Source organism: Pseudomonas sp. B6002, from assembly GCF_013385985.1.
GTDB lineage: Bacteria > Pseudomonadota > Gammaproteobacteria > Pseudomonadales > Pseudomonadaceae > Aquipseudomonas.
The window spans coordinates 55,350-113,020 of record NZ_JACAOY010000002.1 but is presented as its reverse complement, the minus strand read 5'-3'; the positions used below and the strand labels follow the sequence as shown (position 1 = coordinate 113,020).

The window sequence follows — 57,671 nt, the reverse complement described above, 5'->3', positions numbered from 1 at the left end:
CCGAGCTGATTTTCCCGATCAACGACCTCGAAGACTATGCGCGTTTTCGCGCGGCGGCTGCGGGCAAACGCCGCGTGTTGCTGCTCGGCGCCGGCCTGATCGGCTGCGAGTTTGCCAATGACCTGATCCTCGGCGGCTACGAAATCGACCTGGTGGCACCGTGCGAGCAAGTCATGCCGACCCTGCTGCACCCGGCGGCCGCCGCTGCCGTCCAGGCCGGGCTCGAAGGCCTCGGCGCGCGCTTCCACCTGGGCCCTGTACTCAACCGCTTGCAGCGCACGGCGGACGGCCTGGAAGCGCACCTGTCCGACGGCGCAGTGGTGCACTGCGACCTAGTCGTCTCGGCCATCGGCCTGCGCCCGCGAGTCGACCTGGCGGCCGCTGCAGGCCTGCAAACCAACCGTGGGATCACGGTAGACCGCCACCTCAAGACCTCCCACGCCAATATCTACGCCCTGGGCGACTGCGCCGAGGTCGACGGCCTGAACCTGCTGTACGTGATGCCGCTGATGAGCTGCGCCCGTGCGCTGGCCCAGACCCTGGCCGGCAACGCCACGGCCGTCAGCTATGGGCCGATGCCGGTCACCGTGAAGACGCCGGTGTGCCCGCTGGTGGTCTCGCCACCGCCACGGGGCACCGAAGGTGTGTGGAGCGTTGAAGGCCAGGGCGCCGACATCAAGGCCCTGTGCCGCGACGCAGGCGGGCGCCTGTTGGGTTACGCGCTGACCGGCACCGCCGTCATGGAAAAACTGGCCCTGAACAAAGAACTTCCGCCGTTGCTGGCGTAAATACCTGTCGTTCTGTCGGAATCAGCACGGTCTTACCCCTAGAAAGGTCGCCGCGAGACTGGCGGAGCGTGCGAGGGCATGCCATCCTCACTCCCGTCTGCCGCAGAGTAGAGCCTGCGGCGCCTTGGGCGCTGCTCCAGCAGAGAGCAGCACGGACATAACAACAAAAAACCGTCAAAGAGGCTTCACTTATGCGTAAACCAGAACTCGCAGCCGCCATTGCTGAAAAAGCAGATCTCACCAAAGAACAGGCCAACCGTGTACTCAACGCCGTTCTCGAAGAAATCACCGGCGCCCTGCATCGCAAGGACAGCGTCACCCTGGTTGGCTTCGGCACCTTCCTGCAACGCCACCGTGGCGCCCGCACCGGCAAAAACCCGCAAACCGGTGAGCCTGTGAAGATCAAGGCCAGCAACACCGTTGCGTTCAAGCCGGGCAAGTCGCTCAAAGACAGCGTCAACCCGTAACAGCGACACCGTCTCGAAGGGAGGCGGGGCGGTAAAAAGAATGGGCACGCCGACTGGGTCGGGTGCCCATTTTTTGTAGGCTGGAGAATGTCAGGCCAGTAGTAACCTCCCGGTTACAACTCCCCCCAAGGATCAAATTTATAAGTGGCATCCAACGGTGTGAACGCTAGCCCAAAGAGCGCCTTGGATTCGAACATCGCCTTGAACTCAGCCGAACAGACCGTTTCGTTAATATCCGTGCATAGAAACAGGTGTTGATGAATGCCTGGTTTTATCTTGAATGATTCGATGGACTCAAAAACGATAGCGGGTACATCACTTTCTTCTGGTGTCTTGAGTTTGCCGGTGTATTTGTCGCGGTCGATGGTGAATACCGAATGCTCAAGATCAAGCAGGCTGAGTCGGGCGGTCGGAACGAAAAGGTTGTAGCGTTTTTCAGGTGTTTTTTTTCCTTTTAACTCTATCTCGACCTGACGCGTGATATGAGGAATTTCGAGCGTTGCGCAGATGTTCAAGACGGCATCTGTCGCCAGCAACTCCTCAATCATGAGGTCCGCTTTCAACTCCTTGATCTTGGCTTTGACTTTATAAGCGCTAGCAAACTGACTCTCATCCGGTGTTTCTGAAGGGTAATGAAACTCCGGGACGCCAGGAGTCCAGTCCGACTCAAAGAAGCTGGGCGCATCCGCCCCGTTGGTGTGGTAGTTCACGATGAAAAAATCAGCGCTGGCGCCGGTCATAAAAGTCGTCCTGTAACTGCATCAGCTTTGAAGAGGCCATTCTGCAGCCCGCCGCTCGCCCATTTTTGGATGTTCGAGACTTCCAGTGCGAGGTCCATATCAGATAACCCGACTTGTTGTTTGTTCAAGCCCCTGAGCCTGTCCCTGACAGCATCGGTGTACTTGTTATGGTTCGACCAATGTCCAGGAAGCTGCGTTTTGGCGGCAAGGTCTTTTGATCCTGGCAGGAAAGCACCGTTGGAGGCGCCATCCGGGTCCCAACCTATCTTTTTCAGCCTGGAGAACATTTTGCCGAACTCTTTGTGTTTGATCAGCTCCTCGGGTATCAGGTGATGGTTGGCCATACCGTCACCTTTGCGAGCCCCCATGTTCTTGCCTAGCTTCGTCGAGCACCAGCCCAGTGGGTCACTCCAGCCCAGAGGGTTGGTGGTGTACTGATAGAGGTTAATGCCGCCCAGCAATCCAACCGGGTCTTCTGTAGTGAATCTGCCGATATCGGGGTCATAAAGATAAAGGGGTCAGATTTATTTATAGTCCCTGTTTGGAGTAAATAGACCCGTCCCCTTTATCGCCATCGCCTTTATCGTTGAGTAAGCGGTCTATTTTTATTTGGAGTCAAACAATTCTTGCGTATTCCGGACTGCCTTGTTTACGCGCTCTGAAGCGGTAACGCTATCAATGCGTAAGTCGTCGGGTGTGTGCTCATAGTCCATGACCTCGTCCTCTGTTAGCGCTCCACGCAGATGGGCAATTACTCTGAAAATTATGTGATGCATACGCCAGCAAATTGAGGGTTCAATATTTACCAACTGTTCCTCAGATGCGGGCTTGCTTACGCCGCCGGTCCAGATTTCTGACTCAAACGCGAATTGAATTCTGTCATAACCAGAGGTGGATTTTGTGTAGTCGGGGTCACTGAAAAGAATCTTCCAGCGAGGGAGATCTGAAAAACGCATGCTGCAGAAAATCGGTCGAAACAAACGTTTTGAGGTGTCCACCTCGCTGATCGAGGTTGGGATTTGTGTATAGAATTTCTCAAAAACCTCAATCAGATGTCCCAGCGCAGGAGGAATCATCTCGATATAGCGTGCAATCACAAAGCCAGGCTCATCTGAAGCGTTGAGGGCTGGGATGTAGAAAAGATCACCCGGCTTGGGTGCCTTGAGGGTTTTCATACAGCAGCCTCTTTTAGGTACAAGATTTGATTTTGCTCGGCTTGATGCCCAGCGCTTTGGCCGCAGCCCTGTAGTTTTTATAGTGACTTTTGCCCCGTGCATCAGTGCGGCTTTTATTGATGGGTTCGATGACGTTGCCGGGGAATTTGCCTTTTGTTTTGTATTTCTCTCGGTAGGCCTGTTCGTAACCTTTGGCTTGAGAGTAAGTCATCTTGCCGTCCTGACCTTTCAACACACGCAGCTCTCCTTTTCCAAGCCGCGTGGACCTGTCGTGCTGACTTTCACGCGCCGCAGGATCCTGCTCGGTGTGACCGATGTAGTAAGGCGTTTTAGCACCGGGGGCGTAGAGCCCGTAAACATAGAAACCAGGTTTGTTTAGGGGCGTTGGGGTCCAGCCTAGTGGATCCAGCCAGGTAATAGGGTTTGCACCGTACGAGTAGAGGTTCAGGCCACCCAGCAACCCAATCGGATCCGGCGTCGTAAACCGCCCCACATCCGGATCATAAAACCTGAACGTATTGAAATGCAGCCCCGTCTCCCGATCCAGATACTGCCCCTGGAACCGCAGATTCTGCTCTTCAATGTAATAAGGCTCGCGCACCTCCTCCAGCGTGTTGCCCCACACACGGTAAGTCGCCTGCCAGACGCTGTGCCCATCGGCCTCGGTCAGTTGTTCCGGCAACCCATTTAGATCGTTGTGGTAGTAACGAATCTTCTGCAACGGGCCCATGCCATCGACGCGGGCCAGCAGTTCATAGCCGTCATCGTCGTAAACAAAGAGGCTGGTCTGGCTGTGTTTATGCTCCTGCAACAACCGCAGTCCATCCCACACAAACTGCGTTCCTCCCAGCGGATACCCGTCACTGCCATGCTGGGTTTTTTCGATGCGTCGGCCCAGCGGGTCGTAGGCCATTCGCACGACGCTGCCGTCATCGTTACGCACTTCAATCAAGCGGCTTTCAGCATCGTAGGCAAACCGCTGCACGCCCCGTTTGGCGCTGCGTTTTTCGATCATCCGCCCAAACGCATCGTAGCAATAACGCTTGTCCTGATAGGTCAGCAACTTGTTATGCACCACCAACCCGGCACCCGCCTGCGGGCCGTCCAGCAGGTTGGCGGCGGCGTCGTAGGCGAAGGTTTCGCGCTGGCCGTGCAGGCTGTCTTGGCTGGCGATGATGCGGCCGGTGGCGTCGTAGTGCAGCAGTTGGCGGTGCTGTGCGGCGGGTTGTTGGTCGAGTTTGCCGATCAGGTTGTCGGCGGGATCGTATTCGAACTGCTTTTGCGCAGCCGCCGGCATCAACGATGGCTGACTTGCCAAGCGGCGTTGGCGCGAACGCAGGCGGCCACTACGGTCGTATTCGCTGCGGGTGGTGAGTTGGCCCTGGGTGCGCAGTACTTCGCGGTGCAGGCGGTCACGCTCAAAGTCGCTGACGACCTGGCCGTCGAGGTTGATCTGGTGCAGATGGCCGCTGCCGTAATACAGGCGATTGAGCCAGCGGCCGTCCGGCAGTTGGGTCTGGATCAGGTTGCCGAGTTCGTCGTAGTGGTGTTGCAGGTTGCCCGCCGAACTCTGCTCGCAAAGCAGTTGGCCGAGGGCATCGTAGGCAAAGCCCAGGGTTTGGACGTTGCCCTGCGAATCGGTGAAGGTGACAGCCGTGAGCTGGTCCACTGCGTCGTAGCTGTAGTCGGTGCGGCCATCGTCGGTGGTCTTGGCAATCAGCCGGCCCACTGCATCGCGTTCCAATCGATGGACGATAGGCGCGGGCGGCGTTTCGGGCACCAGGGCCAGACCGTTTCCGTAAGGCGCCGGCACGGCAGTCACCGCCGTGACGTTATCCAGCGGGTCATAGCTGTAGTGCTTGACGCTGCCGTCGAGGTCCTGCTGTTCAACCAGACGGTCGCCAGCATCCCAGGCAAAACGATAACGCTCGTCGTTTTCGTTGATCAGCGCTTGCAGCCGTCCATAGCTGTCATAGCCGAACTGCACCTGCCGGCCATGGGCGTCGATGCGCTGGCTGACTAGGCCACGGCGATTATGTTGATAGAGCGTCGTATGCCCGGCCGGGTCGGTGTAGCCCACCAATTGGCCGCTGACCGCGCGCTGGTACTGCTCAGTACGGCCGTCCGGCAATTGGGTGGTGAGCAGACGGCCCTGGGCGTCATAGCTGAATTGGGTACGCTCACCCAGGGCATCGGTAATGACCTGCAGATAGCCGCGCTCGTCGTAGCTGAATCGCGTCGGGTAACCTGAGCAGTCGATGTGCTCGACCAGTTGTCCGAACGGGTTCCAGCGCAGCTTTTTGCTTTTGCCAGTGGCGTCAATAATTTCCACGGGCTGGCCGTGGGCGTCATAACGATAGCGCGTGACGTAGCCCAGTGGATCGGTTTCGGCGATGCAGTTGCCGCGTGAGTCATAGCGATATTGCCAGCTGCTTTCGGCGGCGTCGGTTTCCACCAGGGGCAAGGCCCAATGTTCCAACCACAGCGTCGAATCGCTGCGACCCAGCGGGTCGGTTTCGCCGATCAGGTTGCCGGCCTCGTCGTAGCTGTATTCAAAGCGCCCGCCCAGCGGGTCGGTGGCGCTGAGCAACTGGCGCTCGTCGTTCCATTCGAACAGCCAGGTGTGGTCAAGGTTGTCGCTGTAACGAATGATCTGGTGTTGGGTGTTCCAATGCCGGGTACTGACGCGTTGCAAGCCGTCGGTAATACGGGTGATACCGACCTGCAAGTCATAGTCGAACTGGTAAGCGTCGCCCTCATCGGTCCAGTGCCGTACCACGCGCCATTCCAAACCTTCAACCAAAGACCATTCGTAGAAGCAACGAAGCCCGGTCGGCAGTTGATGCTCCACCATCCTGCGACCGCTGTCGTAGGCAAAACGACGCTGAACCTGGCCCGTCGCATCGCGCACTTCAGCCAGGTTGCCCTGCGCGTCGAAGCCATAGCTGACCAGCACTTCTCGGCGCTGATCAGGGTACAGACGTTCGATGCGCGCCAACTGGCCCTGATCACGGATCAACTCAACCTGCACCAGGTCGAATGTGTCGCGTAGCCGCACCATGTGCCCGGCTTCGTCATAATCGATATAGATGCGGTTGTCGTTTCGGTCGCCCAATTGAGTAAGGCGCAGCAGCGACGGGTTGGCGGAGGGTTCAAGCAAGCGATACAGGCCGTCATCGCTCTCGATTAGCAACTGCCCATTGAGGTGACGCCGCACCGCGAGCCCTTCACCGGCGCTGAATACCGCGCCGCCCAAGGGAATCGAGCCCATGTCGATAGGCCGACCTTGCTCATCGGTATAAATCAGCGTTTCACCGCCCTCTGAATGGGGCAGGATCTCGACGCACACTTCATATGGGACGCTCCAGCCTGCGCCCAACATTCCGCGCGGGCGCTCATCGCGGCTGTTGTAGAAGCGCTGCCAGTCGATCGGCAGGATGCCGGGCAGCACAAAATCCAGTTCCTCGGCATTGCCCAGCACCTTCGCGCCCGTGGCCGCATGCACCGGATTCGATGAACCCATCGCTGCGTTCGCCACGGCCCCCATCGCGCTGCTGACCGCCATCGACGTGGCCCCGCCGATCAGCATGCACGGCAACTTGCTGAAGAACTTGCCCTTGCCACCCTTGAGCATCAACAGCGCCGTGACCGCCAGGCCGACGCCCGGGGTCTTGCCACTGCGGATCTCACGCACCACCACCGAACCGCCACCGATGGTCACGTTGGAAGAAATCAGCCCCGACGACACCACCGTCGCATCGCACGTGCTGCGGTCGCCGCTGCGCACGGCGGGCTGGCCGTTGACGGTGACCTTGTCCGAGCCCTCGGCCAGAAACTGCGGCGGCATCGGCGGGTGCTTCATGCACGTGACCAGGTCCAGCGGCTTGGGCACTGCACCTGGCGCAGGCGTCGCGACGGTAGGGCGCCACATCTGCGAGAAGAAGCTCTCGGCCATGTCCAGGTAGCTGGGTTCTGGCGCGGGTGCTTCCAGCTCGGTGCCCGCTGGCGCGACATGGGAGCTGATCGCACCGGCTGCGCGGGCCGCGGGAAGGTTGTTGGTGAGGGTGTCGGTGGAACCGGTGAGAATGTTCGCCTGCACCGTGGGCGGGAATAGCGCGTTGCTGAAGCTATCGCATAAATTCGTCAGGCCTTTGTCCGCCCCGGTCTTGCTCATGGCCAGGCCGACGATCGTGCCCACCACGGCCCCCAGCAGGAAGCAGCCGAGCCCGCCGGTGGCCACGGTAATCCCGGTGGCCGCGACCACGGCAGCCGTGGCCACGGCCGTGATCGCGATGTTGGCCGCGACCTCCAGCACACCGCCGAGAATGTCGGCCATCATCGAGGTGTGGGAGAGCGCATCGCCCATACGGGCTGCCCATAACGCGTCAGACATGCAGGCAGCTCATCAGGAAACAGCGTCGAACGACAGCGAGTTTTTGATCAACGCCCAGTGCGCCGCCTCGGCATCCCCAAGCTTGTCGGCCTTCACGTAACTCAAGGCGAGCATCTTGCGCGTACCCGGTAGCACCAGTGCCAGTTGATACTGGAACACCTTGTCATTGCCCTTGTTGAATTGGCTGCGCAGCTCAATGCCTTCCACCTCTTGGGCCGCGCCCAAACGCACGTCGACACCGGGTTGATAGCGTAAATCCTGCACCTGTTTTTCCAGGCGCTGGAGTTGGTCATTGAAGTTGCTGTGCAGGGTTTCACCCTCGGCGAGCAGGCTGCGGCTGACGATCAGTGAAGTCCCCAGTTCAGGGAACTTGAGGATATTGATCGAGGCGTCCTGCAGCTCACTGGCCGGCAGTTGAAACTGGAATTCGTTGATGCGGTACGTCATGGCAAACAGGTCTCGTCAGGAGCTTTTAGGCGCGGGGAACGCGGCTTTGATATTGGCGTCGATGGCGCCTTTCTGGCCCTGGCCATCGGGCGTGGCACCGGGGCCGCCGCCGTTGTTCAGGTGCAGTACGCCACCCGTGTTGAACTCGGCATCGCCGCTGGCATAGAAGCTGATCTGCACGCCGGTGAGGTTGATCTGCCCGCTGGCGTTCAACTCCAGAATGCTTTCGCCGCAGACCAGGCGCAGATTTTCGCCGACTTCGATGACATAGCTCTGGCTGATGCTGTCGGTCTTCCTCTGGCCCACCGAGAGGATGTCTTCCTGCTTGACGATGCGCAGGCGGTTGTTGCCGATGGTCACTGTCTCGTTGTGGCCGATGCTCTTGTTGCGGTCATGCCCCACCGAATGGCTCTCATCCACCTCGACCACGATGTCCTGGTTGCGCTCGGCGTGGATATACAGCTGCTCCAACCCCTTCTTGTCCTCCATGCGGATTTCATTGAAGTTGGCCGGCGTGCCGCCTTTGCTCGAACGGCTTTTCATGCCGCTCTGGGTCGCGTTTTCCGGCAGGTCGTAGGGCACGGTCTGTTCGGCGTTGTAGACGCGGCCGGTGATGATCGGCCGGTCGGGGTCACCCTCAAGGAAGCTAACAATCACTTCCTGGCCGATCCGTGGGATCTGCATCGAGCCCCAGTTCTTGCCGGCCCAGGACTGCGACACACGAATCCAGCACGAGCTGTTTTCGTTGGATTGGTCATGGCGGTCCCAATAGAAATGCACCTTCACGCGGCCGTACTGGTCGGTCCAGATTTCCTCGCCCTTGGGGCCCACCACCAAGGCGGTTTGCGGGCCCTTGACGATAGGCCGATGCGTATTGGCCAGCGGGCGGAAGCTCTGTTGGGCGTCGATACAGGTGAGGCTGCTTTCAAACTGTGCCGAACCCGAGCCGCCGCCGCTTTCCAGGCTTTCCTGCACGATGTAGTAGCGGCAGCCGACGATCAGGTATTCGCGGTTCTGGTCCTGGCGGCTGAAGCCGGTGAGGCTGAACAAATGGCCGGAGCCCAAGCCCCGCGCATTACCGCTGAACTCGATCTGCTCATGCAGGGTTTGCAGGGCTTCGATGCGGGTGCGTGCGTAGTGTTCGCCGTCTTCGCTCTGCACGTAGGTGCCGGGGTAGTCGTACAGCGGATAATCGCCGGCGGTGTGTGGGCGCGGCATCGCCGAACGCACATCGATGCTGGCGCTGGGACGCTGGAAGTCGTAGTCGTTGAGCTCCAGCGACCCCGGCTGCACCTCGTGCGCCAGGTGCCAGTTGTGCATATGGTCGCGTTCGCGCTGCTGCTCGTCCTTGGGATAGTACGGGATCGACGCGTAGCCCGGCACCGTGGTGTGGGCACCGTAGGCATCGGCCAGCACCAGCACATGGCGGTCCTGCTCATGGCGGAAGAAGTAGTAGATCCCTTCCTGTTCCATCAGGCGGCTGACGAAATCGAAGCTGGTCTCGCGGTACTGCACGCAGTATTCCCACTCGCGGTACGGCCGGCTCAGGGCGTCCTCAAAGTCGGAAAACCCCAGGTCGCGGAACACCTGCTTGATGATCTGCGGGATGCTCAGGTTCTGGAAAATCCGACAGTCCGAGGTACGGCTCAGCAGCCACAGCCAAGGGCGCAGGGTCACCTGATAGCTGGCGAACTGGCCCTGGTCGATGTTCTGGCTGCACCGCGCGACGATGCCGTGGAAGTGCCGCTCACCGCCATCCGCCAATTGCAGGCCCACGCTCATGGGTTTGCCGAGCAATTGGTTGAGGTCGATGTTGGCGTCCAGGGACGTCAGTTGCAGCTCATAGTTGAACAGCCTGCCCAGCTCTTCACCGCCGCCCATTTCATTGAGCAGCAGCACATCCGGCCCGAGGGGGCTGGTGACTTTGGCAAGGCGTGAGGCTTGGTTGAATAGCATCGGTTAACCCGTAAATGTCGTTGTACCTGACGAAACCGAACCCCTGTAGGCGCTGGCTTGTGTGGGAGCGGGGCTTGCCCGCGATGCATGCACCTCGGTGTGTCAGTCACACCTTGGTGATGCTATCGCAGGCAAGCCAGCTCCCACACAAGCCGGCTCCTACAGTTTTAATGGTGTTGCGTCAGTTGGCGTCGCTGAAGTCGTAGTGCAATTCGTTATCCCGGCTGCTGATCCGCACCCCCGCCAACGCCTTGCCTTCCAGCATGCGCGTGAGGAACTCACGGCTCATGTCCGGCAGCAGGCTGTTGGTGAGGATGGTGTCGATCATGCGCCCACCGCTTTCGGTCTCGGTGCACCGCGAGACGATCAGGTCGACCACCGCGTCGTCGTAATCGAAGGCCACCTTGTGGGTACTCTCCACGCGCTTCTTGATGCGGTTGAGCTGCAGGCGGGTGATCGCCTTGAGCATCTCGTCGCTGAGCGGGTAGTACGGAATGGTCACCAGGCGGCCGAGCAAGGCCGGCGGGAAGATTTCCAGCAGCGGCTGGCGCAGCGCCTTGGCGATCTCTTCCGGCTCCGGCACGTTCGCCGGGTCTTTGCACACGTGGGAAATCAGTTCGGTACCGGCGTTGGTGGTCAGCAGGATCAGGGTGTTCTTGAAGTCGATCACCCGGCCCTCGCCGTCTTCCATCACGCCCTTGTCGAACACCTGGAAGAAGATCTCATGCACGTCCGGGTGGGCTTTTTCCACCTCGTCCAGCAGCACCACGCTGTAGGGTTTACGGCGCACGGCTTCGGTCAGCACGCCGCCTTCGCCATAGCCGATATAACCCGGTGGCGCGCCCTTGAGGGTCGACACCGTGTGGGCTTCCTGGAACTCGCTCATGTTGATGGTGATGACGTTCTGCTCGCCGCCGTACATGGCTTCGGCCAGGGCCAGGGCGGTTTCGGTCTTACCCACGCCGGAGGTGCCGGCCAGCATGAACACGCCAATCGGCTTGCTCGGGTTGTCGAGGCCGGCGCGGGAGGTCTGGATGCGCTTGGCGATCATCTGCAGGGCATGGTCCTGGCCGATGATGCGTTTTTTCAGGTGCTGGTCGAGGTTGAGCACCGTCTCCAGCTCGTTGCGCGCCATGCGGCCCACCGGGATGCCGGTCCAGTCAGCGACCACCGAGGCCACGGCCTGGTAATCCACGGTCGGCAGGATCAGCGGGGTTTCGCCTTGCAGGGCGCTGAGGCGCTGTTGCAGGTCGACCAGTTGGGCACGCAGTTCGTCGTTGCCGCTATCGACCACGCCTGCGGTTTCGCGCAAGGTTGCGCGGGTGGCGAGCAGTTCATCCACCAAGGCTTTCTCTTCAGCCCAACGGCTTTCCAGGGTCGCAAGACGCTCACGCTCAGCGCTCAACAGCGCTTCGGTGTTGGTCTGGCGCGCGCCAATCGCAATACCGATGGCATGCTCGCGGGCGATGATTTGCAGCTCGGTTTCCAGCGCCTCGATGCGGCGGCGGCTGTCGTCCACTTCGGCCGGTACCGCGTGCAGGCTGATGGCGACGCGGGCGCAGGCGGTGTCCAGCAGGCTCACGGATTTGTCCGGCAACTGACGCGCCGGGATGTAGCGGTGAGACAGCTTCACCGAGGCTTCCAGGGCTTCGTCAAGGATCTGCACCTGATGGTGTTTCTCCATGGTCGAGGCCACGCCGCGCATCATCAGCAGCGCCTTGTCTTCCGACGGCTCGGCCACTTGTACCACCTGGAAGCGGCGAGTCAGGGCCGGGTCTTTCTCGATGTGCTTCTTGTACTCGGCCCAGGTGGTCGCCGCCACGGTGCGCAAGGTGCCGCGTGCCAGGGCTGGCTTGAGCAGGTTGGCCGCATCGCCCGTGCCCGCAGCGCCGCCGGCACCCACCAGCGTATGCGCTTCGTCGATGAACAGGATGATCGGCTTGGGCGAGGCCTGCACGTCTTCGATGACCTGGCGCAGGCGCTGTTCGAACTCGCCCTTCATGCTGGCGCCGGCCTGCAACAGGCCCACGTCCAGGCTGCGCAGCTCCACGTCCTTGAGCGCCGGCGGCACGTCACCGGCGACGATGCGCAGGGCGAAACCTTCGACCACGGCGGTCTTGCCCACACCGGCTTCACCGGTGAGGATCGGGTTGTTCTGGCGACGGCGCATGAGGATATCCACCAGTTGGCGGATCTCTTCATCGCGGCCCACGATGGGGTCGAGCTTGCCGCTGCGCGCCTGTTCGGTCAGATCCACGGTGAAGCGCTTGAGGGCTTCCTGCTTGCCCATCGCGCTCGGCGCCATGGCCCCGCTGGCTTCGCCCGGTACGGCGCCGGCGTTGAAACCATCGCTGGCACTCAACGCGTTCTCCGGCGAGTCGCCGACGTATTCGTCAAAGCGTTCGCTCAGGGCTTCGGCCTTGATCTTGTCGAACTCCGAAGACAAACCCAGCAGTGCATGGCGCAGGCTTGGCGTCTTCAGGATACCCAGCACCAGGTAGCCGGTACGCACCTGGCTTTCGCCAAACATCAGGCTGCCGTACACCCAGCCGCGTTCCACGGCTTCTTCCACATGGGAGGACAGGTCGGTGATCGAGGTCGAGCCTCGCGGCAGGCGGTCCAGGGCTTCGGTCAGGTCACGGGCCAGGCGCGCCGGCTCCACGTTGAACTGGCGGATGATGCGGTGCAGGTCCGAGTCCTGCAGTTGCAGCAACTGGTGAAACCAGTGGGCCAGTTCCACATACGGGTTGCCCCGCAACTTGCAGAACACGGTGGCGGCTTCGATGGCCTTGTAGGCCACGCTGTTGAGTTTGCCGAACAGTGCGGCGCGACTGATTTCACCCATGCTCTGGATTCCTTGAGGTGGTGGCCTGATCGGCGTAATGCCGGGCCAGAATTAGGTCGTTGGCGTCTCGCTCGGGCTGGCCGAGCCAGGTGTTGAAGCCCAGGCGAAACTGGCCGTTGAGTTGCAGCGCCGGGACTTCGGGCTGTTGCAGGACCAGGTTCAGGTCCCAGTCCAGTTCATGGCCCAGGTACTCGGCCACCCACGCCACCAGCTCGTTGAACGGCTGCTGGCCGGGCAGCATGCTCATGTAGTCATCAAGCTTGAGCGGACCGAGGCGGATGCGGAATTTGTGCTGGCGGTCCCACACGAAGCTGCCCAGGCAAAAGTCCACGCCCAAGCGGTTGGCGCTCACGCTGACGCGGCTGCGTTCGGGCAATTCGAGCCATTGGCCGACATACTCTTCGATCTGCACCGGCAGGCCGAAGTACTCGCCGAGAATGGCTTTCAGGCCGTCCGGGTAGCGGGTTTGCGCCGACAGGTGGCCGCTGTAATGCAGCTTCGCGGTATCCGGGATGAGCCCCTGATTGAGCAGGCTCGGCATGCCGCGACCGCTCAGGGCGGCGAGGCGTGCCGACCAGTAGTCGTCGTCCGGGCGGTCGTGGCTGACCGTCGGCCGCGCCTCGGCCCAGGCCCGGTAGAACAGGCTGAGCAGGCGATGGTGGAACACATCCAAAAACTGTTTGCTGGTGCTGTCGGCGTTGTTGCGCTGGCGTTCGCGCACGTACTCGGTGATGTGCAGCGGCAGCGGGCCATTGGGGCCGCCAAGGCCGAAGAAGAACTGCTCCAGGCGCGCCGGCTTGCCGTCACCACCGGGGTCGACCGACGCCAGGGTGGCCGGGGCAAAGGTGCAATCGGCCTGTTGGCCCAGGCGCAACGGGTCATCGGCCAGGCGCAGGGAGTGGCCCAGGCGCGGCAGCTCCGGCGATTCGCACTCGAGACGGCGCAGCGCCTGGAAGAAATCGTATTCCCAGGGTTCCTGATGCATCGCATCCAGTGTGTTCACAGGGTCGGACGCCGTCCGGGCTTGGCTTTCCATCGCATGATCTCGCCGCGTTCGGTGGTACGGATCACCGTCTCGGTAAAACTGTTGATCGACACGTAGCGCGCCAGGAAACGTTCCAGCACGGCACCGAGCAGGAACACGCCGGTGCCGCGAAACGCGTTTTCATCGAATTCCAAGGTGATTTCCAGGCCACGGCCAAACACGATCGGGCCGGGCATTGGCAGGCGTCGGGTCACGGCCTTGCTGCTGACTTCACGCAGGCCTTCGATCTGCAATTGCAGGGCGGCGTCGTTGCTGTCGCCGTACAGGCGCAGCAGTTCGCGCAAGGCGCCGGCGCCCTGGCCTTGCTCGCTCAACGACAAATAGTTGAGCGAGAGTTGGCTGATCAGGCGCCAGGCCTTGGCGTCGTGGGCATGGCTGGCGCGTGGGCGGCTCGGGCCGGTCACGCAGCGCACGGCCAATACCGGCGCGCTGTCGGCCAGGGTGAAGTCGGTCTTGCCATTGCCCACGCTCATGAACAGGGGCAGGTCGCGGTTGGTGCACAGCGCGGTCACGCCGAGCTGGCGCAGGTCGTGGCCGTAAGGCGCCTGCCGGCTGTCGACCAGGCTGACAAAGGTCTCGCTGCCCACGTAGGTGGAGCGCGGGCCGTTGCGACGCTGGTCGCTGGACAGCACACGTGGCTCACGGCGCACGGTGTAGTAGGCCTGGTCGCGGCCGTACCGCGACGGATCGCGCACCGCGTAGAACGGCAGGAATGGCTGCTCCGGCCCGGTGCCGTGGCCAGTGATGCCGCTCAACGAGTGAATCTCGAAATCCATCGGCCGCGTGCGGTCGGCGATTACATGGTGTTCGTTGACCCGGTCAGACAGGTGGATGCGGTCCACCCGCTTGGGAAACAGGTTGATCGCCGGCGTGCAGAACGGCAGGAACTGCGCCGCGCCGACGCTGCCTTCCAGGCTCGGCTCATGGCGGTCGAACAGCACGATCAGCTCCAGCTCCTGGCCGTCGCAGCGCTTGACCGCACGGCTCAGTTCGGCGAACTCGACGAACAGGAAGCGGTGGGGCAGGGCGAAGTATTCCTGCAGCAGGCGATAACCCTGGAACGCCCGCGCCACCACCGGCATGGCGGCGTCTGCATCGTCGAAGCCACGGGAGCGCAAGGCATCCTGGGGCAGGCGCTCGACCCAATCGTCGCCTGGCTTGCGTGCGAACACCGCGCAGGCATTGCCCAGCAGTTGTTCGTAGAGGCGAAACGGCTGCTCGTCGGCGCCGCTGAGGTACAGCGGCAGGCTGTCGAGGTCGAGGCTGTTGAACGGCAATTCGGCGCCCGTGCGCAGGGTCAGGCGCAAGCCGGCCTTGGCTTTCGGCTCGCTGGCGGCCAAACGCCCGAGCACGGCAGCGGGGTTACCGAAGTATTCGGCATTGGCCACTTGCAACGGCCACAACGTCACCGGTTGGGCAGTGCGGTACTCGCAGCAGGTCTGGGTTTCGCGGCCCAACGCGGCCCGCAATACGCTGTCGCGGGGCAGCGGGAACCCGCTGGCCAGGGAGCCTTCGTCCGGGTCGGTCTGCAATTGCACCACGGTCATCGACGGCGTCGGCGCCAGGTAATGCGGGTAGGCAATTTCCAGCAGGTTGTGGGTGAAGGTCGGGTACTCGGCGTCGAGCTTGAGCTGCACGCGGGCGGTGAGGTAGGCAAAACCTTCGAGCAAGCGCTCAACGTACGGGTCGGCGCAGTCCATGCCGGACAGGGTCAGCCGACTGGCGATCTTCGGATATTCCTTGGCGAACTCGGCGGCGCTTTCGCGCACGTGATGCAGTTCCTGGTTGTACAGCTCCAGCAGGCGCGGGTTCATGGGCGTCTCCGCTGGTCGGCATTGACCACGCGCACGTGGCCGGACTCCAGGTCCAGGTCGGTTTGCAGCAACAGGCGCAACGGCACCGGCTGTGCCCACAGGTCGCCTTCGATCTCGAAACTCAGCGCGTTGTGGTTCATCTCGCCATGGCCGACGCGGGCTTTGACGCGCAGGGTGTGGCGCAGGATACGCGGCTCAAAGGTGGCGATGGCCTGGTAGATCAACGCCTCCAGGGCCTTGATGTCCACGCTGGAAACACTGTTGCCCGCCAGCGCCGGCAGGCCGTAATTGACCACCGACGTACCGGCCGGGGTGTGCAGCGTCGCATCGGCATCGAGCAACGACGTGGTGTTGAGCAGCCACGCCAGGTCACGCAGCACCGAGGCTTTCAATTGGGTCAGGGACAGCACGCGTTTGTCGGCGCTTTCCTTCGGATTGGTCGGATCGTCGTCGGTCAACCGGTCCAGCAGGGACGGTTGCAGACGGTCGCGGGAAGCGATTTCAGTGACCACCAAAGCGGCTCCACGGACGGGGTGTGAGAGGGACAATCGGGCAGTGGCCGTGGCGCGAAGCCACGGCCTCAAGGGCTATCAGCGCTTGGTGTTGGAGCGGATGTTCCAGCCAAACTTGATCGCACCGCCGTCTTTGGTGCCGTCGGCTTTCTGCGGCTGGTAGTCGACCATCACTTGGGCGAAGTTCAGGGTGACGTTCTCGGTCAGGCGGTCATCGGTGCCCGAACCGCCAGTGCTCAGCGAGGTCACCAGCACTTCTTCCAGGTTGATCACCATGTACTCGACCTGGCTTTCGCCACCGGCCTTGCGCACGGTGAGCTTGACCTTGTCGATGTGTTTGCCGCTGGCGCAGTGCATCATCAGGTTCGGCGAGGCTTTGTCGACGTACTTGGTCAGCGACAGGTCCTGGATATTGACCTTGCCCGCGCCGCCGCCGCCGCCCACGTGCATGTTGCCGGACTGGGCCATGCCCCAGCTCCAGTTCAGCACGTCGATTTCGTCCTTGTGGGCCTTGTCCATGGACTCGCCCTTGATGTCGCCGATCTTGATGAAAATATCAACAGCCATGTTTTCTCCCTGTGTGGCCCAGGCCACGAAATTTGGTTAAGCCCAATGGGGCTTTGCTCTTCTGTGGGAGCTGGCTTGCCTGCGATTGCATCACCGCGGTCTGCCTGCCGGACCGCGCCGCCTGCATCGCGGGCAAGCCCGGCTCCCACAGAAGAGCCGGTTCAACAGCTACTTACGCGCTCTTGGCCGAAGGCAGCTTCGATACCAGACGCAGCGACACTGTCAGCCCTTCAAGCTGGTAGTGCGGGCGCAGGTAGAACTTGGAGTTGTAGTAACCCGGGTTGCCTTCGACTTCTTCCACGATCACTTCCGCCGCCGCCAACGGGTGCTGGGCCTTGGTGGTTTCGGTGGAGTGCGCAGGGTCACCGTCCACGTAGTTGAGGATCCAGTCCTGCAACCAGCGCTGCATCTCGTCCTTCTCTTTGAAGGAACCGATCTTGTCGCGCACGATGCACTTCAAGTAGTGGGCGAAACGGCAGGTGGCGAACAGGTACGGCAGGCGCGCGGCCAGGTTGGCGTTGGCGGTGGCGTCCGGGTCGTCGTATTCGGCCGGTTTCTGCAACGACTGGGCGCCGATGAACGCGGCGAAGTCGGTGTTTTTCTTGTGCAGCAGCGGCATGAAACCGTTCTTCGCCAGCTCCGCTTCACGGCGGTCGCTGATGGCGATTTCGGTCGGGCACTTCATGTCCACGCCACCGTCATCGGTCGGGAACGTGTGGGCCGGCAGGTTTTCCACTTCACCGCCAGATTCCACGCCACGGATGCGCGAGCACCAGCCGTAATGCTTGAACGAACGGTTGATGTTCACTGCCATCGCGTAGGCGGCGTTGGCCCAGGTGTACTTGGAGCTGTCGGCGCCGTCGGTGTTTTCTTCGAAGGCGAAGGCTTCCACCGGGTCGGTCTTGGCGCCGTACGGCAGGCGCGCCAGGAAGCGCGGCATGGTCAGGCCGATGTAGCGCGAGTCTTCCGATTCACGCAGGGAGCGCCAGCCGGCGTATTCCGGGGTGGTGAAGATCTTGGTCAGGTCGCGTGGGTTCGACAGTTCCTGCCACGAACCCATGCCCATCACGGTCGGCGAAGCGGCGGCGATGAACGGGGAGTGCATGGCGGCGCAGACTTTCGACAGCTCGCCCAACAGCTCCACGTCGGGAGGTGACTGGTCGAAGTAGTAGTCGCCCACCAGGCAGCCGTACGGTTCGCCACCGAACTGGCCGTATTCTTCTTCGTACATCTTCTTGAAGATCGGGCTCTGGTCCCACGCGGTGCCCTTGAACTTCTTCAGGGTCTTGTGCAGGTCCGGCTTGGAGATGTTGAGCACGCGGATCTTGAGCTGCTCATCGCTCTCGGTGTTGTTGACCAGGTAGTGCAAGCCACGCCAGGCGCTTTCCAGCTGCTGGAAATCCTGGTGGTGGATGATCTGGTTGACCTGGGCCGTCAGCTTGGCGTCGATGGCGGCGATGATCGATTCGATCGACTTGATCGCGTCGTTGGACACCAGGTCGGTTTGCGCCAGGGCCTGTTCGGCCAAGGTGCGCACGGCGGTTTCCACGGCTTCGCGGGCACGCTCGGTCTTGGGTTTGAATTCTTGCAGCAGCAGGTTCGCGAACTCGCTGGCTTCTTCGGTAGCGCCCAGGATCGGGGCGCCTTCGCGTGCGGTATTGTCAGTCATGATTACTGGTCCCCTGCAGGCTTGGGCGCACTGGCAAGTGCTTGCAGCAGTGCCGGGTCCTTGATCGCCTTCATGATGATTTCTTCAGCGCCGGTCTTGCCGTCCATGTAGGTCAGCAGGTTGGCCAGCTGGGTGCGGGCTTCGAGCAGTTGGTTCAGCGAGTCGACCTTGCGGGCCACGGCGGCCGGGCTGAAGTCGTCCATGCTTTCGAAGGTGATGTCCAGGCTCAGGTTGCCTTCACCGGTTAGCTCGTTCGGTACGTGGAACGCCACGCGCGGCTGCATGGCCTTGAGGCGCGAGTCGAAATTGTCGACGTCCACTTCAAGGAACTTGCGGTCGGCCACGGGCGCGAGCGGTTCGGCAGGCTTGCCGGCGAGGTCGGCCATCACGCCCATCACGAAGGGCAGCTGGACCTTTTTCTCGGCGCCGTAGAGCTCGACGTCGTACTCGATCTGCACTCGAGGCGCACGGTTGCGCGCGATGAATTTCTGAGAACTTTGCTTCGCCACGTTGCTGCTCCTGGTCGCTTGAGCGACGGTGTTGTTACTGCACAGTCGGGCGGCTTACTCGCCGTCCGGACCGCGCAGGTTTTCAAATTGGGACATGCCGTCGGGAATCAGGTTGCGCACGATGGCCGCGAAGTCGGCGTGCACCAGATTCTTCGCCCGGTTCAACAGCACCGGCAGCGGGCTCGAAGGCTCGTGCCGGGTGTAGTACGCAAGGATCTTGTCGAGGCTGCGCAGCACGTCGTCGCGGCTGGCGATATCGCCGACCGGACGCTGTACTGCGGGCGCGGCAGCGAAGTCGGCCGAGGGGGCATTGTCGTCACTGACGGCCTCGGGTTCGCTGCTGCTGTCGGTGCCGGGCACCGCTTGGTTGAGTATCTGCAGCGCTTGCTTGAGCGGCTGCTTCAGGGCACTGAGGTCCACGCCCTGGGCGGAACCGACTTGATCGTTGACCTGTTGCTCGATGGCTTCGCAGGCCGCACGCGCTGCGCTCAAGGCATCGCGCGTGGCTTGCAGTTGCTCGGGGTCACTGTCGAGGAAGGCGGCGTTGAGTTGCTGGGCACCCAGTTGCTCATCGGCAAAGCTCTGCAGGCCGCTGGCGTTGAGCGCGGCGCGCAGGCTCACGGGACCGAAGGTGCGCGAGCGCGTGAGGATGCTTTCGCGCAGCAGGCGAATGTTCGTATCGCAGGTCAGGCCGGTGAGGGCGTTGATGCGCACGGTGGGGTCGTTATCGTCGTCGGCGTCCAGGCGCGGGTGCAGCTCGGCCCAGTAGTCGCGCAACAGCGCGTTGATCAGCGAAAGGGCTTCGGCAAACCCGGCAACGCCTTGCAGGGCGAGCGAGCTTTGCACCAGAAAGTGGGTGATGCGCAGGTCTTTGCTGCGCGCCAGCAAGTCGAGGCTTTGCTGCTGGATGCTGCGCCATTCCGGAGGTTCGGCGGGCAGGATCGAGTCGCCCATGCTGCGCTCGGGTTGCCCCTTGGCGGCACGCTCCAAGTGGAGAAAATCCGCGTCATATTCCATGTCTTCGCCACAGGGCGAAGTCGCGGAAACGGCGGTGAGCAGCAACGGCACATCCACTGAAATTGATCTCCCTATCAGCCCGTTAGATGGCGGGCAATGCATGCATTAGTTGCGCGAGGAACTAGGCATGTTTTCTTGGTCATATTGGAACTTTGAACTCAAGTTGATTTCAAAGTGCCATCACTGGTATTCAAGAAGTTGTGCATTTTTGGTGTAGTACTTATGCCTTGTCAAGGTAAGCTATTCGCCCTCTGTGACAGATGTGCGGTGCTTAACAACCTGCGCGACTGGTGGGTCTAGCGGCGCACCAGGACAGGATTTTTGTCATAGAGGCCAGTTAAGATCAGCGATCATGCTGACAAAAGCAGGTTTTGAAGGTCGATTGCACGACCTGGTGGGGACCTCCCGGGAAACGCTGTCCCGGGAGTTGACCGCGCGCGAAGTATCAGCAAGGAGGCAAGATGTCGCTGTGTTTGACTATCACTAGTTATCACAAGATTACCCCTGGGCAGTGTCCGGAAAAGTCCTTGAACCAGGGCTCGATGGCTATTGGCCGCAGCTCGGATAATGACTGGGTATTGCCTGATCCTGAGCGTCTGGTTTCTTCGCAACACTGTGTTATTCAATACAAAGATGGCCGTTATTATTTAACCGATAACAGCACCAACGGCGTGGAGTTGGTTAACGCCGGTATTCGTTTGCGCCGGGGCAACAGCGAGCCCCTGCAGGACGGCGAGCTGATCCGCATCGGCGATTACGAGATCCAGGCCCGCATCGACTTCAACGTGCAGGCCGTCGACAGCCAGCCGTTTGTCGGAGATTCACCCAACAGCTTCGAAGCGCTGATGGGTGCCGTGGTGAGCACGCCCACGCCGACCCCCGTGCCGGTGATCGCCCCGCAATTCCAGGGCGCGTCCTCGATGGACACCTTGCCCGACCTGTTCGACTTTCTCAGCCCCACCGCCGTGCCGCCGCCGACCGTGGCGGACCATGTGCCTTCCGAGCAGCACGATTTCCGTCCGCCGACGCCCGTGGCGGTCCCCGTGGTCGAAAAACCCGTGGTGTCCGGCTCGGTGATCCCCGAGGACTGGGACCTGTTCGGCGACACGCCCGCGCCCGCGTCTGTGGTGGCCACGCCCGTACCAGTCGCCACGCCTGAGCCGCCCCCTGCGCCCGTCATCGCGCCGCCGGTGCTTGCCGATACCGCGCAACCCGACCTGCTGCAAGCCTTCCTGCGCGGTGCCGGCCTGGACCAGCTGCGCCTGGACAAGGCCGACGCCTGCGCCCAGATGGAAAACATCGGCCGTAGCTACCGCCTGATGGTCGAAGGCCTGATCGATGTGTTGCGTGCCCGGGCCAGCCTCAAGGGCGAGTTCCGCATGCAGCAGACGATGATCCAGCCCGCCGAAAACAACCCGTTGAAATTCGCCCCGAATGCCGATGAAGCGTTACTGCTGCTGCTTCGCCACGGCAACCAGGCGTTTATGGCGCCGGACGCGGCGGTGCGCGACAGTTTCGACGACTTGCGCGCCCACCAGCTGGCAGTGATGGCCGGGGTGGAAGCCGCCATCAAGCACCTGCTCAAGCGCTTTGAACCGGCCCAGCTGGAAGAACGCATGGGCAAGCCGGGCGGGCTCTCCAGCCTGTTCAACGGTTCGCGCCAGGCCCAGTACTGGCAACAGTTCACCGAGCTCTACAGCAATATTTCCCGCGAGGCCCAGGAAGACTTCCAGGACCTGTTCGGCCGCGAATTCAGCCGAGCCTACGAAGAACACAGCGCCCGACAGCGACGCTGACACGCAGTACATGGATTAACGGATAGCTAAGTACGTCATTGAGGACGCAGGATGATTCCCAGGTTTTTACTCGCAGCCGCCACGGCGCTTCTGCTGACGGCGTGTGCCACGGATGCCGCCAAACCCGACGCACCGGCCGAGGCTGAAGCCGACACCGCCGCCGTCGAATTGCACTTCCACGCGATTGCCGGGCTCAACCCCGGTGCCAACGGCCAGGCCGCACCGGTGCGGGTGCGCATCTTCGAGCTGAAAAACGCCGCCACCTTCGGTCGTTCCGATTACTTCGCCTTGGCTGACCGTGCGCAATCCACCCTCGGCCTGGACCTGCTCGACCAGGACGAAGTGATGGTGCAGCCCGGCCAGCAATTGAGCATTCAGCGCGACCTCGACCCGTCCACCCGCCAGATCGGCTTGCTGGTGGGTTATCGCGAGCTCGACCGCGCGCAATGGCGCACGGTGATCAACGTGCCGGCGCGCCAATACACCGAATACCAGATCAGCCTCGATGTGCGTGCCGTGCGCGCCGACGTCGTGGTTCCCCCATCCAGCCCTGCCAGATAAGAAGCAATCGGAGCCCCCATGTCCTGGAACAATCGCGTGGTCTGGTCGGAAGGCATGTTCATCGGAACGCAGCACTTCCAGCAGCATGACCGTTACCTGGAAAACCTCATTGATGCCCGCAGCCGTCCATTGTCTGCAGGCAGCTGGGGTTTTTCCGAATTGCTGATCGACCAGGGCCTGTTGGCTCAGGGCAAGCTGGCCATCGTGTCTGCACGCGGCCTGTTGCCCGACGGCACGCCATTCAATATCCCCCAGGACGACCTGGCGCCGAGCCCGCTGAACATCGACGACAACCTGCGCGACGGCCTGGTGTACCTGGCCTTGCCGCTCAAGCGTGCAGGCGCGCGCGACACCGTCGACGAAGGCGAAGCCCTTGGCGCCGCGCGCTATGTGAGCCAGGTGCGCGAAGTGCGTGATGACAACGCGCCGTTCGAAAACCGTGCGCCAGTGGCCGTGGGCTCCCGGGCCCTGCGCTTGCTGACCGCCCAAGATGGCATCAGCGATTACGCCGCCGTGGGCCTGGTGCGCATCAAGGAAAAACGTGCCGACCGCGCGCTGGTGCTCGACGACACCTACATCCCGCCCGTGCTGGACGTGGCCGCCAGTAAACCGCTCACGGCGTTTCGCAGTGAACTGCTGGGCTTGCTGCACCAGCGTGGCGAAGCCCTGGCTGGCCGCGTGGTCGCCTCGGGCGCCGGGGGCGCGTCGGAGATTGCCGACTTCATGCTGCTGCAACTGGTCAACCGCGCCCAGCCGCTGATCCAGCATTTCAGCCAGTTGAGCCCGCTGCACCCGGAGCGTTTTTTCAGCGAGCTGGTGAGCCTGGCCGGCGAATTCTCCACCTTTTCCACCACCGGCCGGCGCCCCCAGGAATACCCGCACTACCAGCACGACGACCTGGCCCTGAGCTTTGCCCCGGTGATGGCGGCGCTGCGCGAGGCCCTGTCGATGCTGATCGACAGCAAGGCCACGCCGATCCCGATTGTCGAGAAAGCCTACGGCATCCACGTGGCGATGCTGGCCGACAAGACCCTGATCGACACCGCCAGCTTCATCCTCGTGGTGCGCGCCGATGTGCCCGGCGAGACCCTGCGTGCGCGCTTCGGCCAGCAGAGCAAGGTCGGCTCGGTGGAGCACATCCGCGACATGGTCAACCTGCAGCTGCCGGGCATCGGCCTGCTGCCGTTGCCGGTGGCGCCACGGCAGATCCCTTACCACGCGGGCAGCACCTATTACGAACTGGACCGGGGCAGCGAGCACTGGCAGCAGTTGAGCAATTCCGGTGGGTTTGCCTTCCACATCGCCGGGCAGTTCCCGGGCTTGAACCTGGCCTTCTGGGCGATCCGAGGATAATCCGCGATGCATCCCAATGATGACGACCGCACCCAGTTCATGCCGCGCCCGGGTGGCCGTGCGCCAGAACCTGCGCGTGCCGAACCCGCGCCTTTGTCGATGCCGGCCGCGCCGATGCTCACCGGCAAGAGCCAGGGCCTCAACCCGCTGGAAAGCGCGGCTGGCCCGTTGCTGGCGCTGCTGACGCGTCTGCGCAACACCATCGCCCACCCGGCGCCCGCCAGCTTGCGTGCGCAGTTGCTGGCGTACCTGCGCCAGTTCGAAGAGCGCGCCGAAGCCGCCGGTATTGCGCGCAATGAAGTGCTGTTGGCGCGCTACGCGTTGTGCACTGCCCTGGATGAAGCGGTGTTGAGCACGCCGTGGGGCAGCACCAGCGATTGGGGCAAGCAGAGCCTGTTGATCACCGTGCACAACGAGGCCTGGGGCGGCGAAAAGGTCTTCCAGTTGCTCGACCACTGCCTGCAAAGCCCACGGGAACGCCTGTACCTGCTGGAGCTGTTGTACCTGTGCATGTGCCTGGGTTTCGAAGGCCGCTACCGCGTGATGAACGACGGTCGTAGCCAGCTGGAAGCGTTGCGCGAACGTACCGCCGCTGCGATTCGCAGCGCCCGTGGCGAACACGAGCGCGAACTGTCGCCGCACTGGCGCGGTGTGACCGTGGCCCGCGATCGCCTGGCGCAATTCATGCCGCCATGGATCGCGGTGGCCATCGGCGTTGCGCTGTTGCTGGCATTGCTGTTCGGCCTGCGCCTCAAGCTGGCGTCCGACGCGGAGCCGGTGTTCAAGAATATCCATGCCCTGGGCGAGATCCCGGTGCAAGCCATAGACCGCCCGGTGGCGCAGCCCAAGGTGATTGAGCGACCCCGCCTGGCGGGCTTCCTGGTGGAAGACATCAAGGCCGGCCGCGTGGCCGTGGAAGATGCCGTGGACCGTTCGGTGGTGACCATCCGGGGCGACGAGCTGTTTGCGTCCGCCAGTTCCAGCATTGTCGATGACTACCAGCCGCTGATGCTGCGCATCGCTGACGCCATTCGCAAAGTGAAGGGCCAGGTGCGTGTCACCGGGCACAGCGACAACCGGCCGATTGCCACGTTGCGCTTCCCGTCCAACTGGGCGCTGTCGGAAGCGCGGGCCAAGTCGGTGCTGGAGATCCTGGCGGCCAAGACTGGCCAGGCCGAGCGCTTCAGCGCCGAAGGCCGCAGCGACACGGAGCCTGTGGCCACCAACAGCACAGCCGAAGGCCGCGCCCGCAATCGTCGGGTTGAAATCACTGTATTGGCGGAGGGCGTCGAGTGAAGGCGTTTTTCAGTTTCATGATTCGCTGGGTGATCCCGGTGCTGGGCTTGATCGCCTTGAGCCTGATCATCTGGTTTGTCGGGCCGTTGCTCGATGCCTTGGTACCGGAAGGCCGCCGCTGGGCGCTGATCATCCTGGTGTTCGCGGTGTGGATCGCCTACCGCGTGTTCCGCATCATCCAGGCCCGTCGCCAGGCTGCCGAAGTGATGCGCAGCCTGGCCGCCGAAACCCCGGCCGACCCCAACAGTGTCGCCACCGCCGAAGAACTTTCCACCCTGCGCCAGCGCATGGACGAGGCCCTGGCGCTGCTGAAAAAGGCCAAGCTGGGTGGCGATGAACGCCGCAACCTCTACGAGCTGCCGTGGTACGTGATCATCGGCCCACCGGGTTCGGGCAAGACCACCGCGCTGGTCAACTCTGGCTTGCATTTCCCATTGGCGGCCCAGTTGGGCGCGGGTGCCGTGCGCGGCGTTGGCGGTACGCGCAACTGCGATTGGTGGTTCACCGACCAAGCGGTTCTGCTCGACACGGCGGGCCGCTACACCACCCAGGACAGCAACTCCACGGTGGACAAGGCCGCGTGGCTGGGCTTTCTTGACCTGCTGAAAAAGCAGCGTTCGCGCCGCCCCATCGATGGCGCGTTTATCGCCATCAGCCTGTCGGATTTGCTGCTGGGCACCGACGCGGAACGTGCCGCCCACGCGGCCGCCATCCGCCTGCGTATCCAGGAGCTGTACACCCAACTGGGCGTACGCTTCCCGATCTACCTGATGCTGACCAAGCTCGACCTGGTGCCGGGCTTCATGGAGTTCTTCGACAACCTGAGCAAGGAAGACCGCGCCCAGGTGTGGGGCATGACCTTTGCCCTGGACGACGGCAAAAACAGCGACAGCCCGCTGGCGCACCTGCAAAGCGAATTCGCCGGGCTGGAACAGCGCCTCAACGAACGCCTGGTGGAGCGCTTGCAACAGGAGCGCGACCCGGCGCGCCGCGACCTGATCTACGGTTTCCCGCAGCAGTTCGGCGCGTTGAAAGATTGCCTGCAAAGCTTCCTCGAAGGCGTGTTCAAACCCAATGCCTTTGAAGAGCGCGTGTTGCTGCGCGGTGTGTATTTCACCAGCGGCACCCAGGAGGGCAGCCCGATTGATCGCCTGATCGGCGCCATGGCCCAGAGCATGAACCTGGACCGCCAACAACTGGCGCGCCAGAGCGGCACCGGGCGCAGTTACTTCATCGAAAAGCTCTTCACCGCCGTGGCGTTTGCCGAACGCGGGTTGGTGGGCGTGAACCCCAAGGTCGAACGTCGACGCAAGTGGATTGCGCGTGGCGTGCTGGCGGCCACCGTGGCGGTGGTCGTGGTGGTCAGTGGCCTGTGGTGGGTGAGTTATCGCGCCAACCAGGCCTACATCGCCCAGGTTGACCAGAAGGTCGCGCCGCTGGGGCAGGCGGTACAGAGCCTGAGCCCGGCGCAGCGCGAAGTCCTCGCCGTGCTGCCATTGCTCAACGCGGTGAAGCACTTGGCGGGGGATTCGCCGAGCTGGTCCGAAGGGCTGGGGCTGTATCAGGGCGACATGCTCGAAGCCGAGTCGGCCAGTGTCTACCGCAAGCTGTTGATCGCGGTGTTCGCGCCACGTTTGGTGACGCGCATCGAAGAGCAACTGCATGGCGGCGGCAATTCCGACTTCCTCTACGAAGGCCTCAAGGCCTACCTGATGCTGGCCGACAGCGAGCATTACGACCCGGACTTCATCAAGGCCTGGATCGCCCTCGACTGGGACCGCAACCTGCCACGCGACCTGCCGGCCGATCAGCGCCAGGCCCTGAGCGGGCATTTGCAGGCGCTGTTCGAACGCCACCCGCCAAGTGCGCGCCTGGACCCACGCTTGATCGACGACTTGCGCCGGCAACTGCAACAACTGCCGGTGGCGCAGCGTGTGTATGACAGGGTCAAGCGTCAGAAGCTGCCGGAAGGCATCCCGGACTTTCGCATTAACGAAGCCGCTGGCCGTGACGCGGCGCTGGTGTTCAGCCGCAAAAGCGGCAAGCCGTTGGGCGAGCCGTTGAGTGGTTTCTTCACCGCCAAGGGCTACCGCCAGGCGTTCTTGCTCAGCAGCCTGAACCAGACCGGCACCCTGGCCGAAGAGCAATGGGTGCTGGGCCGCGAACAGGCGGATCAGCAAAACGTGGTGAGCCTGGCCGGTGATGTGCGCCGTTTGTACTTCCAGGACTATCAGCGTCAGTGGGACGCGCTGCTGGCAGACATCGACTTTGTGCCGATCACCAGCGTGGCCCAGGCGGCCGACGTGCTGCGGGTGATCTCCGGCCCGACCTCGCCGCTGAAAAAACTGCTGGTGGCGGTGGCCAAGGAAACCGACCTGCAAGCCGAAGAACGCCAACTGGCCGCCAAAGGTGTGCCGGTAGAAGGCGGCGTGGACAAGCTCAAAGAGCGCCTGGGCAGCCTGCTCGGCCAGGAGCAACCGGCGGCCAGCGCGCCCGCTGCTGCGGATGATCCGGTGACCGCGCACTTTGCCGAGCTCAACAGCATCGTCAGCAAAAACGAAGGTGAGCCAGCGGCCATCGATGGCTTGCTGTCCGACATGAATGCGCTGTACGTGCAGGTCAGTGCCATGGTCGGTGCCAGTGGCGACGCCTTGCTCGGCGAGGCGAAGAACCAGGCGGCGGCTGCGGCCACGCGGGTCAGCCTGAATGCCGAGCGTCAGCCACCGCTGGTGCAAGGCATGGTCAAGTCGGTGGTCAACTCCACCACCAACACCATGATGGGCGGGGTGCGTAACCAGTTGAACGCGGCGTGGGTCAGCGAAGTGGTCAACGTGTATCGCCAGTCCCTGGCCGGGCGTTACCCGATGGCGCCGGGCAGTGCGCGGGATGCCACCCTGGATGACTTCGGCCAGTTCTTCGGGGTGGGCGGGGTGATGGACAACTACTTCCGCAAATACCTGCAGCCTTACGTGGACACCTCCGCCCAGACCTGGCGCTGGCAGCCGGGCGCGGCGCAGAAGCTCGGGATTGCCCCGGGCGTGCTGCAAACCTTCCAGCGTGCGGCGGCGATCCGGGATGCGTTTTTCCGCGCTGGGGGCACCCAGCCCATTGTGCGTTTTGAACTCAAGCCGGTGTCGATGGACCCGACCATCACCCAGTTCCTGCTGGATCTGGACGGCCAGCAATTGAGCTACGACCACGGCCCCAGCCGCCCGGTGGCCATGCAATGGCCGAACCCCGGCAGCATTGGTGTGGTGCGGATTTCCATCATGCCGCCGTCGGCCAGTGGCCGTTCCGGCGTGACCCTGGACGGGCCGTGGGCCTGGTTCCGCCTGCTGGAGCAATCGGACCTTACGGCCGGCAACTCGCCGGACCGCTTCAACCTGCGCCTGCGGGTCGACGGGGCGAGCATCGCCTACGAGTTGCGCGCCAACAGCGCGTTCAACCCGTTCAAGAGCCGGGTGCTCAGCGGTTTCAGCCTGCCGGAGCGGCTATGACGACGTTGGGTTTCTACGGCAAGTTGGCCAGCCGGGGTGACTTTGTCAGCCGCGCCTTGCCCCAGAGCTTTATCGGCCCGTGGGACAGCTGGCTGGCCGCAGGTTTGCTCGCCAGCCAGAACAGCCTCGGCGGTGACTGGCTCAACACCTACCTGGTCAGCCCGCTGTGGCGTTTTGTGCTGGCGCCGGGCGTGTGCGGGCCGGACGCCGCAGCGGGTGTGGTGATGCCGAGTATTGACCGGGTCGGGCGTTATTTTCCGCTGGCGGTGGTCATGTTGCTCGATCACGACACCAACCCTGCATCCCTGGTCGGCGGGCCGGACACCTGGTTCGAGCAAGCTGAAGAACTGCTGCTGAGCACGCTGGACGCGGGCGCGACCTTCGAAAGTTTCAACGAGGGCGTCGACAACCTGGGCCTGCCGGGCAGTGAACCCCGCGCGGTGGACAGCCGTTTCGCCGGCCTGCAACGGGTGGCCGCCACCGTGCCCCACGGGCGCCTGGCCGCGCTGGCCGAACAGGCCTGCGAAGGGGCGAGCCTGTGGTGGGGCCGCGGTTCGCAACAGATTTCCCCTGGTTTATTACGGTGTCAGGGCCTGCCTGCCGCCGGCGATTTTGCGCAGTTTTTGCTCGGACAAGAAGGTGTGGTGTAGATGGGGTCGACGTTCAAATCCGCGAGCAAAAGCCATGTGGGCATGGTCCGCCAGGTCAACGAAGACGCGTGCCTGGACCTGCCGGAGAACCGCCTGTGGGTGGTGGCCGACGGCATGGGCGGGCATGCGGCAGGCGACTATGTCAGCAGCCTGATCGTCGACAGCCTGCGCGGCGTGCCGGTGGGGCGTTCCCTGGACGAGTACTCGGCCGCCCTGCGCAACGACCTGGTCCGCATCAACGCCGCCGTGCGCGAAGAAACCGCCAACCGTGGCGTGAGCCTGATGGGCAGCACCGTCGTGGTGCTGGCGGCGCGTGGCCTGCGAGGCGTGTGCCTGTGGGCCGGCGACAGCCGCTTGTACCGCCTGCGCGATGGCGTGCTGGAAGGCGTCTCCCGTGATCACAGCTACGTGCAGGACCTGCAAGACAGCGGCCTGCTCAGCGAAGCCGACGCCCGCGTACACCCGCGCGCCAACATCGTCACCCGCGCCATCGGGGTGGAGGCACAGCTGGACCTGGCCGTGACCGACCTGCTGATCGCCCCCGGTGACAGCTACCTGTTGTGCAGCGATGGCCTGAACAAGACCGTCGAAGACCATGAAATCCGCGAAGTGCTGAGCCACGACGCCCCCGACGAAATCGTGCGCAGCCTGGTGCACCTGGGGCTTAACCGGGGCGCACCGGACAACATCACCGCCATTGTCGTGAAGGTCTCGCCATGAACATCGTGATCCCGGGTTATGACATCGACGGCGAGATCGGCGAAGGCGCCATGGCCAGCGTGTACCTGGCGACCCAGCGCTCGCTGGAGCGCAAGGTGGCGCTGAAAGTGATGGCGGCGGCCCTGGCGGCGGATCCGACCTTCTGCGAACGCTTTTTACGCGAGGGCAAGACCCTGGCGCGTCTGTCCCACCCGCACACCGTGACCATCCATGACATCGGCAATGTCGGTGAGCTGTATTACATGGCCATGGAGTACCTGCCCAACGGTACGCTCAAGGAGCGCATTGCCGCCGGCATGACCCCGGAGCAGGGCGTGACGCTGATCCGCCAGATCGCCTCGGCACTGGGTTATGCCCACGCCCAAGGCTTGGTGCATCGCGACGTGAAGCCGGCAAACATCCTGTTCCGCGCCGATGGCACGGCGGTGTTGTCGGACTTCGGCATTGCCAAGTCCCTGGACGACCGCACCCAGTTCACCCAGGCCGGGTTTGCCGTGGGCACGCCGAGCTACATGAGCCCGGAACAGGCGCGGGGCCAGGAGATCGATGGCCGCGCCGACCTGTACGCGTTGGGCGTGGTGCTCTACGAAATCCTGGTGGGCAAGCTGCCGTACACCGGCACCGATGCGCTTTCCACCGCGCTGGCGCACCTGACCGAACCCCTGCCGGAATTGCCGGTGCACCACGGCCGTTATCAGGACGTGCTGCGCAAGCTGTTGGCCAAGGACCCGGCAGAACGCTTTCCGGATGCGGCGGCCTTGCTGCGTGCGTTGGATCAACTGCCGGTGGATTCGCCGGAAGCAACGCTGGTGCGGCCGTTGCCGATTCCCGTTCCGACCCCAGTCAGTTTCGACCTGGCCGGCATCACGCCAGAGTCCATCGAGATCCCCACTGATAAACCCCAGCCGGTGCGCCAGCCAGTGGTGCCGCCCACCCAACACAGTGAACAGCGGCGAGGGCCGGTGTTGGCACTGGCCGCTGTTGCGGTGGCGGTTGCATTGGCCATCGGTGGGGCCAGTTACTGGTGGTTGAGTGGCAGCGATACACCTGCCGCCAAGCCACCGGCTGCCGTGGTGCCGACGGTCACACCACCGCCTGCGCCAGCGGTGGCCGAAGTGGATGGCGGTCAGCGCCCGTTGCTAATGGCGGGCAAGAAGACCTTGTTCCAGCGGGTCCTGAGCAAGCCGGGGACCAAACTTTCGGCCGAGGCGGGCAGTGCGCCGGGCAAGGCGTTGCCGGCGTTTTCCGTGCTGTATGTCTACCAGCGCAAAGACGTCGACGGCAGCCCGTGGGTACGCGTCGGTGCCGCCACCGATGGGCGCAGCGATGGCTGGCTGCCTGCGGCCCAGGTCAGTGACTGGAAGCAGAGCCTGGTGCTCAAGTTCACCGAACGCTCGGGCCGGGCACCGGTGATGTTCCTGCGCCAATCCGCTGAGGTGGAAAAGCTGCTGGCTGACCCGGCAGCCGCCAAAGGCGTATTGGCCAAGGCGCAGAAAAACAGTGACGACAACGGCCAGGTGCTGGCCCTGGAACCCACGGCCAGCGCGGTGCCGCAGAACCAGTTCTACCTGTTGCCGATCTTCGATTCCAAAGAGAGCTTCGACGAAAACGGCCAGCCGGTGCAGCTGCTCAATGTGGCGTCCATCGACCCCGGCAGCGCGGCGGCCAAGCCCGCTACGCCGGTGATCAGCGCCAACGCCGACGCCTTCCGGACTGCCGTGGTGCTGGTGGTGGACACCACCGTGTCGATGCAGCCGTACATTGACCAGGTGCGCGACGTGGTGCACGAGCTGCAAACCCGCATCGCCGAGCGCGGCGAGCTGGACAGCGTGAGTTTTGGCTTGGTGGGGTTCCGTAACAGCACGAAGAAAACCCCGGGCCTTGAGTATGTGGCCAAGACCTTGATCACCCTCGATCAGGGCCGCGACCCGCAACGCTTCCTCGACATGGCGCGTCAGGTCAAGGCGTCGACCGTGTCCAGCCATTCCTTCAACGAAGATGCCTTCGCCGGTGTGATGCAGGCAGTGGATGGCATGGACTGGTCCGGCTACGGCGGGCGCATCATCCTTTTGGTCACCGATGCGGGTGCGTTGCGCAAGAACGACCCGTTTGCCGCCACCCAGATGAACGAAGCCGAGGTGCGCCAGGCGGCACTGGGCAAGCAGATCAAGATCTACGCCCTGCACTTGCGCACCGATGCCGGCAAGAAAACCCACGCCGGCGCCGAGAGCCAGTACCGCATCCTTACGGCCGACGCCAACCCGCAGATCGGCGACCTGTACACGCCGGTGCCGGGTGGCGATGTACACAAGCTGGGTGAGCGCGTGGATGAGATCGGCAGCGTGTTCGCCAACCTCGTGCACCAGGTGCGCAGCAACACGCCGCAACCGGTGCCGTTGCTGAGCAGTGCGCCGAGCCTGGCGGACAAGTCGGCGGCGGTGGGTTATGCGATGCACATGGACTTCCTCGGTCGCAAGACTGCGAGCCAGGCGCCGCAGCTGGTCAGCGCCTGGACCGCCGACCGTGACCTCACCAACCCGGCGCTGCCGGCGTTCCAGGTGTGCGTGATGCTCACCAAGTTGCAGCTCAACGACTTGCAGCAGTCGCTGAAACTGATCGTCGATGCCGCGCGCAAGACTCAGACTTCCCCCAAGGATTTCTTCCAGGAAATCGCCAGCGCCTCGGCCTACATGAGCCGTGACCCACAAGCTTTGCGCAAGGGCGGCAACCTGGCCGACGGTGGCATCCTCGGCGAATACCTGGAAGGCCTGCCGTACCGCAGCAAGTCGTTGAACATGACCCAGGACCTGTGGTTGTCGTTGAGCGTGGCCGAGCAGGAAGACTTTATCGATGAGCTGGATTCGAAAATCCGCCTCTACGAAACCTTCCACAATGACGTGGCCAACTGGGTCCGTTTCGGCGATGCCGAGCCGGGCGATGCGTTGTACCGCGTGCCGTTGTCGACGTTGCCGTGATGTTGAGTCTGAGCGCGGTGCACAAGAGCCGAGGCGTCGGTAGCCAGCGCTATAGCCTGGTGATCCCGGCGCTGGCGCTGCGTGCGGGCGAGCAATTGGCAATCGTTGGCCCCAGCGGTTGCGGCAAGAGCACTTTGCTGGATTTGCTGGCGCTGGTGTTGGCGCCCGATCAGGTCGGGCAGTTTGAATTCCATCAGCACGACATCGCCGGGTTGTGGCGCGGTGATCAGCAAACCACGTTGGCCGCCTTGCGCAGCCAGCACCTCGGGTATGTGCTGCAAACCGGTGGCTTGCTGGGCTTTCTCGATGTGCGCAGCAATATTGCGTTGTCGCGCCAACTGCTGGGCTTGAAGGACGACGGCAGCGTGACGCGCCTGGCCGAGCAGTTGGAGATCAGCGACCAATTGGCCAAGAAACCCGCCGCCCTGTCGGTGGGCCAACGCCAGCGCGTGAGCTGTGCCCGCGCCTTGGCCCATGCACCGCAATTGGTGTTGGCCGATGAGCCAACCGCCTCCCTCGATCCGCTGAACGCAGAACGGGTGATGCAGGCGCTGCTGGCCCAGGCCCGCGAGCACCGTGCCGCCTGTGTGATCGCCACCCATGACGAACCTCTGGCCCGTGCCAGTGGCTTGCAGGTAAGGCGCATCAGTTGCCGTCGTGATACCGACGGCGGCGTTACGGCGACCCTCGGGGAGGCGTGCTGATGCGTATCGGTCTGGTGGCGTCGCTGGCCTGGCAGGACTATCGCAATGACGCCTGGTTGTCGGCCTGTTCAGTGCTGGCGCTGGTGGCGGTGATCGCGCCGCTGCTGGTGTTATTCGGCCTGAAGTTTGGACTGGTTAGCAGTTTGACCGAACGTTTGGAGACCGACCCCGCCACCCGTGAAATTATTCCGTTGGGCGGTGGTCGATTCAGCAGCGCATTTATCCAGCAGCTTGGCGAGCGTGGTGATGTGGCGTTTGCCGTACCGCGTACGCGGCAGATTGCGGCGACCGCGCAGGTGGGCACCTTGACCCTGGAAATGCTGCCGACGGCCGCGGGTGACCCGTTATTGAACGGCCTGCCGATGCCCAAGGGGCTGGAGCAGATTGTGCTGAGCCACACCGCCGCTGAAAAGCTGGCGGCACGGCCTGGCGATTGGTTGGACGCAAGCTTTGCCCGGCAAGTGGCGGGTCGCGTCGAAGCCCGGCGCACACGCTTGCAAGTGCTGGCAGTGTTGCCGCTGGAAGCTTTCGCCCGAGACGGTTTGTTTGCCGACCTGGGCTTGCTGGAAGCGGCGGAAGATTATCGCGACGGCCGTGCAGTGCCGGCGCTGGGTTGGGACGGTGAGGCGGCTGGCGCGAATGAGCAGCGGGTGTACCCGGCGTTTCGCTTGTACGCCCGTACCCTCAGCGATGTGGAGCCGCTGCGGGTGTTTTTTGCCGGGCAGAACCTGTTGGTCTCGACCCAGGCGCAGACCATCGCGCAGGTGCAGTCGTTGAGCCGCAACCTGTCGATTGTGTTCTGGGTGATTGCCGGAGTGGCGTGGGTGGGGGCGTTTGCGGCGATCTTCGCCGGGGCGTTGGCTGCCGTGGCGCGCAAGCGGCGGGAATTGTCGGTGTTGCGCCTGTTGGGGTTTTCCACCGGTGGGCTGTTGCTGTTTGTGGTGGTGCAGGCGCTGTACAGCGCAGGTGCCGCCGCCGTGCTCAGTGCCGCGCTGTATGGCGTGGCCGAGGCGGGTTTGAATCAACTCTTTGTGCAGGTGCCGGGCGAATACGCCAGCCACCTGCTGGCGCGTCATTACGGCCTGGCCCTGGTTGCTGTCCTGGGCGTAAGCGCCGTGGCGGCGGCCTGTGGGGGTTGGCGAGTGGCGCGTATCCAGGCTTCTGAAGGAATCAGAGATGTATAAGTTACTGGGCGCCTGTGTGGCGCTGAGCCTGGCCTCGATGGCCTGGGCCGATGAGGCGAGCGACAAGCTGGACAACCCCAAGCCGTTGGAAGGCGACGTCAGCCTGCCGCTGCCGTGCGACGGCAACATGCTGTTCCGCTACGCCTACGTGCTGGCCCAGGGCACCCTGGATGACCGCGAGATCAGCCTCGGCTACCCCTTTGCCGAAGGCGAGGCGGGTTATCAGCAGTCGTTCATTTCCGGCTACCGCCGCGACTTCATCAACGGCCAATTCACCCTCAAGGACCTGCCCAAGGACTGGAACAAAGTCATCGCGCCGTTGATGCCCAAGACCGACGCGAAGACCCCGCTCAAGCCGATGCTCTACTTCATCGGCAAGTACGAAGTGACCACGCGCCAGTACGCGCAAGTGATGTCCCAGGCGCAGTCCCTGGCCAGCGGCGAGCCGGCCCCGGCGTGTGATGCGCCGACGGGCATGGCGGCACGTTTGCCCAAGGTGAAGCTGTCGCGCTTCGAAGCCGAGCGCTTCTCGGCGGTGTACAGCGCCTGGCTGATGAAATACCACCGCGACCTGCTGCCCGTGAGCGGGCGTGGTTCCTCTGCCGAAGACGGCGGCCTGGGCTTTGTGCGCCTGCCCACCGAAGTGGAATGGGAGTTCGCCGCACGCGGTGGCCAGGCGGTGAGTCGCCAGGACCTGGAAGGGCGCCTGTTTCCTCGCCGCGCCGAGGGCAGTGAAACCGACGGCCCGCTGGCCGATTACGCGGTGTTCAACCAGGTTGCCGGTGGCACCGGCCAGGCTGCTCGCCTGATGCCCATCGGCACCAAGTTGCCCAACCCCATCGGTATGTTTGATGTGATCGGCAACGCCGCAGAAATGGTCCAGGAATCCTTCCAGCTGGTCCACGCCGGTCGCCGTCAGGGCACCTACGGCGGCTTTGTGGTCAAGGGCGGCAACTACCTGGAAGGCGAGGGCACGTTGTTCACCGGCATGCGCCGCGAGTACCCGCTGTTCGCCGCCGATGGCACCGAGCAAAGCAACGAGACCACCGGTTTCCGCGTGGCGATTGGTGCGCTGTCGGCGCCGCGTTCGCGCTACAAGGAGCTGTTCGCCCAGTGGCAGAAAGAGGGCCGCCTGGCCTCGCTGACCGACGCGATCGACGACGCCCAGGACCCGACCAAGCGCCTGGACAGCATCATCGCCGCCAGTGTCGACCCCAAGCTGCAAGCCGAGCTGGGGCTGGTCAACGAAGAGCTCAAGCGCAACGTCTCGCTGATCGCCCAGCAGCGCGAAGAAGCGGCGGGCAACCTGATCCAGTCGGCCGCGTTGGTGGCCGAAACCATCAGCAACTACAACATTCGCCTGGCCAACCTGCAGAAGAGCCGCCAGCAGGCCCTGGACAACAAGGACGAGGCCAGCGCGCAGCTGTTTGCCACGGCCATCGACAACGGCCGCAGCGCGCTGGATGGCGCGGTGGCGATCTATATCGACAACCTGGCCACCGGCACGCGTTACACCGATGCGGTGATCCAGGCGCAGTTTCAACGGATCAAGGAAGAGTTGGATCGCAAGCCAGTGCTCGGCAAGAGCCTGGTGACGCGCGCAACACTGTTCGTTCGCCATGTCGGCAATTACCGCAAGCAACAGCGGGCCGACCCGGCAACGATCTTGAAGGAATTGCTCGCAGCGAGCGGACAGCGATGATCGCTGGCTGTATGGCGAGCTTGGAAGGGACTCAGGCGGCGGTGGGCCGTGCTGGGCAAGTCAAACTTAAAAGAGAACACACCTATGCTTTTTTCCCGTAAGGCGGTTTCCAAGCGTCACTTGCTGCTGATCGCGGCCGGCTTCAGCACCGTGCTGACCGGTTGCGCCACGTCGCCGACCTCCAAGGTCGCGTCGAGCACCAAGGTCGAGTACTACCCTAACTGCTACGAGCCCGTGCAGCACTTGCGTGCCACCGATTCGGACATGACCAAGTCGGTCGTCACCGGCGCGGCGCTGGGTGCGGCGGGTGGTGCATTGCTGGGCGCCCTGACCGGCGACTCTGACAAGCGTGGCCGCAACGCCGCCATCGGTGCGGCGGGCGGCGCCTTGGCCGGTGGTGCTGCCGGTTACTACACCGAGCGTCAGAAGCAGATCAGCGATGACAACCAGCGCATCGCGTCCTACTCCACCGACTTCAACAAAAGCGCGTCGGACATCGACCGCAGCACCGCCTACGCCCGTGCGTCGCAGCAGTGCTACCAGAGCGCATTCACCAAGCTGGTCAATGACCGCAAGGCCAAGACCGTCAACGACACTGAAGGCCGCAAGCGCCTGGCGGAAATCGTCGCGGGCCTGAAAGAGTCCAATGACCTGATCGTCGCGGTCAACGGCAAAGCCAGCGAAGACCTGAACAACTACACCCAGGCCTACGAGAAAGACCTGCAGCAAGTGGGTGTGCAGCGTACCGATGTGGTGACCGTGGCCCAAGCCGACACCACGCCACCGGTTGCGCCGGCCAAGGGCAAGAAAGCCGTGAAGCCTGCGAAGAAGCCGCCACTGCCCACCGTGCCGAAAGAAGCGGTGACCACCGAGAAGAGCATCCAGACCGTGCAGGCCAAGCAAGCTGAAAGCAAGCAAGTGGCCAGCGCCGGTAAAGCGCAGATCGAAGGCACCTGCCGCGATCCAAACCTGGCCGACTGGGCGCCGGTGCCTTGCCCTAACGTTTAAGTAACATGTTGCTATAAGCGTTAAACGCCAGCCGATCTCCTGCTAAAGCGCGAGATCGGTGGCGTTCCCCGGACAAATCGTTACACTGCTGCGGCCACTCAATAATTACACCGAGGCCGTGTGCATGAAATTTCGTCTTCTCCTGTGGGTGCTGGGCCTGATGATGGGCAAAGCCAGCCGCACCAATCCCGCCTTCCAGCAACAGTTGGGTGACAAAGACCTGGCGTTCCAGTTGCAGACCCTCGACGGCAAGGTTGCCCGTCACTTCATCGTCAAAGACCAGCGCATTACCAGCCGCTCGGGTGTTCACCCCTCGCCGGCGTTCGCCATTGCGTTCAAGGATGCCGCCTTCGGCTTCGCCACGATGCAGGCGAAGAACAAGCAATTGGCGTTCATGACGGGGATTCAGGACAAGACGATCCAGATCAAGGGCAACCCGGCGCTGGTGATCTGGTTCCAGGGGTTGACCAAGTATCTGAAGCCGAAGAAAAAGAAGTAGGGTTTTTCAGGTAGACCGAGAGGTATTCATCGCAGGCAAGCCAGCTCCCACAGTTGACCGGGTTCCAACGTTGGAATGCCGTCAACTGTGGGAGCTGGCTTGCCTGCGATAGCGGTCTAACTGGCTCAAGAGTCAGCCCTGGCTGAACTGGGACGCCAGCTCGCGCAACAGCACTTCTGCATCCAACACTTTACCCACCACTTCCTCAGCCTTTTCACGGCTCAACCCCAGGCGCTCAAGCATGGCGTCGGGGATGGCTTCGTCCGGCCCGGAACCGATGCCACGGCTGCGCAGCAGGCGCACCGCCAGGCACACCAGGTTCGGGTACTCGGCGTATTGGCCGTCGTAGGTCGGGTCGTGCTGGAAGCGCAGGGCGGTGGACAGCTCGTCCGGCATATCCCAGTAGCGCATCAACCACGCGCCGATCTGCTCACGGCTGATCCCCAGCAGGTGCTGTTCCACATAGCTGTGGCACAGGTGCGGGTTGACCTCCAGGTGACGGCAGATCAGCGAAAAGTGCGGCGGGAACACGTGAGCCAGCAGCAGGTAGCCAAAGTTGTGCAGCAGGCCGGCCAGGTAGGTGAGGCCGGCTTCCGGGCGCTGGGCGCGCGGCATGGCGCGGGTCAGGCCTTCGATCACGGCGGCGGTGTAGATCGACTGGTGCCAGTAGGGCGTGGACTGGTGCGGGTGGTCCTTGGGCAGGCTCAGGGTCTTGCCCAGGGCCAGGCCGAGTGCCAGGTTGATCACCAGGTCGAAGCCCAGCACGCGCACGATGGCGTCCTCAACTGAACGAATCTTGCCCGGCGAGGCGTAGTACGGCGACGCTGCCCAGCTCACCACTTGCGCGGCCAGCGCGGGGTCGGTCTCGACCACGCTGGTGATGTCATCAATGGTGGCATTGGGGTCGACCCGCAGCTTGATGATCTTTTGCGCGGTGTCGGCCAGCGGTGGGATCTCGATGGTCGCTTCCAGGCGCTGCTGGATGCGGCGGGCGGTGAACGCCTGCATCGCCTGGGTGATTTCCTCGCGGTCATCATTAGGGCGGTCGAGGTTGGGGCGGATATTGCTCAGCGGCTCGCCGAAGTGACCGGCGCTGGCCTTGGTGAGCATGGTCTTGAAGTCGTCGCTGGAGATTTCCAGCAGCAGGCCGGCTTCACCCGAATGCACCAGCAGGCTGGGCTCGTTGAGCAGGCTGCCTTCGTACAGGCACGGCGAGGTGGTCAGTGCCGGCAGGCCCGGCAGCAGGCTCAGGTCATGTTTGCCCAGCATGCGTTCGACACGTTCCGGCGCAACGGCGGTGAGGCGGCGCCCAGTGAGTTCGGCGAGGCGGTTGAGGTCGAGCAACTGGTTCTGGGGGAACAGCACCATGAGTGCGCCGACGGCATCTTCCAGCAGCACCGCCTGGACCTTTCGTGCGGGATTCAGGCCAGGTTGTTCGGCAACTTCCGTGTAGCTGATGGCGAGCTTTGCGAGCAGAGCCCGAATAACCGGCGGAGCGGTCAGCGGGGCTGTGGCGAGGGCTACTTCTGACATGGCCTGATCCAATTTCTTACAGTTCCCGAAGTATAACCAGCTTGATACAACTGTTGGTCGACTAACTGTGGTTTGTGACGTGGTTGGCTATGGGAAGCGGTTGTTCTACCTGACGCCATCGCCGGCAAGCCGGCTCCTACAGGGTATTTCAGACCTGGCCGTATTGTTGGCCGTGGCGCAGCCAGCGGTCGAGCAGCGGGCTGACATGATCCGGCCAGCGTTCGAGCAGGGCCTGGGCGGCGTCGCGAACGGCGGGCAGCAGGTCGGCGTCGCGCATCAGGTCGGCGACCTTGAATTGCAGCAGGCCGGTCTGGCGGGTGCCGAGCATTTCGCCGGGGCCGCGCAGTTCGAGGTCTTTTTCGGCGATGACAAAACCGTCGTTGGTTTCACGCATGATGCCCAGGCGCTGGCGGCCGATCTGTGACAGCGGTGGGTGGTACAGCAGCACGCAGTGGCTGGCGGCGCTGCCCCGACCGACGCGGCCGCGCAGCTGGTGCAGTTGGGCCAGGCCCAGGCGCTCGGGGTTTTCGATGATCATCAGGCTGGCATTGGGCACGTCCACGCCCACCTCGATCACCGTGGTGGCCACCAGCAGTTGCAGGTTGCCGGCCTTGAATTCGGCCATCACTGCGGCTTTTTCGGCGGGCTTCATGCGGCCGTGGATCAGCCCGACCTTCAGCTCGCCCAGGGCGCTGGTGAGGTCTTCATAGGTGGTTTCGGCCGCCTGGCAGGTCAGCTCTTCGGATTCTTCGATCAGCGTGCACACCCAGTAGGCCTGGCGGCCTTCAGCGCAGGCGCCGCGCACGCGTTCGATCACTTCGACGCGGCGGGTGTCGGTGACCAGCACGGTATTGACCGGTGTACGGCCGGGCGGCAGTTCGTCGAGGATCGAGGTGTCGAGGTCGGCGTAGGCGCTCATGGCCAGGGTGCGCGGGATCGGCGTGGCGGTCATGATCAACTGGTGCGGGCTCATGCGCCCGCCCACGCCTTTCTGGCGCAGGGCCAGGCGCTGTTGCACGCCGAAGCGGTGCTGTTCGTCGATGATCACCAGCGCCAGGTTCTTGAACTGCACTTCGTCCTGGAACAGCGCGTGAGTGCCCACCACCATCGGTGCGCCCCCGGCGATCTGTTCCAGCGCGGCGGCGCGATTCTTGCCCTTGAGCTTGCCGGCCAGCCACGCCACGTCCAGGCCCAGCGGTTCGAGCCAGCGCTTGAAGGTGATGAAGTGCTGCTCGGCGAGGATCTCGGTGGGCGCCATCAGCGCCACTTGGTAACCGGCTTCGAGCGCTTGCAGGGCGGCAAGGGCGGCGACTACGGTCTTGCCCGCGCCCACGTCGCCCTGGATCAGCCGCAACATCGGTTCTTTCTGGCTGAGGTCGTAGGCGATCTCATTGCCCACCCGCTGTTGGGCACCGGTTGGCGCAAAGCCGAGGTTGGCCAGGTATTGCGCAGGCAGTTTCGTGGCCTTGGGCATGGCTGGCGCGCGCAGGGAGCGCATGCTTTCACGCAGGCGTTGCTGGGACAGTTGGTGAGTCAGCAGCTCTTCAAACGCCAAGCGATGCTGGGCCCAGTGATGGCCCAATGCCAATTCATCGACATCGGCGTCGGCCGGAGGGTGATGCAGGTAGCGGATTGCATCGGCCAGGGGTGCCAGCTGGTAGTCGCGGGCCAGTTCCAGGGGCAACCAGTCGGGCAGGCTTTTCGGGCCAAGCATGGTCAGGGTCTGCATGCACAACTGGCGCAAGCGCTGTTGGGTCAGGCCCTCGGTGAGTGGGTAGATCGGGGTGAGGGTGGTGTCTACCGGCGGCGGCTCGTCGCCGGTGATGGCGCGGTATTCCGGGTGGTAGATCTCCAGGCCCGACGCGCCCGGGCGGGCTTCGCCGTAGCAGCGCACGCGGGTGCCACGCTTGAGGCCTTCCTTTTGAGCATTGCTGAAATGGTAGAAGCGCAGGCTCAGGCCGCCGGTACCGTCCTGCAGGCGCACCACCAGGCTGCGACGCTTGCCCATCACCACGTCGGCACCGCTGACGGTGCCTTCGACCACCGCATCCTGCCCGGGGCGCAACTGGCCGATGGGCACCACACGGGTGCGGTCCTGATAGCGCAGGGGCAGGTGGAAGAGTACGTCCTGGAGGTTTTCCAGGCCGACCTTGGCCAATTTCTCGGCCATGGCTTCACCGACACCCTTGAGTGCCGTCACCGACACCTGTGACAACTCGGTCATACGGCTAATCAGCTCGCAACAGTCGGCTTGGCCACCGAGCAGAGGCGGATCGAGTCGGCCAGGATCTCAATGGCCTTTGGCCGTGGGAAGCTGGCACGCCAGGCGATCGCCACGGTACGGAATGGCACGGGTGGCGTGAGTGGGCGCACTTCGATTACGCCGGGGGCGTAGTGATGGCTGTCGACTGCCGAGAGCGGCAGGATCGAAATGCCCAGGCCGGAGGCGACCATGTGGCGGATGGTTTCCAGGGAGCTGGATTCCACGGTGGTGTGCTTGGCGCCGTCGTTGCCTTTGGTCAGGGTCGGGCAGGCTTCCAGTACCTGGTCGCGGAAGCAGTGGCCTTCGCCCAGCAGTAGCAGGCTCTTGTCGTTGAGCAGGCCGGCGTCGATGGTGTCTTTTTGCGTCCACGGGTGGGTGGCCGGCATCAGCACGTAGAACGGCTCATCGTAGAGCGGCAGGGTGAGTACGTCCGCCTCGTTGAACGGCAGGGCGATGATGATCGCGTCCAGCTCGCCGTTGCGCAGTTTGTCGCGTAGCACGTGGGTGAAGTTTTCTTCGATATACAGCGGCATCTGCGGCGCAACGCGGTGCAGTTGCGGGATCAGGTGCGGGAACAGGTACGGGCCGACGGTGTAGATGGCGCCGACTTTGAGCGGTGCCGTCAGCTGGTTTTTGCCGGCCTGGGCCAGTTCGCGAATGCTTTGGGCTTGCTCCAGGACCTTCTGGGCCTGGGCAACGATGCCTTCGCCCACCGGAGTCAGGCGCACGGCGCTCTTGCTGCGCTCGAAAATCAGCACACCGAGTTCGTCTTCAAGCTTTTTCACACCCACCGACAGCGTCGGCTGGCTGACATGGCAACGCTCGGCCGCGTGGCCGAAGTGCTGCTCTTGGGCGAGGGTCACGATGTAGCGTAATTCTGTAAGAGTCATAGCGAGCGTCCATGAGGTTGCGGGCCAAGCATACCGGCTGCAATCGATAGACGCACGTTATCAGAACTTTGGTGGGGATTGAGCGGGGAATAGGGAGGATTTTGCTGATGCAGTAAATCAATGTAGGAGCTGGCTTGCCGGCGATGCAGGCACCTCGGTCTTAAGTCGCACCGAGGTGATGCTATCGCAGCGGTGCGGCGATCCGACAAACCAGCTTCAGTTGTTAGCGGCGACGCTTCTCGATGTTGTAAACGAACGGCGCGACGATCTCGACGCTGCCGCCCTTCAACATATCGGCCGGTGGCTTGGGCAGTGGCTGGGCACGACGGATCATCTCCAGGGTCGCACGGTCCAGGTCGGCGTTGCCGGAGCGGCCCACCAGTTCGTAGGACAATACATTGCCTTCGGCATCGACCACAAAGCGCAGGCGGTTCATGCCTTCCTTGCCACGCTGTTGGGCACTTTGCGGGTACTTTTTGTACTTCTGCAAGTGGGCCAGCAGGGTGCCTTCCCAAGACGCTTTGGCCGCAACCTGTTGAGGCGACGGGCCAGGAACGGGCTGGGCCGACTTCTCAGCGGGTGCGTTGGTCGGTGGGGTTTCGCTCGGCGGTTCCTCGGAAGGTTTCTCCTTGGGCGGCTCGGGCTTTTTTTCCACGGGCTTGGGCGGCTGAGGTTTAGGCTTTGGCTTGACCGGCTTGGGCACCTGGATCGTTGGCTTGGGTGCCTCGGCCAGCTTCGGCAGGGGCAGCTCTTCCACCGGTGCAGGCGGTTGCGGCGGCGTGATCACCTTGGGCGGTGCCGGCGGCGGCGGGGCTGGCATCGGTGCCAGGTCGATGACCATGGCTGCCGGTGGCAACTGCACCGTACGCGGTGCTGACCAATGAAGCGCGATAGCGATCGCGACGGCATGCACGCCCAGTACGACGGCGAGGCTGGTGCCATATCGCGTCAGTTTGTGGCGCGTCGTGATCATTTCTTGGCTGCCGTCTCAAGTCCGACCAGGCCTACCTTGAGGTAGCCGGCTGCCCGCAGGGCATCCATCACGCTCATCAGGTCGCCGTAGTCCACGCCTTTGTCGGCCTGGAAGAAGATGGTCGTGTCTTTCTTGCCTTGGGTCTTGGCGTCGAGCACCGGGCCCAAGGTTTCAGCTTTGACTTCTTCTTCGCCCAGGAACAGGCGCTGGTCCGCCTTCACGCTGAGGAATATCGGTTTTTCCGGCCGCGGCGCAGGCTTGGCGCTGGACGCGGGCAGGTCGACCTTGATGTCCACGGTCGCCAGGGGGGCTGCCACCATGAAGATGATCAGCAGCACCAGCATCACGTCGATAAACGGCGTGACGTTGATTTCGTGGTTCTCGACGAGTTCGTCGTCGCCTTGATTCAAATGCAGGCCCATGGCCGATTACCCCACTTTCACCATGTGCGGTTGCGAGCTGCGCTCGGTAGGCAGGTGATCGAGGTCACGGCTGACCAGCAGCAGGACTTCTGCCGACGCGTCCGATACCTGGGCCTTGTAGCCGGCGATGGAACGGGCGAAGACGTTGTAGATCACCACCGCAGGAATCGCGGCAACCAGGCCCAGGGCCGTGGCCAGCAGGGCTTCAGCGATGCCTGGGGCAACGACTGCGAGGTTGGTGGTCTGGGTTTTGGCGATGCCGATGAAGCTGTTCATGATGCCCCACACGGTACCGAACAGGCCGACGAACGGCGCGGTAGAACCGATGGTTGCCAGCACGCCGGTGCCGCTGCTCATGTTGCGACCGCAGGCAGCGACCAGGCGCTCCAGGCGGAAGCTGACGCGTTCCTTGATGCCTTCTTTTTCGCGGGTGTTGGCCGACAGGCGCATTTCTTCCAGAGCGTCGTGGACCAGCAAGTTGGCCAGGGTGCCCTTCTTGGTCGCGGTTTCACTCGCTTCCTTGAGGGTGGTGGCTTTTTTCAGGTGGACGATTTCAGTGCGCAGGCGGCGTTTGGCGCCCAGCAGCTCGAAGCCCTTGGCGATCCAGATGGTCCAGGTGATGATCGAGGCAATGGCCAGGCCGATCATCACGGCTTTCACCACGACGTCTGCGTTCTGGTACATGCCCCATGGGGACAGGTCGTGGGCCATGCCCAGGGAGTTGTCCTGTTCGGCTTGAGCTTCTTCACCCAGGGCATTGATGCCGTCGATCGCGTTTTTGAGTTCCGGCGGCAGCTTGGAAACGTCGACGGTGCCGTCAGCGTTTTTTGGCACAGCTATTTGTTCGACGTGCGCTGCGGGTGTTTGTGCTGCGGCAGCTGGAGCAGCAGACGGTGCAGTGGCATCGGCGAATGCGGCGGTCGGTGCCAGCATTACGCTGAACAGCAACGCAGCAATCGCGCGCCAGGCGCGGGATGGGCTGTGAGGCTTGGTTGGCGAAGCGGGGTTTGTATTACGTGTCATGCTGGCCGGACCTGAGAGAAAAAATGAGTGATCGTCCTGCCAGACCCGTGGGGGTCGAGGACAAATGGGCGGTTATTATTGCAAGTAATTCTTGTTAACAAAAGTAATACAGTTACTTAATTTGTCCTTTTGCTGGCCGCTGGTCATCTTCGGCGGCTAATCTGCGCCTTTAGTCATGGAGTTTTGTAATGTCTGCGCCCTCTGTTGTGATTGCCGGCTGCGGTGATGTGGGTAGTCGTCTGGCCAGCCAATTGCTGGACTCAAAATGGGAGGTCCACGGCCTGCGGCGCGATATTTCGCGGCTTCCGCAGGGGGTGATTGGCATTGCCGGCGACCTGTTCAAGAAAGACTGCCCCGACACCTGGCCAATCGGCGGGGTGGATTACCTGGTGTATTGCGCGGCGGCCACCGACCACGACGAAGCCGGCTATCGCGCCGCTTATGTGCAAGGGTTGCAGCATGTGTTGGAGTGGCTGCTGGACTATGGCCAGGCGCCGAAACACTTGCTGTTTGTGTCCAGCAGCAGTGTGTATGGGCAGCAGAATGGCGAGTGGGTCGACGAAACGTCCGACACCCAAGCGCAGGGTTATTCCGGGAAGGTCATGCTCGAAGCGGAGCAAGTAGCGCTCAACAGTGGCATACCGGCGAGCATCGTGCGCCTGACGGGCATTTACGGCCCGGGCCGAGAGTGGCTGCTGACCCAGGTACGCCAGGGCTATCGCGTGGCAATCGATCCACCTTTATATGGCAACCGCATTCATGCGGATGACGCGGCGGGCTTGCTGGCGTTTTTGTTGCGGCATGTGGAGCAGGGCGGCGCGTTGGATAAGGTCTACATTGGCGTCGACGATGCGCCGGCACCGTTGGCCGAGGTGGTGGGGTGGTTGCGTGAGTACCTGGGTGTGACGGAGTGGGCGGATGACGCCAGTGTGCGCCGGGCCGGGAGCAAGCAGTGCAGCAATGCACGGATCAAGGCGTTGGGCTGGAAGCCGACGTATCCAACGTATCGCGAAGGCTATGCCGCGATTCTCAAAGGCTGAAACGCGGTTAAAAATGTGGGAGCTGGCTTGCCTGCGATAGCGGTGTGTCAGTCACATCTGCATTGGATGTGGCACCGCCATCGCTGGCAAGCCAGCTCCTACATTTGGATTCTCGTGAGGCGGATTACTGCTTTTCAAGCAGCCACTGGCGGGGGCCTGGGGTGAACGAGGGCACTTCATCCGCCTGCGCAGTGTTCACCGCCTGGAAGATTTCCAGCTGTTTGCCCTTGCGCGCAAAGATCCACGGGTTGCCCTTGCCGTTCAGTTGCAGCCAGATGCTGTCGTAACCGCCGCTCATGGAGGCGCAGTCGCCCGCCAAGCACAGCGAATACTGGTCGACACCCGGCAGGCCAGCCACCTGGCCATTGGCCTGGAACTGGACCGTGGCGCCGTCACCGTTGCCGTCTTTGATCTTCCAGTCGCCGCCCATGTAGGCCGCATACAGCGCCCGTTCAAAGTTGGCGCCCAGTGGCGCGCCTTCCGGGGCAGGGTCTTTGGCACGGGCGAACAGCTGCTCAGGCTCGTTGTCATTGGCCACTTGCAGCAGTTGTTTGCCTTTGCGCTTGAGTTCGGTGGCCGTGCTGCCGTAGAAATCCACGCTCCAGGCGCCGGATTTCTCACCGAGCAACTTGCCTTCGGCTACTTCAAAACCGTTGTAGTAGCGTGCCTGCGAAGCCTTGGTGTTCACTTCCCATTCAAGGTTAGGGCCATAGGTTTGCAGGGCTTCACGCAAAGGGCCGCCCTTGGCTGCCGCATCGATGGCGACCTGGTTGATCCAGGTGCCGCTCACATCCAGGTCGGCGGGGTTGCTGGCGCAGCCGCCGAGCAACAGGGCGAGCAACGATGAGGCTACAAGCGCTTTGCGCATTACGAAATCCTTCTGAAACAAAGTCGGCGCAGCCTTTTAAGGGCTGCGCCGGATGTTTTACTCGATGACCAGAATCGCGTCCATCTCAACCTGTGCGCCCTTTGGCAGGGCAGCAACGCCGATGGCGGCGCGGGCTGGGTAGGGTTGTTCGAAGTATTTGCCCATGATCTCGTTGACCTTGGCGAAGTGGCTCAGGTCGGTGAGGAAGATGTTCAACTTGACGATGTCCTTGAACGAACCGCCAGCGGCTTCGGCAACAGACTTGAGGTTCTCGAAGACTTGTACGGTCTGGGCTTCGAAGCCTTCCACCAGTTCCATGGTCTTTGGGTCCAGCGGGATCTGGCCGGACATGTAGACGGTGTTGCCCGCCTTGATGGCCTGGGAGTAGGTGCCGATGGCCGCCGGGGCCTTGTCGCTGGTGATAACAGTCTTGGTCATGAGTGACTCCTTGTAAGAGACAGGTTATGCACGCATGCGGGTGATACGAATCACACCAGTCAAGGCGCGCAGTTTCTTGATCACGCGGGCCAGGTGCACGCGGTCGTGGACGCTGACCACCAACTGGACCACGCTGATGCGACCATCGCGCTCGTCCATGCTGATTTTCTCGATATTGCCGTCGGCCGCGTTGACGCTGCTGGCCAGCAGGGCGATCAGGCCACGCTGGTGTTCCAGCTCCACCCGCAGCTCGACGTTGAATTCGCCGGTGACATCCTTGGCCCACGAGAGCTGGATGCATTTTTCCGGGTTGTGGCGGATTTCGGTGATGTTGCGGCAGTTGTCCAGGTGCACCACCATGCCTTTGCCTGCCGACAGGTGACCGACAATCGGGTCGCCCGGGATCGGCGTGCAGCACTTGGCGTAGCTGAGCACCAGGCCTTCGGTGCCGCGAATCGCCAGCGGGCCTTCGGGGCTTGGCAACTGTTCACCCTCGCCGAGCAGGCGACGGGCGACCACGTAGGCCATGCGGTTACCCAGGCCGATATCTTCCAGCAGGTCCTCGATGGTTTCCTGACGATATTCGTGGAGCATCGCTTGCACGCGCTCGGCCGGGATCTTGTCCAGGGCACTGTCGAAGCCGTTGAGCACCTTGTTCAGCAGGCGTTCGCCGAGGCTGATGGACTCGGAGCGGCGCTGCAGTTTCAGGGCGTGGCGAATGTGCGTGCGCGCCTTGCCGGTGACCACGAAGTTGAGCCACGCCGGGTTCGGGCGTGCGCCCGGTGCGCTGACAATCTCGACCGTGGAGCCGCTTTGCAGCGGTTCAGACAGCGGTGCGAGACGACGATTGATCCGACAGGCGATGCAGCTGTTGCCCACGTCGGTGTGCACCGCATAAGCGAAGTCGACCGCCGTGGAGCCTTTGGGCAGCTCCATGATCCGGCCTTTGGGCGTGAACACGTAGACCTCGTCGGGGAACAGGTCGATCTTCACGCTTTCGATAAATTCGAGGGAGTTGCCGGCACGTTGCTGCATTTCCAGCACGCCCTTGACCCACTGGCGGGCGCGGGCATGGGTGCCTTTTGGCTGCTCGTCGCCGCTGGATTTGTACAGCCAATGGGCGGCGATGCCGTTGTTGGCCATCTCTTCCATTTCGCGGGTGCGGATCTGGATCTCGATCGGCACGCCATGCATACCGAACAGCGTGGTATGCAGCGACTGGTAGCCGTTGGCCTTGGGAATCGCGATGTAGTCCTTGAAGCGGCCCGGCAGGGGTTTGTACAAATTATGTACAGCACCCAGCACGCGGTAGCAGGTGTCGACCTTGTCGACGATGATCCGGAACGCGTACACGTCCATGATCTCGTTGAAGGCACGGCGCTTGCCGCGCATCTTTTTATAGATGCCGTAGATGTGCTTCTGTCGGCCACTGACCTCACCCTCGATCTCGTCGATCGCCAGGCAATGGCTCAGGGACTCTTCGATCTTGTTGACGATTTCCTTGCGGTTGCCCCGGGCGCGCTTGACCGCCTGGTAAATGCGCGCTGAGCGCATCGGGTGCATGGCCTTGAAGCCGAGGTCTTCGAATTCGATACGAATGGCGTGCATGCCCAGCCGGTTGGCGATGGGCGCGTAGATTTCCAGGGTTTCCTTGGCGATGCGCCGGCGCTTTTCGCCGGACAGCACTTCCAGCGTGCGCATGTTATGCAGCCGGTCGGCCAGCTTGACCAGGATCACGCGGATGTCGCGTGCCATGGCCATGGCCATCTTCTGGAAGTTTTCCGCCTGGGCTTCGGCCTTGGTCTCGAAGTTCATCTGGGTCAGTTTGCTGACCCCGTCGACCAGTTCGGCTACGGTTTCGCCAAATTGTGCGCTGAGCGCTTCCTTGGCGATGCCGGTGTCTTCAATCACGTCATGCAGCATCGCGGCCATCAGGCTCTGATGGTCCATGTGCATGTCGGCAAGAATGTTTGCCACCGCAAGAGGATGGGTGACATACGCCTCGCCGCTGCGGCGGCGCTGGCCGTCGTGGGCTTGTTCGGCGTAGAAATACGCTCGGCGGACCAGGTTGACCTGGTCTGGGCCGAGGTAGGTCGATAAGCGATCGGCGAGGGCGTCTATGCTCGGCAAAGTGTTAACTCCTGCCGTTGGCTGTGACCCCGCGCCGTGCTACGTCGACCAGGCATAGGCTTAGACGGCCTCGTTGGACTCGTCCTCGAACGCTGCAAACAGCGGTTCGTCTTCAACGATTTCAGCGTTGGCGATGAACTCGTAGCTCATCAGGCCTTCAGCGATTTCACGCAGGGCTACAACGGTAGGCTTGTCGTTTTCCCACTGGACCAGGGGCTCTTTGCCGCCAGTGGCCAGTTGACGGGCACGCTTGGTAGAGAGCATGACCAGCTCAAAGCGGTTATCCACGTGTTCTAGGCAGTCTTCAACGGTTACGCGGGCCATGGTATTCCTCGGAGCGAATGCAAGATGCGCGCTGCCCGGTTGGGCGAGCGGACTGAGCAGTTTAAAAAATCACCAGCGTTTAGGGAAGCGCTGATTTTTCGCGAGCCTTCGTAAAACCGCTGCAAGCACCAATGTAAAGCCCTTGCAGCCATTTTGGGAAGAGCCAATCAACCGAGCAGTTCGGCCAGCAATTTGCCGAAACGCTGCTGTTGGCGCTTTTGCTGGAGCTGATTGGTGCGGAAAATCGCCTTCAAATCCTCCAGCGCGTGGGAAAAGTCGTCGTTAATGATCAGGTAGTCGTAGTCGACGTAGTGGCTCATTTCGCTGACGGCCTCACGCATGCGGCCTTCGATGATCTCGTCGCTGTCCTGGCCACGGTTGGTCAGGCGCTGGTGCAAGGCTTCCAGGGACGGCGGCAGGATGAAGATCGAACGCGCCTTGGGCATCAGCTGGCGTACCTGCTCGGCACCTTGCCAGTCGATTTCCAGGATCAGGTCGTGGCCTTCGTCCAGGGTCTGCTGCAGGTGGCTTTGCGAGGTGCCGTAGAGGTTGCCGAACACTTCGGCGCGCTCCAGGAAGTCGCCGTGCTCGATCATCTTCACGAACTCGGTGCGCTCGACGAAGTGGTAGTGCACGCCGTTCACCTCACCCGGGCGCATGGCGCGGGTAGTGTGGGAGACCGAGATGCGGATCTGCTCGTCGGCGTCGGTCAGGGCCTTGACCAGGCTGCTCTTGCCCGCGCCCGAGGGGGCGGAAATGATGTAAAGGGTGCCGGTGCTGTGGGTCATGGAAGTTGCCTTACTCAATATTCTGTACTTGTTCGCGCATCTGCTCGATCAACACCTTGAGGTTGACCGCAGCGGTGGTGCTGCGCGGATCGAAAGCCTTGGAGCCCAGTGTATTGGCTTCGCGGTTGAGTTCCTGCATCAGGAAGTCCAGGCGCCGACCGGCGGCACCCGCCGACTTGAGCACGCGGCGCACTTCGAGGATGTGGGTGCTCAGTCGGTCGAGTTCTTCGGCCACGTCGCTTTTTTGTGCGAGCAGCACCATCTCTTGCTCCAGACGCGTCGGGTCGAGGTCGGCCTTCATGTCGGTGAAGCGGTCGAGGACCTTCTGGCGCTGGGTGGCGAGCATCTGTGGCACCAACTCGCGCAGGGTGACCACGTCTTCCTCGATGGCGGTCAGGCGATCGCTGATCAGGCGGGCCAGTTCGGCGCCTTCGCGCTCGCGACCGGCTTTCAGCTCCTTCAAACCTTGAGTGAACAGGGCGAGGGCTTCGGCGTTGAGGGCCTGTGGGTCGGTGGCGTCGGCCACCAGCACGCCGGGCCAGGCCAGCACTTCCAAAGGGTTCAGCGCGGCGGGTTGCTTGATCAGGCCGGCGATGGTTTCAGCCGCGGCGACCAGTTGCGCGGCGCGGTCGCGGTCGACCTGCAGCGGTTTGCCGGTGGTTTCCTCGGTAAAGCGCAGGGTGCATTCCAGCTTGCCACGGGAAATGCCCTGGCGCAGTGCTTCGCGCACGGCGCCTTCGAGGTCGCGGAACGATTCCGGCAGGCGCAGGTGCGGCTCCAGGTAGCGGCTGTTGACCGAGCGCAGTTCCCAGCTCAGGGTGCCTTGGGCGCCGGCTTTTTCGACGCGGGCGAAGGCGGTCATGCTGTGCACCATGGAGGTACCTCGCGTTGCAGCCCGCAAACACGGGCTGAATGGTTAAGAAGGCGCAGGATTGTAGCGCAGTGGGGCGGACGCGCCCAAACTCGACCATTGGTAACCGAATTTTTTAGCAGTGCCCCGAAGCGGTTCACGGCTCTATAATGCTCGGCAGTTTTTCGTCCTCAGTACAGGTATCCCCTATGAAACGTCCAAGTGGTCGCGCTGCCGATCAGCTCCGCTCGATCCGCATCACCCGCAACTACACCAAACACGCCGAGGGTTCTGTACTGGTCGAGTTTGGCGATACCAAGGTTATCTGCACCGTCAGCGTCGAGAATGGCGTGCCGCGTTTCCTCAAGGGCCAGGGCCAAGGCTGGTTGACCGCCGAATACGGCATGCTGCCGCGCGCCACCGGCGAGCGTAACCAGCGTGAAGCCAGCCGTGGCAAGCAAGGCGGCCGTACCCTGGAAATCCAGCGCCTGATCGGCCGCTCCCTGCGCGCAGCCCTGGACATGTCCAAGCTGGGCGACGTGACCCTGTACGTCGACTGCGACGTGATCCAGGCCGACGGCGGCACCCGTACTGCGTCCATTACTGGCGCCATGGTGGCTTTGGTCGACGCGTTGAAAGTGATCAAGAAGCGCGGCGGCCTGAAGGGCGGCGACCCGCTCAAACAAATGATCGCTGCCGTTTCGGTGGGCATGTACCAGGGCGAGCCTGTGCTGGACCTGGATTACCTGGAAGACTCGGCTGCCGAGACCGACCTGAACGTGGTCATGACCAGCACCGGTGGTTTCATCGAAGTGCAGGGCACTGCCGAAGGCGCGCCATTCCAGCCGGCCGAGCTGAACGCTATGTTGGCCTTGGCCCAGAAGGGCATGACTGAAATTTTCGAACTGCAGAACGCCGCATTGGCCGACTGAACAGGCTTCAAGGAGAAGCGCCATGAATGACAGCCAGGTGGCCGTGCCGGAACCTTCCAAGGAAGTTCGCCAGTGGGCGATGTTGTGTCATTTCGCGGCGTTTCTGGGGTTGGTCTTCCCCTTCGGTAGCCTGATTGGGCCGCTGATTTTGTGGCAGATCAAGAAAGATATGCACCCGTTCATCAACGATCAGGGCAAGGAAGCCCTCAACTTCCAGATCACCGTGGCAATCGCCTGGATGGTCTGCATGGTGCTCGGGTTCGTGGTGATCGGCTTCCTGCTGATGGGTGTGCTGGTGATCGGGGCGTTGGTGCTGACGATCATTGCCGGTATCAAGGCCAATAAAGGCATTGCCTACCGTTATCCCCTCACCTGGCGCCCGGTTGAATAACCGAGCGCCCACAAAAAAACCGACAGCGATGTCGGTTTTTTTGTACCTGAAAAAAGACCTCAGATGGTCAGAGTCCAGTCGTAGTCCACGATCAGCGGTGCGTGCTGCGAGAAGCGCGGCTGGCGCGGCAGGCGTGCGCTGCGAACGAACCGGCGCAGACCTGGGGTCAGCAACTGGTAGTCGAAACGCCAACCCAGGTTGAGCATCTCGGCCTGTTCGTTATCCGGCCACCAGCTGTACTGGTCGCCCTCACGGCTGACTTCACGCAGGGCATCCACGTAGCCCATGTTGCCGACAATCTCGTCCATCCAGGCACGTTCCGGCGCCAGGAAGCCCGGGGATTGCTGGCTGTCGCGCCAGTTCTTGATATCCAGCTTTTGTTGCGCCACGTACAGCGAGCCACAGTAAATGTACTCGCGACGTTTGCGCCGCTGTTTATCCAGATAACGGGCGAAGTCGTCCATTAGCTTGAACTTCTGGTTCAAGTCTTCATCGCCGTTCTGCCCCGAAGGGAGCAGCAAGGTCGCGATGCTGACCTTGTCGAAATCGGCTTGCAGGTAGCGCCCGTAGCGGTCGGCTGTCTCGAAGCCGAGGCCGCTGATGACCGCCTTGGGTTGCAACCGCGAGTACAAAGCCACGCCACCTTGGGTGGGCACTTCGGCATCGCAGGCATAAAGGAAGTAGCCATCCAGTTGGAAGGCTGGGTCGTCCAGTTCAAAGGCGGAGGCGCGGGTGTCCTGCAGGCAGATGACGTCGGCATTCTGTGCTTGCAGCCAACTGAGCAAACCACGCTCGACTGCAGCCTGAATACCATTGACGTTCACACTGATGATCCGCATAAATGGCCCCAAAAATCGCGTGCGTGTATGATACACGCCGTCTACCTAATTAGCTAAATCCGTGGTATCTGAGGCTTTTTTCATGCAGGCGTATCAACGCGATTTCATTCGTTTTGCCATCGATCGCGGCGTTTTACGCTTCGGCGAGTTCACCCTCAAGTCCGGGCGCACCAGCCCGTACTTCTTCAATGCAGGCTTGTTCAACTCGGGTTCGGCCCTGGCCCAGCTGGGTCGTTTCTATGCGGCCGCCATCGTTGAAAGCGGTATTCCCTTCGACGTGCTGTTCGGCCCGGCCTACAAGGGAATCCCCCTGGCGGCGGCAACTGCCGTGGCTTTGGCTGAACATCATGGTCAGGACCTGCCTTGGTGCTTCAACCGCAAAGAAGCCAAGGCCCACGGCGAAGGCGGTAGCCTGGTCGGGGCGCCGCTCAAGGGCGAAGTGCTGATCATCGACGACGTGATCACCGCTGGCACCGCTATCCGTGAAGTGATGCAGATCATCGCTTCCCAGGAAGGCGCCAAGGCCGCCGGCGTGCTGATCGCGCTGAACCGCCAGGAGCGTGGCAACGGCGAATTGTCGGCGATCCAGGAAGTGGAGCGCGATTTTGGCATTCCGGTGGTGAGCATCGTGTCGTTGAACCAGGTATTGCAGTTCCTGGAAGATGATCCGCAGCTCAAGCAGCATCTGCCTGCTGTTCGCGCCTATCGCGAGCAGTTCGGCGTCTGACACAAATCCCCTGTGAGAGCGGGCTTGCCCGCGATAGCGGCGTATCAGGCGATGAAATTGTTGAATGCGCCGCCGTCATCGCAGGCAAGCCAGCTCCCACATTTGGACCGTGCACAAACAAAAGGCCCCGCTCAATCAGGTTGAGCGGGGCCTTTTGTTTTCAGCGTTTAAGGACGCTTGCGATTACTGATCAGCGTGCCCATGCCGGTATCCGTGAAGATCTCCAGCAGTACCGCGTTCGGCACGCGGCCATCGATGATCAGCGAGCTGCCGACGCCGCCTTGCACGGCTTCCAGTGCGCAACGGATCTTCGGCAGCATGCCGCCGTAGATAGTGCCGTCGGCGATCAAGTCGTCGACTTGCTGGGTGGTCAGGCCGGTCAGTACCTTGCCTTCCTTGTCCAGCAGGCCAGCGATGTTGGTCAGCAGCATCAGCTTTTCAGCCTTCAGTGCTTCGGCCACCTTGCCGGCCACGAGGTCGGCGTTGATGTTGTAGGACTCGCCGTTGGCGCCCACGCCGATTGGCGCAATTACCGGGATGAAATCACCTTTGACCAGCAGGTTCAGCAGGTCGGTGTTGATGCCGATCACTTCGCCCACTTGGCCGATGTCGATGATTTCCGGCTGGGTCATTTCCGGCGTCTGACGGGTTACCGTCAGTTTTTTCGCACGGATCAGCTCCGCATCCTTGCCGGTCAAGCCGATAGCGCTGCCACCATGGCGGTTGATCAGGTTGACGATGTCCTTGTTGACCTGGCCGCCGAGGACCATCTCCACCACGTCCATGGTCTGCGCATCTGTGACGCGCATGCCATCGATGAAGTGGCTCTCGATCGACAAGCGCTTGAGCAGGTCGCCGATTTGCGGGCCGCCGCCGTGGACCACCACCGGGTTGATCCCCACGGCTTTCATCAACACGATGTCGCGGGCAAAGCCGGTTTTCAGCTCGTCGCTTTCCATGGCATTGCCGCCGTACTTGATCACCAGCGTCTTGCCGACATAGCGTCGAATGTAAGGCAACGCTTCGGAAAGAACTTTGGCGGTATTGGCAGCGGCTTCGCGTTCGAGGGTCATTCAGGGCTCCGGTAAAAAATCAGAACGGTAATTGGAGATCAGGGGCAACACGTTTCAACTGGGCGTGGAACACGTCCTTGATGCGCTGCAACTCAGCCTCGGTATCCGCCTCGAAACGCAGGACCAGCACCGGTGTGGTGTTGGACGCGCGAACCAGGCCCCAGCCTTTGGCGTAATCGACTCGCACACCATCAATGGTGGTCAGGTTGGCGCCTTCGCCCCATTGCGCATCGTGCAGTGCGTCAATGATGCTGAATTTGCTCTCCTCGGTCACATGGATATTGATCTCTGGCGTAGAAATATCATTCGGGAAGGTCTGAAACAGCTCCTGCGCCGTGGATTTTTCCTTGCTGAGGATCTCCAGCAGACGGGCGGCACTGTAAATACCGTCGTCGAACCCGAACCAGCGTTCCTTGAAGAACACGTGGCCGCTCATTTCGCCGGCCAACAGGGCGCCGGTTTCCTTCATTTTCTTTTTGATCAACGAGTGGCCGGTCTTCCACATTAGTGGCCGGCCGCCGTATTCCTTGATCAGCGGCGTCAGACGGCGGGTGCACTTCACGTCGAAGATGATCTCGGCGTTGGCGTTGCGCGCCACCACATCGCGGGCAAACAGCATCAGCAGGCGGTCGGCGAAGACGTTCTCGCCGGTATTGGTCACTACACCCACACGGTCACCGTCACCGTCGAAAGCCAGGCCGACATCGGCCCCGGTTTCCTTGACCTTGGCAATCAGGTCCACCAGGTTCTCAGGTTTGCCTGGGTCCGGGTGGTGGTTGGGGAAGTTGCCGTCGACGTCGCAGAACAGCGGGATTACCTCGCAATTCAGGGCTTCGAGCAGCTGCGGGGCGATCACGCCGGCAGCGCCGTTGCCGCAGTCCACCACCACTTTCAGGCGACGGGCGAGTTTGACGTCGCCGGTGATTTTGTCAGAGTAGCGTTGCAGGATGTCGACTTTGGTGATGCTGCCCTTGCCGCTGGTCAGATCGTTGTTTTTCAAGCGGTCGTGCAGGGCCTGGATCTGCTCGTTGGCGAGGGTGTCGCCGGCAATGACGATCTTGAAGCCGTTGTAGTCCGACGGGTTGTGGCTGCCGGTGAGCATCACGCCCGATTTGCCGGCCAGTACGTTGGCGGCGTAGTACAGCGCGGGCGTTGGCACCAGGCCGACGTCGCTGACGTGACAGCCGCTGTCGGCGAGGCCCTGGATCAGTTGCTCGACCAGTTCCGGGCCGGACAGGCGGCCGTCACGGCCTACCGAGACGTTGGGCTCATCCTGGGCCAGGCTCTGGGCGCCGATGGCGCGGCCAATCCAGTAGGCGGTTTCGGCGGTCAGGGTCTTGGGCACTACGCCACGAATGTCATAGGCGCGAAAGATGCTGTCGGGAAAAGTCGGGGCTACTCGGGCTGCGGTACTCATCGCGGGGGGAAACTCCATCTGAAGGGGGCAAAGCTGGCCTGAATGTGGCTGACCGGCGGGCTCAAACTGAAGGGTATGACGGCGTTTTCGGCAGAGAGTTCGTGGTGCAAAAATGCCATCGGCGCTGGCACTCCGTGCTTTTTGATGCGTAATACATTGATTTCAATGACGAAATCTCGCTGAGAAGGTGCGCGCATTCTTCATCCTGGAAAGCCATGCGGTGGCATCGGGCCGGGCAAGGGCGCCCGGCCTGATTCAGCTTAGTCAGTGGCTGCCGGAATGCCCAAAACCACCTGCGCCGCGTTGTGTTTCAACAAATTCCTCAACCAGCTCGAAGTGCGCCTGTACCACCGGTACCAGCACCAGCTGGGCGATGCGTTCGCCGACAACGATGTTGAACGCGGTCTGGCCACGGTTCCAGCACGACACCATCAGTTCGCCCTGGTAGTCGGAGTCGATCAGGCCCACGAGGTTGCCCAGCACGATGCCATGTTTATGGCCCAGGCCGGAGCGCGGCAGGATCAAAGCCGCCAGGCCGGGGTCGCCGACATAGATCGACAGGCCGGTCGGAATGAGGATTGTCTGGCCCGGCTCAAGGACAGTGTCCTCCTTGAGCATGGCGCGCAGGTCAAGGCCGGCAGAGCCCGGTGTGGCGTAGGCCGGCAGTGGGAAATCGCTGCCGATGCGTGGGTCGAGGATCTTGGCTTGCAAAGCGTGCATGTGAATTAAACCTGGTTCAGCCGTTGGGCGATAAAAGAGATCAGTTGGCGGGCAATCTTGCCCTTGCTGGTCTGGGCGAAAAGGGTGGCGTGCAGGTCGCGGTCAATCACGCTGCAGGCGTTTTCCTCGCTGTTGAAGCCG

Annotated in this window: 49 protein-coding genes and 1 pseudogene (2 of these 50 cut by a window edge); 19 read left to right on the top strand and 31 right to left on the bottom strand. The window is 62.4% G+C overall.

Translation table 11 applies throughout. The annotated features are described in order from the left end of the window. Positions 1-788 carry the 3' portion of an NAD(P)/FAD-dependent oxidoreductase gene (locus tag HX792_RS01685; RefSeq protein ID WP_176994490.1) on the top strand. The gene continues 361 nt to the left of window position 1, outside the view, so the window shows 788 of its 1,149 coding nt (coding positions 362-1,149); the start codon falls outside the window, past its left edge; the stop codon is at positions 786-788. A gap of 191 nt (positions 789-979) precedes the next feature. Then, positions 980-1,255: an HU family DNA-binding protein gene (locus HX792_RS01680; protein ID WP_003213368.1), complete on the top strand. Its 276-nt coding sequence runs from the start codon at positions 980-982 to the stop codon at positions 1,253-1,255. Between the two features lie 113 nt (positions 1,256-1,368). Here HX792_RS01680 and HX792_RS01675 read toward each other — a convergent pair whose 3' ends face one another. From HX792_RS01675 to tssA, 14 genes are all read right to left on the bottom strand, one after another. Continuing rightward, the gene (locus tag HX792_RS01675) at positions 1,369-1,995 is read right to left on the bottom strand and encodes a hypothetical protein (RefSeq protein ID WP_176994489.1); all 627 of its coding nucleotides are present in this window, start codon (positions 1,993-1,995) and stop codon (positions 1,369-1,371) included. Then, positions 1,992-2,456 carry an AHH domain-containing protein gene (locus HX792_RS01670; protein ID WP_371319320.1) on the bottom strand — a complete coding sequence of 155 codons (465 nt, stop codon included), beginning with the start codon at positions 2,454-2,456 and terminating at the stop codon, positions 1,992-1,994. Before HX792_RS01670 ends, HX792_RS01675 begins: the two co-directional genes overlap by 4 nt. Positions 2,457-2,600: 144 nt before the next feature. Beyond that, positions 2,601-3,170 carry a hypothetical protein gene (locus HX792_RS01665; protein ID WP_176994488.1) on the bottom strand — a complete coding sequence of 190 codons (570 nt, stop codon included), beginning with the start codon at positions 3,168-3,170 and terminating at the stop codon, positions 2,601-2,603. Between the two features lie 13 nt (positions 3,171-3,183). After that, positions 3,184-7,563, bottom strand: a complete 4,380-nt coding sequence (locus HX792_RS01660) for an RHS repeat-associated core domain-containing protein (RefSeq protein ID WP_176994487.1) — start codon at positions 7,561-7,563, stop codon at positions 3,184-3,186. Between the two features lie 12 nt (positions 7,564-7,575). Then, positions 7,576-8,010: a DcrB-related protein gene (locus HX792_RS01655; RefSeq protein ID WP_176994486.1), complete on the bottom strand. Its 435-nt coding sequence runs from the start codon at positions 8,008-8,010 to the stop codon at positions 7,576-7,578. A 15-nt stretch (positions 8,011-8,025) separates the two neighbouring features. Beyond that, the gene (locus HX792_RS01650) at positions 8,026-9,966 is read right to left on the bottom strand and encodes a type VI secretion system Vgr family protein (RefSeq protein WP_176994485.1); all 1,941 of its coding nucleotides are present in this window, start codon (positions 9,964-9,966) and stop codon (positions 8,026-8,028) included. A 181-nt stretch (positions 9,967-10,147) separates the two neighbouring features. Next, positions 10,148-12,811: a type VI secretion system ATPase TssH gene (gene tssH, locus HX792_RS01645; protein WP_176994484.1), complete on the bottom strand. Its 2,664-nt coding sequence runs from the start codon at positions 12,809-12,811 to the stop codon at positions 10,148-10,150. Then, positions 12,804-13,847, bottom strand: coding sequence for a type VI secretion system baseplate subunit TssG (gene tssG, locus HX792_RS01640; protein ID WP_176994483.1), 1,044 nt, complete (start codon positions 13,845-13,847; stop codon positions 12,804-12,806). The genes tssH and tssG overlap by 8 nt, the downstream gene beginning before the upstream one ends. After that, complete coding sequence (gene tssF / locus HX792_RS01635) at positions 13,811-15,670, bottom strand: type VI secretion system baseplate subunit TssF (protein ID WP_176994482.1); 1,860 nt, start codon at positions 15,668-15,670, stop codon at positions 13,811-13,813. The genes tssG and tssF overlap by 37 nt, the downstream gene beginning before the upstream one ends. Beyond that, positions 15,667-16,182 carry a type VI secretion system baseplate subunit TssE gene (gene tssE / locus HX792_RS01630; protein WP_005792513.1) on the bottom strand — a complete coding sequence of 172 codons (516 nt, stop codon included), beginning with the start codon at positions 16,180-16,182 and terminating at the stop codon, positions 15,667-15,669. Before tssE ends, tssF begins: the two co-directional genes overlap by 4 nt. Positions 16,183-16,260: 78 nt before the next feature. Continuing rightward, positions 16,261-16,749, bottom strand: coding sequence for a type VI secretion system tube protein Hcp (locus HX792_RS01625; RefSeq protein ID WP_005792512.1), 489 nt, complete (start codon positions 16,747-16,749; stop codon positions 16,261-16,263). A gap of 172 nt (positions 16,750-16,921) precedes the next feature. Beyond that, entirely contained in the window at positions 16,922-18,418 is a 1,497-nt protein-coding gene (gene tssC / locus HX792_RS01620; protein WP_176994481.1) for a type VI secretion system contractile sheath large subunit, read from the bottom strand. Positions 18,419-18,420: 2 nt separating this feature from the next. Further along, positions 18,421-18,927: a type VI secretion system contractile sheath small subunit gene (gene tssB / locus HX792_RS01615; protein WP_010207547.1), complete on the bottom strand. Its 507-nt coding sequence runs from the start codon at positions 18,925-18,927 to the stop codon at positions 18,421-18,423. Between the two features lie 54 nt (positions 18,928-18,981). Then, the gene (gene tssA / locus HX792_RS01610; protein WP_176994480.1) at positions 18,982-20,001 is read right to left on the bottom strand and encodes a type VI secretion system protein TssA; all 1,020 of its coding nucleotides are present in this window, start codon (positions 19,999-20,001) and stop codon (positions 18,982-18,984) included. A gap of 404 nt (positions 20,002-20,405) precedes the next feature. On the opposite strand from tssA, the gene tagH reads away from it, so the two are divergent. From tagH to HX792_RS01545, 13 genes are all read left to right on the top strand, one after another. Further along, positions 20,406-21,740: a type VI secretion system-associated FHA domain protein TagH gene (tagH, locus tag HX792_RS01605; protein ID WP_176994479.1), complete on the top strand. Its 1,335-nt coding sequence runs from the start codon at positions 20,406-20,408 to the stop codon at positions 21,738-21,740. Between the two features lie 51 nt (positions 21,741-21,791). Further along, entirely contained in the window at positions 21,792-22,301 is a 510-nt protein-coding gene (gene tssJ, locus HX792_RS01600) for a type VI secretion system lipoprotein TssJ (protein WP_176994478.1), read from the top strand. 18 nt (positions 22,302-22,319) lie between these two features. Beyond that, positions 22,320-23,654, top strand: a complete 1,335-nt coding sequence (gene tssK / locus HX792_RS01595; RefSeq protein WP_176994477.1) for a type VI secretion system baseplate subunit TssK — start codon at positions 22,320-22,322, stop codon at positions 23,652-23,654. Between the two features lie 6 nt (positions 23,655-23,660). Beyond that, positions 23,661-24,950, top strand: coding sequence for a DotU family type VI secretion system protein (locus HX792_RS01590; RefSeq protein ID WP_176994476.1), 1,290 nt, complete (start codon positions 23,661-23,663; stop codon positions 24,948-24,950). Beyond that, positions 24,947-28,447 (top strand): type VI secretion system membrane subunit TssM, encoded by a 3,501-nt coding sequence (gene tssM / locus HX792_RS01585; protein ID WP_176994475.1) that lies wholly within the window; start codon positions 24,947-24,949, stop codon positions 28,445-28,447. The genes HX792_RS01590 and tssM overlap by 4 nt, the downstream gene beginning before the upstream one ends. Next, complete coding sequence (gene tagF / locus HX792_RS01580; RefSeq protein WP_176994474.1) at positions 28,444-29,097, top strand: type VI secretion system-associated protein TagF; 654 nt, start codon at positions 28,444-28,446, stop codon at positions 29,095-29,097. Before tssM ends, tagF begins: the two co-directional genes overlap by 4 nt. Then, positions 29,098-29,817 carry a PP2C family serine/threonine-protein phosphatase gene (locus HX792_RS01575; protein WP_176994473.1) on the top strand — a complete coding sequence of 240 codons (720 nt, stop codon included), beginning with the start codon at positions 29,098-29,100 and terminating at the stop codon, positions 29,815-29,817. Next, a complete protein-coding gene (locus HX792_RS01570; RefSeq protein ID WP_176994472.1) occupies positions 29,814-32,792 on the top strand; it encodes a serine/threonine-protein kinase in 2,979 nt (992 codons plus the stop codon). Before HX792_RS01575 ends, HX792_RS01570 begins: the two co-directional genes overlap by 4 nt. Next, positions 32,792-33,496 (top strand): ABC transporter ATP-binding protein, encoded by a 705-nt coding sequence (locus HX792_RS01565; RefSeq protein ID WP_176994471.1) that lies wholly within the window; start codon positions 32,792-32,794, stop codon positions 33,494-33,496. Before HX792_RS01570 ends, HX792_RS01565 begins: the two co-directional genes overlap by 1 nt. Beyond that, on the top strand, positions 33,496-34,680 hold the full coding sequence (locus tag HX792_RS01560; RefSeq protein WP_176994470.1) for an ABC transporter permease: 1,185 nt from the start codon (positions 33,496-33,498) through the stop codon (positions 34,678-34,680). The genes HX792_RS01565 and HX792_RS01560 overlap by 1 nt, the downstream gene beginning before the upstream one ends. After that, positions 34,673-36,382: an SUMF1/EgtB/PvdO family nonheme iron enzyme gene (locus HX792_RS01555; protein WP_176994469.1), complete on the top strand. Its 1,710-nt coding sequence runs from the start codon at positions 34,673-34,675 to the stop codon at positions 36,380-36,382. The genes HX792_RS01560 and HX792_RS01555 overlap by 8 nt, the downstream gene beginning before the upstream one ends. An 84-nt stretch (positions 36,383-36,466) precedes the next feature. After that, positions 36,467-37,390 carry a type VI secretion system-associated lipoprotein TagQ gene (gene tagQ, locus HX792_RS01550; RefSeq protein WP_176994468.1) on the top strand — a complete coding sequence of 308 codons (924 nt, stop codon included), beginning with the start codon at positions 36,467-36,469 and terminating at the stop codon, positions 37,388-37,390. Positions 37,391-37,514: 124 nt separating this feature from the next. Continuing rightward, positions 37,515-37,889: a helicase gene (locus HX792_RS01545; RefSeq protein WP_176994467.1), complete on the top strand. Its 375-nt coding sequence runs from the start codon at positions 37,515-37,517 to the stop codon at positions 37,887-37,889. 132 nt (positions 37,890-38,021) lie between these two features. On the opposite strand, the gene HX792_RS01540 is transcribed toward HX792_RS01545, so the two are convergent. The 6 genes from HX792_RS01540 to exbB all read right to left on the bottom strand — a co-directional run bounded on the left by HX792_RS01540 (position 38,022) and on the right by exbB (position 44,993). After that, on the bottom strand, positions 38,022-39,422 hold the full coding sequence (locus tag HX792_RS01540) for an aminoacyl-tRNA deacylase and HDOD domain-containing protein (RefSeq protein ID WP_176994466.1): 1,401 nt from the start codon (positions 39,420-39,422) through the stop codon (positions 38,022-38,024). A gap of 148 nt (positions 39,423-39,570) precedes the next feature. Continuing rightward, the gene (gene recG, locus HX792_RS01535) at positions 39,571-41,646 is read right to left on the bottom strand and encodes an ATP-dependent DNA helicase RecG (protein ID WP_176994465.1); all 2,076 of its coding nucleotides are present in this window, start codon (positions 41,644-41,646) and stop codon (positions 39,571-39,573) included. Between the two features lie 8 nt (positions 41,647-41,654). Further along, positions 41,655-42,575, bottom strand: a complete 921-nt coding sequence (locus HX792_RS01530; RefSeq protein WP_176994464.1) for a hydrogen peroxide-inducible genes activator — start codon at positions 42,573-42,575, stop codon at positions 41,655-41,657. A 223-nt stretch (positions 42,576-42,798) separates the two neighbouring features. Continuing rightward, positions 42,799-43,548, bottom strand: coding sequence for an energy transducer TonB (locus HX792_RS01525; protein ID WP_176994463.1), 750 nt, complete (start codon positions 43,546-43,548; stop codon positions 42,799-42,801). Further along, positions 43,545-43,970, bottom strand: coding sequence for a TonB system transport protein ExbD (exbD, locus tag HX792_RS01520; protein WP_003195519.1), 426 nt, complete (start codon positions 43,968-43,970; stop codon positions 43,545-43,547). Before exbD ends, HX792_RS01525 begins: the two co-directional genes overlap by 4 nt. Positions 43,971-43,976: 6 nt before the next feature. Further along, positions 43,977-44,993 (bottom strand): tonB-system energizer ExbB, encoded by a 1,017-nt coding sequence (gene exbB / locus HX792_RS01515; protein WP_176994462.1) that lies wholly within the window; start codon positions 44,991-44,993, stop codon positions 43,977-43,979. A 188-nt stretch (positions 44,994-45,181) separates the two neighbouring features. Here exbB and HX792_RS01510 point away from each other — a divergent pair, with 188 nt between their 5' ends. Further along, on the top strand, positions 45,182-46,033 hold the full coding sequence (locus HX792_RS01510) for an SDR family oxidoreductase (RefSeq protein ID WP_176994461.1): 852 nt from the start codon (positions 45,182-45,184) through the stop codon (positions 46,031-46,033). A 124-nt stretch (positions 46,034-46,157) separates the two neighbouring features. Here HX792_RS01510 and HX792_RS01505 read toward each other — a convergent pair whose 3' ends face one another. From HX792_RS01505 to HX792_RS01480, 6 genes are all read right to left on the bottom strand, one after another. Further along, complete coding sequence (locus HX792_RS01505) at positions 46,158-46,901, bottom strand: hypothetical protein (protein ID WP_176994460.1); 744 nt, start codon at positions 46,899-46,901, stop codon at positions 46,158-46,160. Positions 46,902-46,958: 57 nt separating this feature from the next. Then, positions 46,959-47,339, bottom strand: a complete 381-nt coding sequence (locus HX792_RS01500) for a RidA family protein (protein WP_003176922.1) — start codon at positions 47,337-47,339, stop codon at positions 46,959-46,961. Between the two features lie 24 nt (positions 47,340-47,363). Next, entirely contained in the window at positions 47,364-49,469 is a 2,106-nt protein-coding gene (gene spoT / locus HX792_RS01495; RefSeq protein ID WP_017735756.1) for a bifunctional GTP diphosphokinase/guanosine-3',5'-bis pyrophosphate 3'-pyrophosphohydrolase, read from the bottom strand. 60 nt (positions 49,470-49,529) lie between these two features. Then, a complete protein-coding gene (gene rpoZ, locus HX792_RS01490) occupies positions 49,530-49,793 on the bottom strand; it encodes a DNA-directed RNA polymerase subunit omega (protein ID WP_003176920.1) in 264 nt (87 codons plus the stop codon). A 167-nt stretch (positions 49,794-49,960) separates the two neighbouring features. Beyond that, entirely contained in the window at positions 49,961-50,581 is a 621-nt protein-coding gene (gmk, locus tag HX792_RS01485) for a guanylate kinase (RefSeq protein ID WP_176994459.1), read from the bottom strand. A gap of 10 nt (positions 50,582-50,591) precedes the next feature. Next, positions 50,592-51,455, bottom strand: coding sequence for a YicC/YloC family endoribonuclease (locus HX792_RS01480; RefSeq protein WP_176994458.1), 864 nt, complete (start codon positions 51,453-51,455; stop codon positions 50,592-50,594). A gap of 185 nt (positions 51,456-51,640) precedes the next feature. Between HX792_RS01480 and rph the strand changes: the two genes are divergently transcribed. Together rph and HX792_RS01470 are read left to right on the top strand one after the other, a co-directional pair. Beyond that, a complete protein-coding gene (rph, locus tag HX792_RS01475) occupies positions 51,641-52,363 on the top strand; it encodes a ribonuclease PH (protein ID WP_016975928.1) in 723 nt (240 codons plus the stop codon). Between the two features lie 22 nt (positions 52,364-52,385). Beyond that, a complete protein-coding gene (locus HX792_RS01470; protein WP_176994457.1) occupies positions 52,386-52,754 on the top strand; it encodes a DUF4870 domain-containing protein in 369 nt (122 codons plus the stop codon). Between the two features lie 59 nt (positions 52,755-52,813). Here HX792_RS01470 and HX792_RS01465 read toward each other — a convergent pair whose 3' ends face one another. Further along, the gene (locus HX792_RS01465; protein ID WP_003195493.1) at positions 52,814-53,593 is read right to left on the bottom strand and encodes an exodeoxyribonuclease III; all 780 of its coding nucleotides are present in this window, start codon (positions 53,591-53,593) and stop codon (positions 52,814-52,816) included. Positions 53,594-53,675: 82 nt separating this feature from the next. On the opposite strand from HX792_RS01465, the gene pyrE reads away from it, so the two are divergent. Beyond that, positions 53,676-54,320, top strand: a complete 645-nt coding sequence (pyrE, locus tag HX792_RS01460; RefSeq protein WP_176994456.1) for an orotate phosphoribosyltransferase — start codon at positions 53,676-53,678, stop codon at positions 54,318-54,320. Positions 54,321-54,487: 167 nt separating this feature from the next. Here the strand turns inward: pyrE and argB are convergent, their stop codons facing one another. From argB to coaBC, 4 genes and pseudogenes are all read right to left on the bottom strand, one after another. After that, on the bottom strand, positions 54,488-55,393 hold the full coding sequence (argB, locus tag HX792_RS01455; protein WP_065902486.1) for an acetylglutamate kinase: 906 nt from the start codon (positions 55,391-55,393) through the stop codon (positions 54,488-54,490). A gap of 19 nt (positions 55,394-55,412) precedes the next feature. Beyond that, a pseudogene (locus HX792_RS01450) lies at positions 55,413-56,834 on the bottom strand (phosphomannomutase/phosphoglucomutase); the annotation flags it as partial. A gap of 240 nt (positions 56,835-57,074) precedes the next feature. After that, a complete protein-coding gene (gene dut, locus HX792_RS01445) occupies positions 57,075-57,530 on the bottom strand; it encodes a dUTP diphosphatase (protein ID WP_176994454.1) in 456 nt (151 codons plus the stop codon). A 5-nt stretch (positions 57,531-57,535) separates the two neighbouring features. Next, positions 57,536-57,671, bottom strand: partial view of a bifunctional phosphopantothenoylcysteine decarboxylase/phosphopantothenate--cysteine ligase CoaBC gene (gene coaBC / locus HX792_RS01440; RefSeq protein ID WP_016970585.1) — the 3' portion only. 1,073 nt of this gene lie beyond the right edge of the window; the window shows 136 of its 1,209 coding nt (coding positions 1,074-1,209); its start codon lies beyond the right edge, outside the window; it ends in the stop codon at positions 57,536-57,538.

Bases quoted from the DNA above. Each gene is read 5' to 3' on its own strand.
- HX792_RS01680 (WP_003213368.1), top strand. From the start codon at position 980: ATGCGTAAACCAGAACTCGCAGCCGCCATTGCTGAAAAAGCAGATCTC.
- HX792_RS01675 (WP_176994489.1), bottom strand. From the start codon at position 1,995: ATGACCGGCGCCAGCGCTGATTTTTTCATCGTGAACTACCACACCAAC.
- HX792_RS01665 (WP_176994488.1), bottom strand. From the start codon at position 3,170: ATGAAAACCCTCAAGGCACCCAAGCCGGGTGATCTTTTCTACATCCCA.
- HX792_RS01660 (WP_176994487.1), bottom strand. From the start codon at position 7,563: ATGTCTGACGCGTTATGGGCAGCCCGTATGGGCGATGCGCTCTCCCAC.
- HX792_RS01655 (WP_176994486.1), bottom strand. From the start codon at position 8,010: ATGACGTACCGCATCAACGAATTCCAGTTTCAACTGCCGGCCAGTGAG.
- HX792_RS01650 (WP_176994485.1), bottom strand. From the start codon at position 9,966: ATGCTATTCAACCAAGCCTCACGCCTTGCCAAAGTCACCAGCCCCCTC.
- tssH (WP_176994484.1), bottom strand. From the start codon at position 12,811: ATGGGTGAAATCAGTCGCGCCGCACTGTTCGGCAAACTCAACAGCGTG.
- tssG (WP_176994483.1), bottom strand. From the start codon at position 13,847: ATGGAAAGCCAAGCCCGGACGGCGTCCGACCCTGTGAACACACTGGAT.
- tssF (WP_176994482.1), bottom strand. From the start codon at position 15,670: ATGAACCCGCGCCTGCTGGAGCTGTACAACCAGGAACTGCATCACGTG.
- HX792_RS01625 (WP_005792512.1), bottom strand. From the start codon at position 16,749: ATGGCTGTTGATATTTTCATCAAGATCGGCGACATCAAGGGCGAGTCC.
- tssC (WP_176994481.1), bottom strand. From the start codon at position 18,418: ATGACTGACAATACCGCACGCGAAGGCGCCCCGATCCTGGGCGCTACC.
- tagH (WP_176994479.1), top strand. From the start codon at position 20,406: ATGTCGCTGTGTTTGACTATCACTAGTTATCACAAGATTACCCCTGGG.
- tssJ (WP_176994478.1), top strand. From the start codon at position 21,792: ATGATTCCCAGGTTTTTACTCGCAGCCGCCACGGCGCTTCTGCTGACG.
- tssK (WP_176994477.1), top strand. From the start codon at position 22,320: ATGTCCTGGAACAATCGCGTGGTCTGGTCGGAAGGCATGTTCATCGGA.
- HX792_RS01590 (WP_176994476.1), top strand. From the start codon at position 23,661: ATGCATCCCAATGATGACGACCGCACCCAGTTCATGCCGCGCCCGGGT.
- tagF (WP_176994474.1), top strand. From the start codon at position 28,444: ATGACGACGTTGGGTTTCTACGGCAAGTTGGCCAGCCGGGGTGACTTT.
- HX792_RS01575 (WP_176994473.1), top strand. From the start codon at position 29,098: ATGGGGTCGACGTTCAAATCCGCGAGCAAAAGCCATGTGGGCATGGTC.
- HX792_RS01570 (WP_176994472.1), top strand. From the start codon at position 29,814: ATGAACATCGTGATCCCGGGTTATGACATCGACGGCGAGATCGGCGAA.
- HX792_RS01565 (WP_176994471.1), top strand. From the start codon at position 32,792: ATGTTGAGTCTGAGCGCGGTGCACAAGAGCCGAGGCGTCGGTAGCCAG.
- HX792_RS01560 (WP_176994470.1), top strand. From the start codon at position 33,496: ATGCGTATCGGTCTGGTGGCGTCGCTGGCCTGGCAGGACTATCGCAAT.
- HX792_RS01555 (WP_176994469.1), top strand. From the start codon at position 34,673: ATGTATAAGTTACTGGGCGCCTGTGTGGCGCTGAGCCTGGCCTCGATG.
- tagQ (WP_176994468.1), top strand. From the start codon at position 36,467: ATGCTTTTTTCCCGTAAGGCGGTTTCCAAGCGTCACTTGCTGCTGATC.
- HX792_RS01545 (WP_176994467.1), top strand. From the start codon at position 37,515: ATGAAATTTCGTCTTCTCCTGTGGGTGCTGGGCCTGATGATGGGCAAA.
- HX792_RS01540 (WP_176994466.1), bottom strand. From the start codon at position 39,422: ATGTCAGAAGTAGCCCTCGCCACAGCCCCGCTGACCGCTCCGCCGGTT.
- recG (WP_176994465.1), bottom strand. From the start codon at position 41,646: ATGACCGAGTTGTCACAGGTGTCGGTGACGGCACTCAAGGGTGTCGGT.
- HX792_RS01530 (WP_176994464.1), bottom strand. From the start codon at position 42,575: ATGACTCTTACAGAATTACGCTACATCGTGACCCTCGCCCAAGAGCAG.
- HX792_RS01525 (WP_176994463.1), bottom strand. From the start codon at position 43,548: ATGATCACGACGCGCCACAAACTGACGCGATATGGCACCAGCCTCGCC.
- exbD (WP_003195519.1), bottom strand. From the start codon at position 43,970: ATGGGCCTGCATTTGAATCAAGGCGACGACGAACTCGTCGAGAACCAC.
- exbB (WP_176994462.1), bottom strand. From the start codon at position 44,993: ATGACACGTAATACAAACCCCGCTTCGCCAACCAAGCCTCACAGCCCA.
- HX792_RS01510 (WP_176994461.1), top strand. From the start codon at position 45,182: ATGTCTGCGCCCTCTGTTGTGATTGCCGGCTGCGGTGATGTGGGTAGT.
- HX792_RS01505 (WP_176994460.1), bottom strand. From the start codon at position 46,901: ATGCGCAAAGCGCTTGTAGCCTCATCGTTGCTCGCCCTGTTGCTCGGC.
- HX792_RS01500 (WP_003176922.1), bottom strand. From the start codon at position 47,339: ATGACCAAGACTGTTATCACCAGCGACAAGGCCCCGGCGGCCATCGGC.
- rpoZ (WP_003176920.1), bottom strand. From the start codon at position 49,793: ATGGCCCGCGTAACCGTTGAAGACTGCCTAGAACACGTGGATAACCGC.
- gmk (WP_176994459.1), bottom strand. From the start codon at position 50,581: ATGACCCACAGCACCGGCACCCTTTACATCATTTCCGCCCCCTCGGGC.
- HX792_RS01480 (WP_176994458.1), bottom strand. From the start codon at position 51,455: ATGGTGCACAGCATGACCGCCTTCGCCCGCGTCGAAAAAGCCGGCGCC.
- rph (WP_016975928.1), top strand. From the start codon at position 51,641: ATGAAACGTCCAAGTGGTCGCGCTGCCGATCAGCTCCGCTCGATCCGC.
- HX792_RS01470 (WP_176994457.1), top strand. From the start codon at position 52,386: ATGAATGACAGCCAGGTGGCCGTGCCGGAACCTTCCAAGGAAGTTCGC.
- HX792_RS01465 (WP_003195493.1), bottom strand. From the start codon at position 53,593: ATGCGGATCATCAGTGTGAACGTCAATGGTATTCAGGCTGCAGTCGAG.
- pyrE (WP_176994456.1), top strand. From the start codon at position 53,676: ATGCAGGCGTATCAACGCGATTTCATTCGTTTTGCCATCGATCGCGGC.
- argB (WP_065902486.1), bottom strand. From the start codon at position 55,393: ATGACCCTCGAACGCGAAGCCGCTGCCAATACCGCCAAAGTTCTTTCC.
- dut (WP_176994454.1), bottom strand. From the start codon at position 57,530: ATGCACGCTTTGCAAGCCAAGATCCTCGACCCACGCATCGGCAGCGAT.